This window comes from Streptomyces ficellus, assembly GCF_009739905.1.
Classification (GTDB): Bacteria; Actinomycetota; Actinomycetes; order Streptomycetales; family Streptomycetaceae; genus Streptomyces; species Streptomyces ficellus_A.
The window spans coordinates 5,058,997-5,115,194 of sequence record NZ_CP034279.1 but is presented as its reverse complement, the minus strand read 5'-3'; the positions used below and the strand labels follow the sequence as shown (position 1 = coordinate 5,115,194).

The following is a 56,198-nucleotide window of genomic DNA, read 5'->3' as shown; positions in this document are numbered from 1 at the left end:
ATGTGCTGCACGTGCACGGCGCCGACAAGCACGCCGCCACCACGGAGATCGCCGCCCGCGACGGGCGGGTGATCATGTTCCTGGACACCAAGCACGCGGTGGACCGGCTGACCAAGGACCTCCTGGCCGTCGGCGTCCGCGCGTCCGCCCTGCACGGCGGCAAGACCCAGCCGCAGCGCACCCGTACCCTCGACCGGTTCCGCAGCGGCCACGTCACGGTCCTGGTGGCCACCAACGTCGCCGCCCGCGGCATCCACGTCGACGACCTCGACCTCGTCGTCAACGTCGACCCGCCCGGCGACCACAAGGACTACCTGCACCGCGGTGGCCGTACGGCCCGCGCGGGCGAGTCCGGCACCGTCGTCACCCTGGTGCTGCCGGGCCAGCGGCGCGGCATGGAGCGCCTGATGGCCGACGCCGGCATCACGGCCCGGGTGACCCGCGTCCGCTCCGGCGAGGCCGAACTGAGCCGCATCACCGGCGCGCGGACGCCCTCGGGCGTCCCCGTCACCATCACCGCCCCGCCCTCCGAGCGGGCCAAGGCCTCCGGCACGCCCGCACGCGGGCGACGCCGCCGGCCCGCCCGGTGGGGCGGCGGCTCCGCCGCGTAGCCCACGGGCCCGTGGTGCACGTCCCGCACGCCCGACCGAAGAGGAGAAGCCCTTGACACCGGTTCAGACACGCGTACGGGCAGCGAGCGGTACGGGCCTGACCGCCCGGGACGCCATGCACGCGCCCGGGCCCCAGGTCGACGACCACATGACGGTCGACGTGGCCATGTCCGTGCTCATCAGCGCCCGCGTCGAGCACCTGGTCCTCCAGGATGAGCACGGCCGCTGCGGCGGCCTGGTCACCCGGGCGCAGCTCGCCGCCCACCGGGGCGGTTCCTGGTACAGCGACCCCACCCGGCTGCGGGACATCCCCCTCGACCGGGGGCCGTTCACCAGTTCCGCGGCGCACCTGAACGACGCGGAGGCGGCCATGCGGACGCGGACGCTGGAGGTGTCCCCCGTGGTCGACGAGCACGGTTACACCCTGGGCGTCCTGGCCCTCCTGCCCTGATCACCTCCTTCTCACCTCCGAGGCCCCATGCGCTGCGTCATCGCCCGCTTCCCCTTCGAGCTGACCCAGCACGACGTCCAACAGGCGATGAAGGGCATCACGCCCGAACTCGTCGCCGGTCCGTCCGTGACGATCGGGCGCCGCACCTACCCGGTCAAGCAGGTCGGGGAAGTGATCACCAGGCAGGACCGCCGTGACTTCACCGCCGGTGAGGTGACCAGGGCGCTGACCCGGCTCGGCTTCACCTGTCAGTCCCCCGTCACCGCCCCCACCGCCGCCCCCACCGCGCTCCAGACGGCGGTGGCGCTCCTGGGCGGTGACACGGTGCCCGCACGGCCGGGCGGCGCGGGTTCTAGAATCAACGCCCATGTCGAAGCCTGATGAACTGCTCGTCGACCTCGCCGCCACGGTGGAGTCGGAGCACACCACGCAGATGTCCCTGACGGTCGTGGTCCACGGTGCCGTCATCACGGGCCGACTGGCGCCCGAAGCGGTGTGGCGGCAGCGGGTGGCCGAGGTGCTGCGCGACTCCGACCGGCTCGGCCCCTTCGCCGGTATGTTCGCGCCGCCCGGGGCGGCCGCCTCCCCGAGGGCGGCCGCGCCCACGCACCTGCACTTCCACGTCGCCCGCATCCTCCAGGGCACGGTCGGCATCCCGGAGACCGGCGGGATGTACCGGATCGCGATCAAGGACGTGAGCGCCTGGACCGTCGGGGACTTCAGCTACTCCGACCACTGAGATCGTCCCGCCCGCCGCCCTGGCGGTGCGCCCCTCGTCGGCGCACCGCCCGGCGCAGCAGCGCCCGCACCTCCGTGAGCCGCAGCGGGCGCGCGAGGAGGGCGAACACCGCGGCGATCACCACCGCGCCGGCGCCCGCCGCCAGGAACGGTCCGCCCCCGTCCGCCCACCGTGCCGTCAGGTGGCCGAGCCCCGCCGCCGGGACGGCCGCCACCAGCAGCCGGGCCAGGGCGGCGGGGGTGCCGTCGCCGCCGTGCCCGCCCGGCGCGGCCAGCCGTCGCCGCAGGACGTACGCGGTGACGGCCCAGCCGGCCCACAGCGCCACCGAGTAGGCCGCCGCCATGCCGGTCACCGCCCACCGCGCGGGCAGCAGCTGGTACGCCGCCACCGACAGGCCCGCGTTGACCGCGGCGACCAGCAGGTTCAGCAGGAACGGCGTCCGTGTGTCGCGCAGCGCGTAGAACCCGCGCGTCAGCACGTACTGCCCGGAGAAGGCGACCAGTCCGGGCGCGAACGCCATCAGGACCGCCGCCATGCGCGCGATGTCGCCGGCGTCGGTCCTGCCGTACTGGTAGGCGGCGGCCATCAGCGGCCCGGCGAGCGCGAGGAGCGCGCAGGCGGCGGGCACGACGGCCGCGGCGCTGGCGCGCAGCCCGTGGGAGACGTCCCGGCGCACCCGGGCGGTGTCGCCGTCGGCCGCGGCGGCGCTCATCCGCGGCATCAGCGCGGTGACCAGCGAGACGGTGACGATGCCGTGCGGGACCATCCACAGCAGGTAGGCGTTGGTGTACGCGGTGAATCCGGCGCCCCCGTCGACGCCCTGGCCGTGCGCCCGCAGGCCCGCCGCCGTGGCGAGCCGGGTGGTGACCCAGTAGGCGCCCTGGTTGGTCAGCACGAGCAGCACCAGCCAGCCGGCCGCGCGCAGCGGTGAGGTGAGCCCGCTGCCGCGCCAGTCGAAGCGGGGCCGGAAGCGGAAGCGGGCGCCGCGCAGGGAGGGCAGCAGGGCGAGCGCCTGGACGGCGATCCCGGCGGTGGTGCCCCAGCCGAGCAGCGCGGTCTCCCGGGCGGTGAGCGAGCCGCCGTCGCCGGCGACGAGGTACAGCGCGAACACGGCGATGACGACGACGTTGTTGAGGATCGGCGTCCACATCATCGCGCCGAACCGGCCGCGCGCGTTGAGGACCTGCCCGAGCAGGGTGAACACCCCGAGGAAGAAGATCTGCGGCAGGCAGTAGCGGGCGAAGGCCACTGTCATGGTGGCCTGGGCACCGGTGTAGTCGGTGTACGCGTCGATGATGGCGGGCGCCGCCAGCACCGCACCGGCGGTGAGCAGGAGCAGTCCGGCCAGACAGGCCGTCAGGAGGCGGTCGGTGTAGGCCTTGCCGCCGTCGGCGTGCTCCTTGGCGGCCTTGACCAGTTCGGGCACGAAGACGGCGTTGAGGGCGCCGCCGAGGAGCAGCATGTAGACGATGTTGGGCACGGAGTTGCCGACCGTGTAGCCGTCGGCGACGAGGCCGGTGCCGAGCGCGGCGGCGACGACGGCGGAGCGGACGAACCCGGTGGCGCGGGAGAGCAGGGAGCCGGCGGCCATGACGGCGCCGCTGCGCGCGACGGACACGGCGGCGGCGGCCGGTGCGGGCGCGGCCTCGGGGGCCGCGGACGTGGTGGTCACCGGCGGGCCGGACGCGCCGGAGGGGTGCGGTGCGGCTCGTGGCCGGTGTGGTCGCGCAAGGATCCTCCCCCGGGTCCGGGCGTCCCCACGCCCTGGTCGTGAACAAGAGTGACAAGCATGAACAAGAAGAGGCCATGATCGCTCAACGGCGGTCCACGGCGACCGGCTTCAGCCGCTCATCTCCCACAGCAGCACCTCGGCCGGCCCGAGCGACACCAGCTCCAGCCCCTGGGCACCGGTGATCCGCACCGCGTCGCCGGGGCCCACTTCGTCGTCGGCGAGCCGCAGCCCGCCGCGGACGACGTGGACGTACACGAAGGCCGCGTCCGGGACGGCGATCCGCTCCCCGGGCGCCTCCGGCCGGCGTACGTGAAGCATCGCGCCCGCGGCCGGCACGGCGTACGGGGTCGCGTCGGCGATGCCCCGCACCACCTCGTACGCCGGGGCGCCGCCGGGCTGCCCGGGGGCCAGCCACATCTGCACGAAGACCAGCGGGGCTTCGCCGTCGTTGCGCTCCTCGTGCCGCACCCCGGCCGCCGCGCTCAGGTGCTGTACGTCGCCGGGGCCGATGCGCGAGGTGTGCCCGGCCGAGTCGCGGTGGGTCAGCTCGCCCTCGACGACCCAGGTGACGATCTCGGTGTGGCTGTGCGGGTGCTCGTCGAACCCGGAGCCGGGGGCGAGCCGCTCCTCGTTGCACGCCAGGACCGCGCCGAACCGGAGGTTGTCGGGGTCGTAGTGGCGCCCGAAGGAGAAGGCGTGCAGGGTCTCTATGCCGTCGGTCGCGGCGCCACCGGCGTAGCGCTCGCCCGCCCGCCGCACGGACCACACCGGTGCGACGGGGCCGGGCCGCGCGGCGGCGGCCGGGTCGTCTGGATGCCATGAGCTCACGGGACCACCGTAGACCCGGCGCCGCACCGTGCCGCCCGGATAAGGCAGTCTTGTCCCGTGCCTGAACCCGCAGCGAACGACGCCCACCGCCATGCCGCCACCCTGAAGCGCCTGGAGCAGTCCTCCGGACGGCTCGCGGCGAGCGCCATTGCCCGCATGGACGAGACGCTGCCCTGGTACCGGGCCATGCCTCCGGAGAACCGGTCGTGGATCGGCCTGGTCGCCCAGGCCGGCATCGCCGCGTTCACCGAGTGGTTCCGGCACCCCGAGACCCCGCAGGCGATCTCGACGGACGTGTTCGGCACCGCCCCGCGCGAGCTGACCCGGGCGATCACCCTGCGCCAGACCGTGGAGATGGTCCGCACCACGATCGAGGTCATGGAGTCGGCAATCGAGGAGGTCGCCGCCCCGGGCGACGAGTCGGTGCTGCGCGAGGCGCTGCTGGTGTACGCCCGGGAGATCGCCTTCGCCACGGCCCAGGTGTACGCCCAGGCCGCCGAGGCGCGCGGCGCCTGGGACGCGCGGCTGGAGTCCCTCGTCGTCAACGCGGTGCTGTCCGGCGAGGCCGACGAGGGCGCCGTCTCGCGGGCGGCGGCCCTCGGCTGGAACTCCCCGGAGCACGTCTGCGTGATCCTGGGCACCGCCCCGGACGGCGACAGCGAGCTGACCGTGGAGGCGATCCGGCGGGCGGCCCGGCACGCCAAGCTCCAGGTCCTGACCGGGGTGCTCGGCAACCGGCTGGTCGTCATCGCGGGCGGCAGCGACAACCCGCTCCACGTCGCCAAGGCGCTGATCGGCCCGTACGCCGCCGGGCCGGTGGTCGCCGGGCCGATCGTGCCGGACCTGCTGGCGGCCACCCGGTCCGCGCAGGCCGCGGCGGCGGGCCTGAAGGCGTGCTCGGCCTGGCAGGACGCGCCACGGCCGGTGCTGGCGGACGACCTGCTGCCGGAGCGCGCGATCGCCGGCGACCCGTCGGCGCGCGAGCAGCTGGTGGAGGAGATCTACAGACCGCTGGAAGAGGCGGGCTCGGCGCTCCTGGAAACCTTGAGCGTATATCTGGAACAGGCGAGCAGTCTGGAGGGCGCGGCGCGGATGCTTTTTGTGCATCCCAACACCGTGCGCTACCGGCTGCGACGTGTGACCGATGTCACCGGGTGGTCACCGTCCGATGTCCGCTCCGCGTTCACGCTGCGCATCGCGCTGATCCTGGGGCGTCTGGTCGACGGAGATCCGCAGTCCTAGACTTTTGTGAGACGTCCACAATTCCCCTGACGGTTCTTCGTCCCTGTCCCCACGGGCGGCGGGGGCCGTCCACAAGAGAGAGTGTGAGGGTGCTCGTACTCGTCGCTCCCGGCCAAGGCGCTCAGACGCCCGGCTTCCTGACTCCCTGGCTCGACCTCCCCGGCGCCGCCGACCGCGTCGCCGCGTGGTCCGAGGCCATCGGGCTCGACCTCGTCCACTACGGCACCGAGGCCGACGCGGACGCGATCCGCGACACGGCGGTGGCCCAGCCCCTGCTGGTCGCGGCCGGACTGCTGTCCGCCGCCGCGCTCGGCGACGTGGCCCCCGGCGCCGTCGCCGGCCACAGTGTCGGCGAGATCACGGCCGCCGCGTTCGCCGGCGTCCTCGACGACACGGCCGCGCTCGGCTTCGTCCGCACCCGCGGTCTGGCGATGGCCGAGGCCGCCGCCGTCACGAAGACCGGCATGTCGGCGCTGCTGGGCGGCGAGCCCGACATCACCGTCCCGCACCTGGAGAAGCTGGGCCTGACCCCGGCGAACGTGAACGGCGCCGGGCAGATCGTCGCCGCCGGCACCATGGAGCAGCTCGCCGCCCTGGAGGCGGACAAGCCCGAGGGCGTCCGCCGCGTGGTGGCGCTCAAGGTCGCGGGCGCGTTCCACACGCACCACATGGCGCCCGCCGTCGACACGCTCCAGAAGGCCGCCGACGGCCTCACGGTCGCCGACCCCGCCGTGACGTACGTCTCGAACAAGGACGGCCGGACCGTCGCCACGGGTGCCGACGTCGTCGCCCGCCTGGTCGGCCAGGTCGCCAACCCGGTCCGCTGGGACCTGTGCATGGAAACGTTCCAGCAGCTCGGCGTGACCGCCCTGGTCGAGGTGTGCCCCGGCGGCACGCTCACCGGTATCGCCAAGCGCGCCCTGCCGGGCGTGAAGACGGTCGCGCTCAAGACGCCGGACGACCTCGACGCGGCCCGTGCGCTCATCGCCGAGCACACGGCGCCCGCCGTCTGACAAGGAGCGTTAAGAGCATGGCGAAGATCAAGCCCAGCCAGGGCGCACCGTACGCGCGGATCATGGGTGTCGGCGGCTACCGCCCCACCCGGGTCGTGCCGAACGAGGTGATCCTGGAGACGATCGACTCGTCCGACGAGTGGATCCGCTCCCGCTCCGGCATCTCCACCCGCCACTGGGCCTCCCCCGAGGAGACCGTGACCGCGATGTCGGTCGAGGCGGCCGGCAAGGCCATCGCGGACGCCGGGATCACGCCCGCGCAGATCGGTGGCGTGATCGTCTCCACCGTCTCGCACTTCAAGCAGACGCCCGCCGTCGCCACCGAGATCGCGGACAAGATCGGCGCGAACAAGCCGGCCGCGTTCGACATCTCGGCCGGGTGCGCCGGCTTCGGCTACGGCCTGACCCTCGCCAAGGGCATGGTGGTGGAAGGTTCCGCCGAGTACGTCCTCGTCATCGGCGTCGAGCGGCTCAGCGACCTGACCGACCTGGAGGACCGCGCGACGGCCTTCCTGTTCGGTGACGGCGCGGGCGCCGTCGTCGTCGGCCCCGCGAAGGAGCCGGCGATCGGCCCCACCGTGTGGGGCTCCGAGGGCGACAAGTCCGAGACCATCAAGCAGACCGTCGCCTGGACCGACTACCGCGACGGCACGGTCGACAAGTTCCCCGCCATCACGCAGGAGGGCCAGGCGGTGTTCCGCTGGGCCGTCTTCGAGATGGCGAAGGTCGCCCAGCAGGCCCTCGACGCGGCCGGCATCACCGCCGCCGACCTGGACGTCTTCATCCCGCACCAGGCGAACATGCGGATCATCGACTCGATGGTGAAGACTCTGAAGCTGCCCGAGCACGTGACGGTCGCCCGTGACGTGGAGACGACCGGAAACACCTCGGCCGCCTCCATTCCGCTCGCGATGGAGCGGCTTCTGGCGACCGGTCAGGCGAGGAGCGGCGACACCGCGCTCGTCATCGGCTTCGGGGCGGGTCTCGTCTACGCCGCGACGGTCGTTACCCTCCCCTAGGCACGTTCGGGGAGTTTCCCGGACGACCGCCTCGAAACCCTCTGAGAAACACCTCTGAGAAACACACCGAAGGAGCGCCACATGGCCGCCACTCAGGAAGAGATCGTCGCCGGTCTCGCCGACATCGTCAACGAGATCGCCGGCATCCCGGTCGAGGACGTCCAGCTGGACAAGTCCTTCACCGACGACCTGGACGTCGACTCGCTCTCCATGGTCGAGGTCGTCGTCGCCGCCGAAGAGCGCTTCGACGTCAAGATCCCGGACGAGGACGTCAAGAACCTCAAGACGGTCGGCGACGCTGCCGACTACATCCTGAAGCACCAGGGCTGATCGGATCGCCACCCGGCGGTGGCGCCGCATTCCCCGCATACCTCATAGACGTGGAGAAAGAATTCCTGTGAACTCGACCAATCGCACCGTGGTCGTCACCGGTATCGGCGCAACCACACCGCTGGGTGGCGACTCCGCCGCCACCTGGGAGGGTCTGCTGGCGGGACGCTCCGGCGTCAAGCCCCTCGAGGGCGACCGCTTCGCCGACATGCCCGTGCGGATCGCGGCCCCGGCGGCCGTCGACCCGGCGGACGTCCTGCCCCGACCGCTCGCCCGCAAGCTGGACCGCTCGGCGCAGTTCGCCGTGATCGCGGCCCGCGAGGCGTGGGCGGACGCGGGCTTCGGCGCCCCGGCGGGCGAGGACGAGGCCGTCGCGCCCGAGCGCCTCGGCGCCGTCATCGCCTCCGGTATCGGTGGTGTGACGACCCTGCTCGACCAGTACGACGTGCTGAAGGAGAAGGGCGTACGCCGCGTCTCCCCGCACACCGTGCCGATGCTGATGCCCAACAGCCCCTCCGCCAACGTCGGCCTGGAGGTGAACGCCCGGGCGGGCGTCCACACCCCGGTGTCGGCGTGCGCGTCGGGCGCCGAGGCGATCGGCTACGCCATCGAGATGATCCGCACCGGCCGCGCCGACGTGGTCGTCGCGGGCGGCACCGAGGCTGCGATCCACCCGCTGCCGGTGGCCGCGTTCGCCAACATGATGGCGATGTCCAAGAGCAACGACGAGCCCGAGAAGGCCTCCCGCCCGTACGACAAGGCCCGTGACGGCTTCGTCCTCGGCGAGGGCGCGGGCGTCGTCATCCTGGAGTCCGCCGAGCACGCCGCCGCGCGCGGCGCCAAGGTCTACTGCGAGGCGCTCGGCCAGGGCCTGTCGGCCGACAGCCACCACATCGCCCAGCCGGAGCCGACGGGCCGCGGTATCGCCGCCGCCCTGCAGAACCTGCTGGACACCACCGACCTGAAGCCGGCCGAGGTCGTGCACCTCAACGCCCACGCCACGTCCACCCCGCAGGGTGACGTCGCCGAGGTGAAGGCGCTGCGCAAGGTGCTCGGCGAGGAGCTGGACCACGTGGCGATCTCGGCCACCAAGTCCATGACCGGCCACCTGCTGGGCGGCGCGGGCGGCATCGAGACCGTCGCCACGGTCCTGGCCCTCCACCACCGCACGGCCCCGCCGACCATCAACGTCGACGACCTGGACGAGGACGTGGACGCGGACGTCGTCCGCGACACCCCGCGCCCCCTCCCCGAGGGCACGATCGCCGCGATCAACAATTCGTTCGGCTTCGGCGGCCACAACGTGGTGCTGGCGTTCCGGACGGTCTGACGCCCGACATGACGGTGGGCCCGCCCCTACGGGGGTGGGCCCACTGGTGTGTGCGGGGGGCGTGGGGTCAGACGACCTGGTGGAGCCAGCGGACCGGGGCGCCTTCGCCGGCGTAGCGGAAGGGTTCGAGCTCGTCGTCCCAGGGCTTGCCCAGGAGCTTGGCGATCTCCGCCTCCAGCTGGGTCTCGCCCTGGGCGGAGCGGACGAGGGCGGCGCGCAGGCGGTCCTCGGGGATCAGGATGTCACCGTGCATGCCGGTGACCGCGTGGAAGATGCCCAGCTCGGGCGTGGCGCTGTAGCGCTCGCCCTCGGCGGTGGCGCAGGGTTCGGCGGTGACCTCGAAGCGGAGCATCTGCCAGCCGCGCAGCGCGGACGCGAGCTTGGAGGCGGTGCCCGGTTCGCCCTGCCAGGAGAACTCGGCTCTCCAGGTGCCCGGCGCGGCGGGCTGACGGATCCAGTCGAGCTGGACCCTCGCACCGAGCACTCCCGCCACCGCCCATTCGACGTGCGGGCACAGCGCGCGCGGTGCGGAGTGTACGTACAGGACTCCACGTGTCGTCACCGGGACCTCCAGTGTGGGACGAGGTTCGCCTTTCCCAGCGGCCTCAGTAAACAGCATCGGGAGTGAAACTCCGCAAAAGGGACAGCATGTGACGTGATGTAATTTACCGGAGCCGGTCGGCGAAGGCGCCTGACGGTTCGACGGGGAAAAGCTACCGTGCGCCGGGGCGCTTGGGATGACGTACGGTCTGCCCGGGGGACGTTGACACCAAGCTTTCACTCGCCAGGACGCCGACGAAAGGGCTACCGGATGCCCGCGAGCCGACGGGGCCGTATACGAACGCTCGCCGCCTGGGCGGCGGCCACCGCCCTGGTGGCGGGCGTGGCGCTGGCCGGGTGCGACGCGGAACCGGAGCGCGGGCCGGGCGTGGCGGCGCGTCCCTCGCCGTCGCCGAAACCCACTCCGGAGTGGGACACGAGCCCCGCCTCGGTCGCGGCCGTCGGTGACTCGATCACCCGTGGTTTCGACGCGTGCGGGGTGCTGGTCGACTGCCCGGAGGTGTCGTGGGCGACCGGCGGCGACGCCCGGGTGAACAGCCTGGCGCGGCGGCTGCTGGGCCCGGCGGCACTGCCGGCGCGCAGCTGGAACCTGGCCCGGTCCGGGGCGCGGGCGGCGGAGCTGCCGACGCAGATGGCGCGGGCGGCGGCGAAGAGGCCCGGGCTGGTGACCGTGATGGTCGGCGCGAACGACGCGTGCCGTGACAGCACCGCCCTGATGACGCCGGTGCCGGACTTCCGCGCCTCGCTCACGGAGGCGATGCGGGAGCTGCGCGAGGTGTCGCCGAAGAGCCAGGTGTACGTGTCGAGCGTGCCGGACCTGAAGCGGTTGTGGTCGACCGGCCGGGGCAGCGCGATCGGCAAGCAGGTGTGGAAGCTGGGGGTGTGCGCGTCGATGCTGGGGAACGCCGACGACCTGGGCCCGGCGGCGACGGAGCGGCGTGAGCAGGTGTACCGGCGGGTGGTGGCGTACAACGAGGCGCTGCGGGAGGTGTGCGCGAAGGACCGGTTGTGCCGGTACGACGGCGGGGCGGTGTTCGACTTCCGGTTCACGGGCGAGCAGTTGAGCCCGTGGGACTGGTTCCATCCGGGGCTGGACGGCCAGGAGCGGCTCGCGGACATCGCGTACGCCAAGGTCACGGAGGGTGGCGGGGATGGCTGACGTGGGAGTGTGCGGGCGGCTGGCCGACGGCACGGCCGTGCACCGCTGGGTGCTGGAGCGGGGCGGCACGCGGGTGGCGGTGCTGACGTACGGCGGGATCGTGCAGTCGGTGGAGGTGCCCGACCGGGACGGTGCGGTGGCGAACGTGGTGCTGGGGTACGGCTCGCCCGGCGGGTACGAGGCGGATCCCGGCCCGTACTTCGGGGCGCTGGTGGGGCGGTACGCGAACCGGATCGCGGGCGGGGCGTTCACGCTGGACGGCCGCGTGCACCGGCTGGCCCGCAACGGCGGTCCGAACTGCCTGCACGGCGGGGAGCGCGGGTTCGACAAGCGGGTGTGGGACGCGGAGGCGGTGGACGGCGGGGTGCGGCTGTCGCGGGTGAGCCCGGACGGCGAGGAGGGGTTCCCGGGGCGGCTGGAGGTCTCCGCCACGTACACCCTGGACGCGGACGGCGCGCTGCGGATCGCGTACCGGGCGGTGACGGACGCGCCGACGGTGGTGGCGCTGACGAACCACTCGTACTGGAACCTGGGCGGCGGGCACGAGCTGCGGCTCGCGGCCGGGCACTTCACTCCGCTGGACGGTTCCGCGATCCCGACCGGTGAGGTCGCGTCGGTGGCCGGCACCCGGTTCGACTTCCGGACCCCGCGCCCGGTGGGCACGGGGCTCGACCACAACTTCGTGCTGGACGGTGACCGGGACGGCCCGGCGGCGGAGCTGTACTCGCCGCGCTCGGGGCGGCTGCTGACGGTCCGTACGACGGAGCCGGGCCTCCAGGTGTACGCACCGGAGCACCCGGACGGCGTCGCCCTGGAGACCCAGGCGTTCCCCGACTCCCCGAACCGGCCGCGGTTCCCGAGCACGGTGCTGCGGCCGGGCGAGGTGTACGCGTCGGAGACCGTGTACGCGTTCGGTTGCCGCTAGGGCGTTCCGCTAGTCCGTGCCCACGGTCAGCAGGGCGGTCAGCCGGGTGTCGGTGAGCGAGCGGCCCGCGCGGATCTCGTACGTGCCGGGGACGGCCGTCCAGGCGCCGGTCTCCTCGTCCCAGATCTCGAAGGCCCGCCGGGGGAGCCGGATCTCGGCCTCGGCGGTCTCGCCCGGCCCGGCCTGGACGCTCGCGAAGCCGGCCAGCCAGCGCGCGGGGCGGTCCACCGGGTCGTCGCCGGCGGGCGCGGCGTACAGCTGGACGGTCTCGCGGCCGGGGCGGGTGCCGGTGTTGCGGACGCGGACGGTGGCGCTCTCGGGGGACAGTTCCAGCGCCTCGTACTCCCAGGTGGTGTAGCCGAGGCCGTGGCCGAAGGGGTAGGCCGGGGTGGTGCCGGCCCGGTCCCAGGCGCGGTAACCGGTGTGGACGCCCTCGGTGTAGTGGAGTTGGCCGTTCACCGGGGTGACGTCGGTGACGGGGGCGTCGGCGAGGGCGGCGGGCCAGGTGGTGGGCAGGCGGCCGCCGGGTTCCTCGGCGCCCGTGAGGACGTCGGCGAGGGCGGCGCCGCCCTCCTGGCCGGGGAACCAGCCGAGCAGTACGGCGGCCACGTCGTCCCGCCACGGCATCTCGACCGGTGAGCCGGCGTTGACGACGACGACGGTGTTCGGGTTGGCGGCGGCGACGGCGCGCACCAGGTCGTCCTGGCGGCCGGGCAGTGCCAGGTCGGTGCGGTCGAAGCCCTCGGACTCGACGCGCTCGGTGGTGGCGACCACGACGATCGCGGTGTCGGCGGCGCGGGCGGCCTCGGCGGCCTCGGCGATCAGCTGGTCGGGGTCGCGGCGTGGCGCGCGGTGGACGAGGGAGAACATCACGCCGGGCAGCGGCGCCGCGTGCTCCCGGTCCAGCGGGTGGAGGAGGGACACCTCGACGGGCTCGCCCTCGGTGAGGGTGACCGTGCCGCGCTCGGTCGGCGAGCCGAAGAACGCCTCGAACGGGTCGGCCTCGTCGCCCATCTCCTGGACGCCGTCGTAGAGGGTCTCGCCGGCGACGGTGAGGGTGAAGGCGCCCAGGCCCCGGGTGCCGAAGGCGTGGTCGCCGCTCTCGCGCGGGGTGAAGGTGCCGGTGACCTCGACGCTGTGGAGCCGCTCGTGGGTGACGCCGTCGGGCAGGTCGTCGCCGATCCACTGGACCTGCCCGCCCGGGAGGTTCCCCTCGCCGAGGACGTTCCCGGCCGCGTCGCGGCACACGGCGCGCAGTGCGAAGCCCGGCCCGGCGGGTGCGGGTTCGTCGCTGGGGTCGGCGCCGGTCGCGTGGGTGAGCGTGCCGGCGGGCAGGGCGGCGGTGAGCCCGTCGAGCGGGGAGACGGTGTGGGCGGGGAAGACCTGGGCGGAGCCGCCGCCGAGGATGCGGGCGTCGCGGGCGGCCGCGCCGATGAGGGCGACGCGGTGGCCGGGGGCGAGCGGCAGGGCTCCCTCGTTGCGCAGCAGGACGAAGGAGCGGTGGGCGATCTCGCGGGCGAGGGCGTCGCCGTCGACGGGTGCGGGCGGGTCGGTGACCGCCGGCTCGGTGCCGTCCAGGGCGCCGACGCGTGCGGCGAGGCGCAGCACGTTGCGGACGGCCGCGTCGACGAGCGCCTCGTCGACCTCGCCCGCGCGGACGGCGGCGGCGAGCGCCTCGCCGTACACGGTGTGGGGCCCGGGCATGGCGATGTCGAGTCCGCCCTCGATGGTGCCCCTGGTGTCGCGGGCGGCCATCCAGTCGGAGACGTTGACGCCGTCGAAGCCCCACTCGCCGCGCAGCACCTCGTTGACCAGGTGGTGGTGCTCGGTCATGGTGGTGCCGTTGACCTGGTTGTACGCGGTCATGACCCCCCAGGGGCGGGCGTTCTTGACGATCGCCTCGAAGGGGGCGAGGTAGAGCTCGCGCAGCGGCCGGGCGGCGATCCGGTTGTCGACGGTGAAGCGGTCGGTCTCGGCGTCGTTGGCGACGAAGTGCTTGACGGTGGTGCCGACGCCGCCGTCCTGGACGCCCAGGACGTATCCGGTGCCGATCTCCCCGGTGAGGTACGGGTCCTCGCTGTACGCCTCAAAGTGCCGGCCGCCCAGCGGTGTGCGGTGGAGGTTGACGGTGGGGGCGAGGACGACGTGGACGCCCTTGCGGCGGGCCTCCTGGGCGAGGAGCCGGCCGGCGCGGCGGGCGAGGGCGGGGTCCCAGGCGGCGGCGAGGGCGGTGGGGGACGGCAGGGCGACGGACGGGTCGTCGGCGGTCCAGCGGACTCCGCGTACGCCGATCGGGCCGTCGGACATGACCAGCGACTTCAGGCCGATTTCCGGGACGGCGGGCAGCGACCACATGTCCCGGCCGGCCAGGAGACGGGCCTTGGTATCGAGGTCGAGCGTGCCGAGTGCCGTCTCGACGGCTTGTTCGTGCCGGGTGCCGGTCGTGTCTGTCACTGTCGTACCTCCGTGTCGGCGTGCGCGCGTGCGGTACGCCCCATGGTGCGCCCGTCACCTGTAGCACGGTAGGTTTCGTTATGTTTCCGTTACCCAGTCGGATGGGAGTACGTGGATGGCAGCGGCCAGGGCCAGGAGTGAGGAGCGGCGCGCGGAGATCGTGCGCGCGGCACTCGAAGTGATCGCGGAGCGCGGCTACCGGGGCGCCTCCCTCGGAGCGGTCGCCGAGCGGGTCGGCCTGACCCAGCAGGGGCTCCTGCACCACTTCCCCACCAAGGAGGCGCTGCTGGTCGCCGTCCTGGAGGAGCGCGACCAGTGGGACACCGGCGGCGGCGGGGCGGCCGCCCGGGACGGCTGGCGGCTCGACCTCCTGGACTCGCTCGTCGAGTACAACGCGATGCGCCCCGGCATCGTGCAGACCTTCTCGGCGCTGCTCGGCGAGAGCGTGACGGAGGATCACCCGGCGCGGGACTTCTTCACCCGCCGCTACGCCCAGGTGCGCGCCCACATGGCGGACGTCCTGCGCGCCGAGTTCGGGGACCGGCTGCCCGGCGGACTGACGCCCGAACAGGCCGCGCCGCTGCTGACCGCGGTGATGGACGGGCTCCAGTACCAGTGGCTGCTGGATCCGGACGCGGTGGACATGCCGGCCGCCTTCCGGGACTTTCTGCGGCTGTTGGGGGCGCGGTAGCGTTCCGGCACCCTACGGAAGGACTGCCCCCAGTGTCCCGGATACGGTCGCGTACAGCCCTGGTCCTCGCCCTCGCCGCGCTGACGGTTCCCGCGCTCCCCGCCTCGGCGGCGACACCCGGCGCGGAACCCACCGCAGAGGAGGCCCGCCTCGACCGGGCCGTACCCCGGGAGATCCTCACCCGCGGCGGATTCGCCACGGTGGCACCCGAGTTCGCCGCCGCCCTGGGCACGGCCGGGTCGTACGCGGCGGCCGAGCGGGCCGTCGCCCGGCACGGTGCGCGGCTGTGGCAGCGGGCGGTGGACCGGGCCCAGGGGCGCGGGCCCGCCGGGGGCGACCTGGCGCGGGACGACGACCGCCCGCTGTACTGGGCACGGCTGGCCATGACGCGGGAACTGCGCGCCTGGGAGCCCGGCTTCGCCCTGTCCGACGGTGAACGGGCCCGGCTGCTGGACCGCCTGGAGACCGCCTCACGCGGTCAGGACGCCATCCGCTTCCCCGCCAGCAAGGGCGTCAAGCGCGTCCTGGTGACCGGGTTCGACCCGTTCACGCTGGACCGGGACGTACGGATCAGCAACCCGTCCGGGGCGGCGGCGCTGGCCCTGGACGGCACCCTGATCCGCACGGCGGACGGCCGGCTCGCCCGGGTGGAGACCGCGGTGTTCCCGGTGCGCTGGGCGGACTTCGCGGACGGCGAGGTGGAGCGGGCCCTGCGGCCGCACCTGCCGCACCTGGACGCCTTCACCACGGTGAGCCAGGGCCGGGTGGGCCGCTTCGACATCGAGCGGTACAACGGCGCCTGGCGCGGCGGGTTCGGCGACAACGAGAACCTCTCCGAGACGGGCGTCGTGCCGGTCGCCGACCCGGCGACGCAGCCGCAGTGGACGACGACGACCCTGCCGTACGCATCGATCGTCGCGGCGGACACGGGCCGGTTCCCGGTGTACGACAACACGTCGGTGACCGAGGTCCCGGCGGGCGGCACCGCGCCCGTCGTCCGGCCCGCCGGCCCCACCCCCGGCTCGGCCGCCCGCGCGGGCGGCGGCGGGGACTACCTGTCCAACGAGATCGCCTACCGCGCCACGCTGCTGCGCGACCGGCTGGGCCTGCGGGGCCTGCCGGGCGGCCATGTGCACACCCCGGTGCTCCAGTTCGGCGCCGGCAACGGCGACGCGGTGACGGATCCGGAGTTCCTGCGCAACCGGGCCGACATCACCGCCCAGGTCAGGTCCATCGTCGCGGTGGCCGCCTCCGGCAGCTGAGACGACGCCCGGGCCGGGGTCAGCGGACGGCGGCCAGGACGTGGCTGAGACCGTGCTGCCACACCACGCCCGCGTGCGCGAACCCGGCCTCGCGCAACAGGTCCAGATGACGCGAGACGGTCAGGTCGTTGCCCTCGCAAGCCGGGTGCCGGTGGCTCCCGCGCTGCGCCAGGAACCGCGCCAGCTCCGGGTCGGAGGCCGCGCCCGACCACCAGGACTCCCAGTCGTCGCGGGCGGGGCCCGGGTGCCGCTCGGCGTGGCGGCGCCCGAGGTCGGCGGCGAGCTGGGACAGCTTCGGGGAGTCGGGGTGCATGTGGTCCCCGTTGACGAGGACGCCGCCCGGGCGCAACACCCCCGCCAGCTCCCGGTACACCCGGAACAGGGTGGCGCGGTCCAGGTAGTGCAGGGCCGTCGTCGACACGGCGGCGTCCACCGGGCGGTCCAGGGTGAGCGCGCCCAGCCAGCCGGGCGCGCCGATCATCGCCTCGACGTACCGCAGCGCGGCACCGTAGTAGGTGCTGCCCAGCTCCAGCAGCAGAGGGTCGCCGTCGACGGCCAGCACCTCCGCACCGGGGAGGCGGCAGGCCAGCCGCGCCGCCAGGGAGCCCGGCCCGCTCCCGAGGTCGAGGACGAGCGGCGCGGCCTGACCGCGCGTCACGTGCTCGACCACGTCCGCGATGACGGTGAAGCTCTCCTCCCGGTCGACCGCGTACCGCTGCTGCTGGTCCTCCCAGCGCTCCACCCACCGAGCGGCCGTCACCGCGTTCACACCCATAGCCGCCCGCGTCCCTCCGCACCGCACGAACCACCCGCTTCTGCTATTGAAAATCATTGCAGACTGGTGAGGGTGGTGAGGAGTGCTCCCACCTCTTCGGGTGTGTTGTGCACATGGAGGCTGACGCGCACCGACCCGTCCCCCTCCCGCTTCCCGGCCTGGCAGTGCCCGTCGGACCGCACCATGAACCCGTGGTCGTAGAGGACGAAACCCAGGTCGTGCGCGTCGATCCCGCGGTGCCGGAAGGTCACCAGGCTCCGCCGGCGCTGGACGCCCGAACCGGCCGCCAGACTGTCGCGGCAGCCGAGGACCGCGTACGTGTCCGCCATCCGGCCGAGCCCGTCCGTCAGCAGGGACATGAGCGCCACCGTCCAGCGCTCGATCCGGTCCGTCCCCGCGGCCTCCAGCCAGTCGAGCGCCGCCACCAGCGAGACGATCCCGGCGGTGTTCGGGGTGCCCCGCCACCCGCCGGGCCGGAAGTCCGGGCCGCGCCGCCCGCGCGCCCACACCGCGCCCGTACCCGGCAGGGCCAGCGCCTTGTGGCCGGAGAACACCACGAAGTCCACGTCCAGCCCGGCCACCGACACCGGCAGGTGCCCCACGCTCTGCGCCGCGTCCAGGCAGATGGGCACGTCCGGCCCGACCACCTCGCGGACCCGGTGCACGTTCATGTCGGCGCCGTACACGTGGTGCACGTGCGTGACCGCCACGAACCGGGTGCGCGGGCCGATGACCCGGGCGAGCGCCGCCGGGTCGTAGTCACCCGACGCCTCCTGGCACGGCAGCTCCCGGACCCCGACGCGCACGCCCTGGCGCGCCAGCACCTCCTGGACCTCCAGCCACGGTGACAGGTTCGCCATGTGGTCGTGGAACGGGACGACGATCTCGTCGCCGTCGGCCAGGAGCCCGGGCAGCCAGTCCCGCGCGACCGTCCGCAGCCCCTCCGTCGTCCCACTGGTGAAGTGCACCGCCGACCGGTCCGGTTCCGGATCGCCCAGGAACCGTTTGACCCGCTCGCGGGCGGTCTCCACCAGCGCCGTCGTGGAGTTCGCCCACGGGTAGGAGCCGCGGCCCGCGTTGGCGTTGGAGGTGGTGAGGTAGTGCCGCACGGCGTCCAGCACGGCCAGCGGCTTCTGCGCGGTGGCCGCGCTGTCCAGGTACACCAGGCCCGGATGGCCGGTGACGATCGGGAACTGGTCGCGCAACGCCCGCTGCCAGGGGCCCAGTTCCGTGAGCTCCGCCGCGACACCGGTCACGTCAGTCACGCACCAGCGGGGCACCCGCGTCCCGCCAGGCCACGATGCCGCCCGCGAGGCTGCGCACGTCGGGGTGGCCCATCCTCGTCAGCAGGGCCGCGTACCGGGCCGACTTCTCCCCCACCGGGCACGCCAGCAGCACCGGGCGGCGCTTCCCGAACGGCAGGCCGCCCCGCACCAGCTCGTCGAACAGCTCGTCCACGATGTTCAGCGAGCCGTCGATGTGCAGCGCGGCGTACGCGAACGGGCCGCGCAGGTCGATCACCAGCGGATGCTCCTCCGCGATCCACTTCCGGGCCTCGGTGACGTCGATGACGGTCGCGGTGCGGGCCTCTGTGTCGGTCAGGGTGGCCACCGAGTTCTTCACCGGCGGCCGGCCCAGCAGCTCGGGCCGGCGCTGCCGTACGTATCCGAGGTAGCTCTCCGCCCGGTCGCAGACGATGAAGACGGCCGTCCGCCGCCGCCCGTCCGGTGGCGGGACGGCGTCGAACTCCCGCAGGTGGCGCACCGCCCCGTGGTAGGCGGCCCCGCCGGTCGGCCCGGCGAGCAGGCCGCAGCGGCGGATCAGCGTCACCATGCCGTCGATGGCCTCGTCGGCGCCGACGGTCTCGATCGTGTCGTACGTCGCCGGGTCGAACAGCCCCACCTCCTGCACCTCGTCGGCGGTGCGGATGCCGGGGATGAAGTCGGACTTCTCGCCGACGAGCCCCACCACGGCCACCGACGGGTCGTGGGCGCGCAGCGCGGTCGCCACACCCGTCGACGATCCGGCGGTGCCCACGCAGGCGATGAACCAGTCCGGCGCCCGGCCGTCGAGGTCGGCGATGATCTCCGGGCCGGTGCCGGACGCGTGCGCCTCGCTGTTGCGGGCGTTGAAGTACTGGTCGGTGTGGAAGTGGGCGCTGCCGGGCCGGTTGAGCCGCTGGTGGAAGAGGGTCAGCGGGTCGTCGGTGTCGGTCGGGTCGAGGCACTCGGACCGACCGGGCAGCTCCTCGATCTCGGCGCCCAGCAGCAGGAGCAGGTCCTTGATCTCGGGGACGCGCATCCGGTTGGTGACGCTCTTGAACGGCAGCCCGTGCATCCCCGCGATCAGGGCCAGGGCCTTGGCCGTGTTGCCGCTGGACAGTTCGACGACCGTCTCGCCGCGCTCCCGGGCGCCGGCGAGGCCCTGGCGGGCCATGTTCCAGGCGGCCCGGTCCTTGAGGGAGCCGAAGGGGTTGAGCATCTCCAGTTTGGCGTAGAGGTCGACGGTGCGCAGACCGTGGACCTCCGGGTCGATGCGCACCAGCGGGGTGTTGCCGATGGCGTCGGTGATGCTGTCGTACCTCATGTGCGCTGTCCCCCCGGTCGTGTGATCGGCCAGTACTGCTCGTCGAGGCACCAGTGCCAGGACTCCCCTTCCCGCTCGACGGCGACCCTGCGGGCGACGGGCTGCCGCTGGGCGTGGGTGGCGCCGAAGTCCATGCAGTAGCCGGCGGTGTTGGGGAAGGCGAGGAGGTCGCCGGGGCGCGGCAGCCGGGGCAGGTGGACGGTGCGGCGGGTGATCAGGTCCGACTCCAGGCAGAGGTTGCCCATGAGGTGGACGGCCGCGTGCCCCGCACCGGCGCCACCGCCGTCGCCGATGTCGCGGGGCAGGAGGACCGGGTCCACGAGGACGCCGTGGTCCTCCAGGCCGACGTCACCGGCGTTCATCGCGAGCCGCACCAGGTGGGCACCGGTGTCCGTGGCCCGGACCTCCAGCACCCTGCCCAGGGTGATCCCGCACTGGTCCACGAGCGCCCGCCCGGGCTCGACGTACAGCTCGTGCAGGCTCTCCAGCAGCAGGGTGCCCAGGGGGCGGCCGCCGAGCCCGGCGGCGGGGCGCGACAGCAGCTCGTCGAGGTAGCCGGCGCCGGCGAGGGGGCGGTGGGCCGGGTAGAGCCCCAGGGCGCCCTTGACGGTGCCGTTCTCCATCCGCAGGCCGTAGCCGTGGCCGTCCCACGTCAGGGGCGGCCGCTCCCCCATGACCGCCCGGGTGAGCGCGGTCGTGTAGCGGGACCACTGGTCGGCGTGGGCCAGGTAGTTGACGCCGAAGCCGCCGCCGACGTCGACGGCGCGCGGGGAGAAGCCGCGTACCCGCATCTCCTCCATCGCCGTCAGGCAGCCTTCGAGCGCCGCCGCCTTCTCGTCCAGGCTCGTGGTGTCGAGGTGGTAGCCGACGCCGATCGGCTCCACCGCGTCCCGGTACCGGTCGGCCGTGTCGAGCAGGTGCTTCAGCGACCGCGCCGGGGTGCCGAAGCGGCTGCGGCGGGACAGCAGGGTGGTGCCGGACGTCTCGAACCCGGACAGCCGCAGCACGACACGGCACCGGGGCAGGCCGTACGCCCGGACCAGCTCGGCCGCCCGTTCCAGCTCGCCGGGGCCGTCCACGTTGACGACGGCACCGGCGCGCAGGGCCAGCCAGAGGAACTCGGGGTCCTTCGGGCCGGTGGTCATGATGCGGTCGCCGGTCCACCCGGAGGCGAGGGCGTGCTGCATCTCGCCGAGGGACGCGGCGTCGAGGGCGGCGTCGGTGGTGACCAGGCGCCGCACCAGCGCGCTGGAACGGTTCGCCTTGTGCGCGAAGAAGACCCGTCCGGTGAGCCGGTGGCGGCGGAAGACGGCACGGAACCGCTCCGCGTTCTCCGCGATCTGCCCGGGCAGCACGACGTTCAGGGGCGAGCCCAGCGCGTCCACGAGGGTATGGAGGAAGGCTGCCCCCGTCGTGAGGAGGGCGGCCGGCCGCTCCTCCAGCCGTGGTTCCAGGTACAGGGTCTCCCCGCCGCCCGCGTCCGCCGCCGTGTCCGCCGTCCCAGCGGTGCCCGTCCCAGCGGTGCCCGTCCCAGCCGTGCCCGTCCCAGCCGTGCTCATCCCAGCTGTGTCCTCCCGCGAGGGAACGCCGACCGGCGCCTGCCGTCGTCCCGCTCTTTATGCCCAACATTTCCTGACGGGATGGCGTCGGGGCGGTAGACGGCCGGATTCAGCCCAGGCGGTCGCGGCGGGCGGTCGTCACGCCACACCCAGGGTGATCCCCAGCCCCACCAGTGTGGCGCCGATGGCGCGGTTGAGGGCTTTCTGGGCGCGCAGCATGGACGTCCGCAGCCGTGAGTGCGAGAAGAAGAGCGCCACCAGACCGAACCAGGCCAGATGGGCGACGGACATGAACAGGCCGTACGAGGCCTGCTGCCAGCGGGCCGTGTCCGGGCCGACGACCTGGGTGAAGGTGGACACCACGAACAGCGTGGTCTTGGGGTTCAGTACGTTGGTCAGGAAGCCGGTGCGCAGCGCGCCCCACCGCGACAGGGCGGGCTTCGACTCCAGGTCGACCGTCACCTCCGCGCGGGAGAAGAACGTCCGCGCACCGATGTAGACGAGGTAGGCGGCGCCCAGCAGCTTGATCGCGGTGAACAGCGCGGTGTTGGCGGCGATCAGCAGGCCTACGCCCAGCATCGTGTACGTGACGTGGACGAGGACGCCCGCCGCGACGCCGGTGGCGGCGAAGAGGCCGGTCGTACGGCCGTAGAGGTAGCTGTTGCGCACCACCATGGCGAAGTCGGCGCCGGGGCTGATCACCGCGAGGACGGTGATGACCGCGACCGCGAGCAGCTCAGGCATGCGGGGCGCCGCGCCGGTCCTGGTCGTCCTCCGTGGCCGCCGCCGTCTCCTCCCGGCCCTCCAGGTCCCGGACCAGCAGCGTCGCTCCGGCGACGGCGCCCGGCATCAGGAACACCGCGACGAACGGCACCAGGAAGGCGAGGGTCAGGGGGACACCGAAGCCCAGGGTGAGCATCCGGCGGCCGCGCAGCATCGCCAGCCGCTCCTTGAACTCGACCCGGCGCCGCTGGAGCGCCACCGAGGTGAGCTCCTCGGCCAGGAAGAATCCGGAGACGCAGAAGCCGAGCACGGGGACGACGGTCTGGCCGACGACGGGGATGAAACCGAGCGCGAAGAGCAGGACGCCGTACAGGGCGACGCGCAGGAGGACGCGCAGGCTGTCCCGGGTGGAGATCCACAGCTCGCGCCAGAGCGGCAGTCCCGACTCGGGCACGTCACCGCCCTCGGAGCGGTCGACCTCCTCGGACAGCGACTCGTAGAACGGCTGGCCGACCAGGAGCGTCACGGCGGTGAAGGTGACGACGGCCAGGAACAGCCCGAAGGCGTAGAGCAGCGCCGTCAGGAAGCCGCGGAAGACGCCCTGCCAGGGCGAGGTCCAGTCGTCGGCGAAGGGGGTCGCCCAGCCGATCAGGTCGTCCGCGCCGTACGCCAGGCCGATCAGCGCCGCGGCGTACAGCACCAGGGTGACCAGTCCGGGCAGCAGTCCGAACCCCAGCCACCGGCCGTGCCGGCCGACCCAGCGCTGACCCTTCAACAGATAGCCGAAACCCACCCCGAGATCACGCATGGCCTCACCCTATCGGGGCCCGGGCCAGGAATTTCACGGGGCGGCGGACCACTTGATCATCTGTGACGGCCACGTCATGGCCACAGTCACGGCCGCAGTGACGGCCACCGGGGCGAGGGAGCGGGAATGTCGGGTGAGCGGGCGGTCCGGGGGACCGTAGCCGAGGGGTTCGAGGCGGTGCGGGAGGAGTTCACCGCCGTCGTACGGGAGGAGAGGCCGGACTATTCCGGGCAGCTGTGCGCGTACGTGCAGGGGCGGAAGGTCGTCGACCTGTGGGCCGGCCCGGACACGGACGGCGACACGCTGCACGGGGTCTACTCCTCCACCAAGGGTGCCGCGCACCTGGTGGTGGCGCTGCTCGTCCAGGACGGGACGCTGGACCTGGACCGGGAGGTGGCGCACTACTGGCCGGAGTTCGCGGCGGCCGGCAAGGAGGCCGTGACGCTGCGCGACCTGCTCGCCCACCGTGCGGGTCTGGTCGGCGCGGACGGCGGCTTCACCTTCGAGGAGCTGGCCGACGACCGGGTGATCGCCGAGAGGCTGGCCGGCCAGCGGCCGTACTGGCGCCCCGGCGCGGCCTTCGGCTACCACGCGTACGTGATCGGGGCTCTGACCGGCGAGGTGGTGTTCCGGGCGACCGGGCGCACGCTGCAGGACCTGTTCGAGGAGCGGGTGCGCGCCCCGTACGGGCTGGACTTCCACCTGGGGCTGCCGGAGGAGCACGAGCCGCGCTTCCGCCCGGTCCTGCCGATGGACCCGACGCCGGAGCAGCGGGCCGAGCTGGACGCGGCGCCGGTGCCGGACGTGCCGGGCACGCTGCTGTCGATCGCCTACAACCGCAACGGTGCGCAGCCGACCGACATCGAGACGGTGCCCAACTCGCGCCTGGTGCGCGCCAAGGGGCCGGCGTCGGTCGGCGGGGTGGCGTCGGCGCGCGGGCTGGCCGGGATGTACGCGGCGGCGATCAGCGGGACGGCCGGGCGGCCCCCGCTGCTGGACGCGGACACGGCAGCGCGGTTCGCGCAGCTCCACTCGGTGGGCCACGACCTGGTGGCGGGGGCCCGCCGGTCGTACGGGCTGGGCTTCATCAATCCCGCCCTGCTGTACCCGTTCCTGGGCGCCGGCTCGTTCGGCCACAGCGGGGCGGGGGGCTCGCAGGCGTTCGCGGACCCGCGGGCGGGCCTGGCGTACGGGTACACCCGCCGCCGGTTCCCCTTCCCCGGCGGGGCGGCGGAGGAGAACGCCCGCCTGGTCAGGGTCGTGCACACGGCGGCGCGGGCGCGGTAGGGGTTCCCGGCCTCCGGTACGGCGGAGGGCCGCACCCCGGGTGGGGTGCGGCCCTCCGGCGCGCGTGTGGACGAACCCGTCAGGATCCGTCCGGGCGCGTGGATCAGGCGACGTCGAGGTCGACCGTGATGTTGCCGCGGGTGGCCTTGGAGTACGGGCAGACCTGGTGGGCCTTCTCGATGAGTTCCTTGGCGGTGGCGGCGCTGACGTTCGGGATCTTCGCGGAGATCTTGACGATGATCCCGAAGCCGTCGGCGTTCTTGCCGATGCCGACCTCGGCGGTGACCGTCGAGCCGGAGATGTCGGCGCCCTCCTGGCGGGCGACGACACCGAGCGCGCCCTGGAAGCAGGCGCTGTACCCGGCGGCGAACAGCTGCTCGGGGTTGGTGCCCTCGCCGGAGCCGCCCATCTCCTTGGGCGGGTTCACGACGACGTCGAGCTTGCCGTCGTTGGTGGCGACGCGGCCGTCACGCCCGTTCTCGGCGGTGGCGACGGCGGTGTACAGGACGTCGGACTGCTGGATCGACATGTAAGAGCTTTCCTCCTGTGATGCGCCGCGACTCGCGCCCACGATCGCGGCGGACTGGAGGTGAGCCTATCGGGTGAGCGAAACGATCATCTTTCCGGTGTTCTCGCCGCGCAGCATGCCGAGGAACGCCTCGACGCCGTTCTCCATGCCCTCGACGACGGTCTCCCGGTACTTCAGCTCGCCCGAGGCCAGCCAGCCGGCGACCTCCTCGACGAACGCCGGCTGGAGCGCGGCGTGGTCGTTGACCAGCATGCCCTGGAGGCGCAGCCGCTTGCCGATGACCAGGGCGAGGTTGCGCGGCGCGGGGGTCGGCTCGGTGCTGTTGTACTGCGCGATCATGCCGCAGATGGTGGCGCGGCCGTGCACGTTGAAGGAGCTGATCGCCGCCTCCAGGTGCTCGCCGCCGACGTTGTCGAAGTAGACGTCGATGCCGTCGGGGGCGGCTTCCTTGAGCTGGGCGGCGACGGGGCCGTTCTTGTAGTTGAAGGCGGCGTCGAAGCCGTACTCCTCGGTGAGGAGCTTGACCTTCTCGTCGGAGCCGGCCGAGCCGATGACCCGCGAGGCACCCTTGAGCTTCGCCATCTGGCCGACCTGGCTGCCGACGGCGCCGGCCGCGCCGGAGACGAAGACGACGTCGCCCTCCTTGAACGACGCGACGTCGAACAGGCCCGCGTAGGCGGTGAGGCCGGTCATGCCGAGGACGCCGAGGTACGCGGAGAGGGGCGCCAGGGAGGCGTCGACCTTGGTCGCGTGCTTGGCGTTCACGTCGGCGTACTCGCGCCAGCCGAGGCCGTGCAGCACGTGGTCGCCGACCGCGAAGCCCTCCGCGCTGGACGCGACGACCTCACCGACGGCGCCGCCCTCCATGGGCTGGTCGAGCTGGAACGGCGGTACGTACGACTTCACGTCGTTCATGCGGCCGCGCATGTACGGGTCGACCGAGAAGTGCAGGTTGCGGACGAGGATCCGGCCCTCGGCCGGCTCCGCGACGGGAGCCTCGCGGAGGGCGAAGTCCTCGGGCTTGGGCCAGCCGTGCGGGCGGGCGACGAGGTGCCATTCGCGACCGGACGCGGGAAGAGCGGACATGGTGCGTGCCTCCTGGTGGTGCTTCACGCCGTGCTTGTTTCACGAGGTGTTTGTTTCATGACCTGAAACAACCATGCTCCTGAATATTTCAGGTTGTCAAGTAAACGGGTACCCTGGATCCATGTCCAGCAGACGCACAGACCCGCTCACCCTCGAGGTGGTCGACCTCATCGGCACGGTGGTGGCCCGCTACCACGAGGAGTACGAGCAGGCCGCCGCGCAGCACTCCCTGACCGGCGCGCAGGCCCGCGTCCTCGGGCTGCTCGCCCTGGAACCCACGCCGATGCGCCGCATCGCACGGTCGCTGCGGTGCGAGCCGTCCAACGTGACGGGCATCGTCGACCGGCTGGAGGCCCGCGGCCTGGTGGAACGCCGCCCGGACCCGGCGGACCGCCGCGTGAAGATCGCCGCCGCCACGGACGAGGGCCGCGCCACCGCCCGCCGCCTGCGGGACGCCCTCGACTTCGCCCGCGAACCCCTGGCCGCCCTGTCCGAAGAAGAGCGCACCTCACTCCGCGACCTGCTGCGCCGCATGCTGCGCGAGGACGGCGGCTCGTAGCGGGGGTGGGCCGGGCGGCCGCGCCGCCGGGCGCGGTGGGCCTCACGTCACGGCGTGCGTGCCGAGGGCGGCGCACCCACCGAGCGCGGCGTGCGCGCCGGACCTCGCGCGTACGCGCCGACCAAGGCGTACGTACCGCGGGCCGGCGCACGCACCGGACCTGGCGTGCACACCGGGGCCGACATACCCACCGAGCGCGGCGTGCACGCCGGACCCTCCGCGAACACCGCCCGACCAGGGCGGACGCCTCGGCCGTGGCCTCCGCCCCAGGCGCGGGGCCGCCCCAGGCGTGGGGGCTAGACGCACCACCAGAGGAACCAGTCGCAGGACTCGGTCGGCGTAGGGGTCGGGGTGGGGTCCGCGGGGGGTGGGTCGGCCGGGGGCGGATCCTCGGGGGCGGGGTCCTCGGGGGTGTCGGGGCTGTCCGGTTCGTCCGGTTCGGCGGGCGGCGGGTCCGCCGGGGCGGGGTCCTCCTGCTCCGGGACCTCGGGCGCACCCGACTCCTCGGGGTCGCCGGACCGCCCCGGCGCCGACGGGCCGGTGCCCGCCTCGCCACCGGGGGCGGAGGCCGACGCGCCCGGCGCGCTCGACGGGGCACCGGACTCGCCGGTCCCGTCGCCCGCGTCGCCGTCCCCGGGCTCGCCCGTCGACGAGGTCGCCGTTACCGGTTCGCCCACCGGACTCGGGCCGTCCGGCAGCTCGGAGCCGTCCGGCCCGTCGGGCAACGGCTCCGGCGCCGCCCGGTCGTCCTGCCGTACGGCGGTGGCGGCACCGTCCTCGCCGGGGTGCTCCATCGCCAGCTCGGCCAGGCTCAACAGGCCGGCCGCCAGGATCAGCGCGCCCAGCCCGACCAGGAGGGTGCGCCCACGCCGCTTGCGGGCCCGGCGGCCCACGGGACGCGACCGCCGGGCGGCGGGCCGGGCACGACGCGCCCCCCGGCCGGGCGCCTCGCCCCGCGCACGACGGGGCGCCGCGGGCGGATGCCGCTCGTCCCGGTCCAGCTCGTAGACGTGCTCCGCCGCGGTCATCTGGGGATCGTCGTGCCGGAGGTCCTCGACCGGCGTACCGCACCCGGCACAGGCCAGGGCGCCGTTGAGGTGCCTCTGACACTGATGGCAGTAATCCATGGCGCCCGCAGATTATGCGGCGCCGGCGCACCTCAGGTACCCGCGCCTGTGAGGATCCTGTGTGGAAACGGGCATCGCCCGGCGCGCCCGCTCGATTGATGCGAAACGGGCAGGATGTCGCCATGAAAGGCACCGGTACCCCCTCCGCCCCCTTTGGTCCGCCGGACTTCCAGCTCGTCCTGCTGCGCCGCATGGCGGACCATCAGCCCGGCCTGGTCGAGGACGCCCGCCGGGAGCTGGGCGCGTCCATCGCCGACATGAGGGAGGCCAACCGCCGGTGGCAGGCCATGACCCGCTCCCCCCGGTCACGGGGCGCGCTCGCCCGCTACCGCTCCGTCCTCGGCGAGCCCGAGTCCCGCACCCGCCGCACCGTCGGGGACCTGGAGTGCGACGCGCTGCTGTGGCCCGTACCGCTCTGGCCCGGCCTCCGTTTCGAGGTGCTGGCCGCACCCGGCGGCGGCCCTGTGTGGAACGAGTGGCTCGTCCGGGCACCCGGCGCGGCCGGCCCCGAGCTGCGCACGGTCGCCGACCTGCGCCCCTGGACCTGCACCGTCGACGAGGTGGCCCGCGCCTTCCCGCCGGCCCGCCCCCTGGAGGGCACCGCGCCCACACGGTGGCGGCTCGCGTTCACACCCCCGGGCGGCGGGGAGCCGTGCACGGCCGAGTTCACCTGGGGACTGCTGCAACGGCTCCTGTAGCGCCCGGGGCGCCACCCCGCCCACCGCTCCGGCCACCGCCCCGCTCCCGAACCGCGCGCGGCACCACCGCCGCTTCCCCCTTCCGGCCGCCGTCTGTCACCCCGTCAGCTCCCCCGGCGCGCGTCCCGCGCCCCGCGAACGCACGATGCGAGGACGTACCGCTCCTGGGAGGATCCGCACCGTGACCGTCAGTCTCGAGCAGTTGCGCCGCTGCCATGTCGCCGTCGACCTGGGGGCCGCCAGGACCCGGGTCTTCGTCAAGGGCGTCGGGCTCGTCGTCGACGAGCCGAGTGTCGCCGCCGTCAACACCCGCACCGGCGCGCTGATCGCCGTCGGCGAGTTCGCCGAGAAGATGACCGGCCGCACCCCCGACTACATCCGCGTCGTACGGCCCGTCTCCGGCGGAAGCGTCGTCGACATCGACATGGCCCAGCGCATGCTGCGGCACCTCCTCGGCGAGAAGCTCCGCCGCCAGCTGCGCCGCAAGCCGATGCTGCGCGCCGCCGCCTGCACCCCGCACGACAGCGACCCGCTCGCCCAGCGCGCCACGATCGAGACGCTCGTCGGGCTCGGCGCACGCCGCGTCGAGCTGGTCGACACGCTCATCGCGGCGGCCGTGGGCTGCGGCCTGCCGGTGGAGCAGCCCACCGCGACCATGATCCTGGTGTGCGGGGCGGCCACCACGCAGGTCGCCGTGCTGTCGCTCGGCGCGATCGTCACCGCCGAGCGCATCCCGGTCGGCGGCAACGCCATCGACCACGCCGTCATCCAGTACCTGCGCCACCAGCACGAACTGATGCTGCCCAGCCAGTCCGTACGCCCCCTCCAGCTCGCCCTGCACGGAAACGGCCTCACCCCGCACGGCCCGGCGTCCACCGAGATCCACGGGCGGGACGTGGCGACCGGCCTGGCGCGTTCCGTGCTCGTCGACACCGCCGCCGTACGCCAGGCGCTGCACACCCCGCTGACGGCCGTGCTCGACGGCATCGGGAAGGTGCTGCGCGACTGCCCGCCCGACCTGGTCGCCGACCTCGTCGACCGCGGCATCATGATGGTCGGCGGCAGCGCGCTGCTGCCCGGCCTCGACCAGATGCTGCGCAACGCCACCGGGATGCCCGTGCACATCGCCGAGCGCCCCGACGTCTGCGCCGTCCTGGGGCTCGGCGCCATGCTGGAGGGCCGTATCGAGCCCCTCACGCTCAACCCGCTCGCCGAGGCCGAGTGACCGGAAGAGGGCTGCCCGCGCTGCTCGGGGCGGTACTGGACGTCGGTACCGACCTCGAGCTGCGCGCCACCCTCCAGCACCTCGTGGAGCACGCCGCCGCGCTGACGGACGCCCGGACCGCCTCCCTCGTCGTCCTCGACCCCGAGCAGGGCCGCCCCACCGACCGGTACACGACCGGCACGGCCGGGAACGACGACCGGAGCGACCGCGGTGACGAACACGACCTCGCCGTACCGGTCCGTGTCCACACCGAGGTGTTCGGCCGGCTCCACCTGACCGGGAAGCGCGGCGGACCGTTCACCGGCGAGGACCTGGCCACGCTGCGCGTCCTCGCCTCGCAGGCGGGCATCGCGATCGGCAACGCCCGGCTGTACGAGACGGCCCGGCAGCGCGAGCGGTGGATCGAGGGCGCGGCGGCCGTGACGACGGCGCTGCTCACCGGCGGGGCGGCGGCCGACGCGCTGGTGACCGTCGCCGAGCGGGCCCGGCTGCTCGCGGGCGCGGCGGCGGGCGTGGTCCTCCAGCCCACCGGCGAGGGCGGAATGGAGATCGTCGCCGCCTCGACGCCCCACGACCCGGACGACCTGCTCGGCACGACGATCGCCCCCGGCTCGCCCGTACTGGAACAACTGCTCGGCGGCGAGCCGGTGTTCATCGACGACTCGGCCACCGACCCCCGGATGACGACACCGGTGCGGACCCGGTTCGGGCCCTCGATGATGCTGCCGCTGCAGAGCGGCGGGAAGCTGATCGGCACCCTCGCCCTGCCGCGGCGGCGCGGCGGGCTCCCGTACACGGCGGTCGAGCGGCTGCTGGCCTCCCAGTTCGCCTCACAGGCCGCGCTCGCGCTCGTCCTGGCGGACGCGCAGGCCGACCGGGAGCGGCTCGCGGTGTACGAGGACCGCGACCGGATCGCCCGCGACCTGCACGACCTCGTCGTACAGCGGCTGTTCGCCACGGAGATGATGCTGGAGGCCACGCGGCGGCGGGCGTCCGGCGCCGCGGCGGACCTGCTGGACCGGGCGGTGGACGAGCTGGACTCCACCATCCAGGAGGTGCGCACCGCCATCTTCGCGCTCCAGCAGCCGCCGGTCGACGCGCCCCGGTCCCTCCGCGGCCGGGTGCTGCGCGAGACCGGCGGCGCGGCGGTCCTCCTGGGCTTCCGGCCGTCCGTGCACTTCACCGGCGCGGTGGACGCCCTGGTCACCGACCCGGTCGCCGACCGGCTGCTCACCGCCCTGCGCGGCGCCCTGGTGGCCGCCCACCGCCGCGAGGGCCTGACGGCCGTGGACGTGGAGGTCGACGCCACGGCCACCCTGCCGGACGGCCGCCCCGGCATCCGCCTCACGGTCACGGACGACGGCGCCGGCGGCGCGACGGTGACATGGCGGTCCCCGCGTGAAGTGGGCCCCCGGGACGCCCTCGACGGCGGCCCTGGCTCCCCCGCCGCACCGCCGCCCCCGACGTAGTCCGGCCGGCGGAGGGCTCCCGGGCGGCGCCGCTCGAGCCCCGCTCGTACCCGGCACGAGGGGCGCCGGAACTGCGGCGAACAGCACACGTGGCACCGGCTTCGACCGTCCGCCGGCGGGGAGAATGGTGGGGCCCTGTGACCGCGATCCCTGCGGCGGCGACACGAGGAGGACCCCGAGTGAGTTCGCTCTTTCCGGCCCTGGACGCCCCGGACGCCGGAGCCGGACGGCCCGCGCTGCGATTCGCGGACCGTTCCCTGACGTACGGCGAACTCCGCGCCGCAGCACGCTCGTTGGCCGTCCGGCTGGACGGGGCGGAACGGGTCGCCGTCTGGGCCACGCCCACCCTGGAGACCTCGGTCGCCGTGGTCGCGGCACTGCTCGCGGGCGTACCGGCCGTGCCGCTCAACCCGAGGACGGGCGAACGGGAGCTCACCCACATCGTCACCGACAGCCGCCCCGCCCTGGTCCTCGCCTCGCCGGAGGACGGACTGCCGCACGCGCTGAGCGGCCTGGACCGGCTGGACGTCACCGTCGACTCCGCCGAGTCCGCCCCCGTGGGGCGGCCGCCCGCCGAGCCGGACGACCCCGAGGCGCCGGCCCTCATCGTCTACACGTCCGGCACCACCGGCCCGCCCAAGGGCGCCGTCCTCCCCCGCCGCGCCGTCGCCTCGACGCTCGACGCCCTGGCGGACGCCTGGGCGTGGACCTCGGCCGACGTCCTCGTGCACGCCCTGCCGCTCTTCCACGTCCACGGGCTGATCCTGGGCGTGCTCGGCCCGCTGCGGCACGGCGGATCGGTGCGCCACCTGGGCAGGTTCACGACCGGCGGGGTGGCGCGCGAGCTGGCGGCCGGCGGGACGATGCTGTTCGGGGTACCGACCATGTACCACCGCATCGCCGAAGCCCTGGACGACGACCCGCAGCTGGCGAAGGCCCTCGCGGGCGCGCGGCTGCTGGTCTCCGGCTCGGCGGCGCTTCCCCTCCACGACCACGAGCGGATCGCCGCGCTGACGGGGCGGCGGGTGATCGAGCGGTACGGCATGACCGAGACGCTGATGAACACCAGCGTCCGGGCCGACGACGTGGAGCCGCGCACCGGTTCGGTCGGCGTGCCGCTGCCCGGCGTGGAACTGCGGCTGGTGGACGAGGAGGATGGGACGGAGATCGCCGCGTACGACGGGGAGACGGTGGGCGAGATCCAGGTGCGCGGCCCCAATTTGTTCACCGGGTACCTCAACCGGCCGGACGCCACCGCCGCCGCGTTCGACGGGACCTGGTTCCGCACCGGCGACATGGCGGTACGGGCCGGGGACGGGTCGGTGCGGATCGTGGGCCGCCGGGCGACCGACCTGATCAAGAGCGGCGGCTACAAGATCGGCGCAGGCGAGATCGAGAACGCGCTGCTCGACCACCCCGGGGTGCGCGAGGCCGCCGTCACCGGTGAACCCGACCCGGACCTCGGCGAGCGGATCGTGGCGTGGGTCGTCCCCGCCGACCCCACCGCGCCACCCTCGGAGGCGGAGCTGGCCGACCACGTGGCGGCACAGCTCGCCCCGCACAAGCGGCCCCGGACCGTCCGGTACCTCGACGTCCTGCCCCGCAACGACATGGGCAAGATCATGAAGAGGTCCCTCCATGGCTGAGCGCCTCTCCGCCCGCGCGGCCATCGGTCTCCTCACCGACGCGTTCGAGGACCACGCGCCGCCCGACCGCGCCTGCGCGCCCGACGGCCCCCTGGCCTGGGAGGGTTACGACGCGTCCCGCGCCCGCGCGGCCGAGCGGACGGGCGAGGCCGAGTCGGTCGTGTACGGCACGGCCCGCGTCGGCGACCGCTCGTGCGCGGTACTCGCCTTCGAGTTCGGGTTCCTCGGCGGCTCGCTCGGCGAGCGGGCCGGCGACCGGCTGGAGGCCGCGTACCGCCTGGCCCGCGAGGAGCGCGTCCCGCTGCTCTCCCTCGTCGCGACGGGCGGCAGCCGGATGCAGGAGGGCATGGTCGCGCTGACCCAGCTCCAGCGGGTGGCGCGCGAGTCGGTGCTGCTGCGGGAGGCGGGCCTGCCGCACCTCACGGTGCTGCGCGACCCGGCCACCGGCGGCGGCTGGGCGACGGTGGGGGCGGGCGCCGACGTGATCCTGGCGCTGCCGGGGGCGCAGGTCGGGTTCGCCGGATCGCGGGTACGGCCCGCGGACGCGGACCCGGCCGCGTACACGGCCGAGGGCCAGCTGGCGGCCGGGCACGTCGACGCGGTCGTACGCCCCGAGGAGCTGCGCGGGACGGTCACGCGCTGGGTGACCGCGCTGACGAGCCCCGCCGCGCAGGCGCCGCCACCCGCCGCCCTGTCGTCTGGGCCGCTCCCCGCGAGCGGCTGGGACGCGGTCCGCCAGGCCCGTGACCCCGGCCGCCCCCGCGCCGAGGCGTACCTGAACGCGTACTTCACGGACCGGCTGCCCCTGGCCGGCGACCGCTGCGGCGGTACGGACCCGGGCATGCTGTGCGGTATCGGGCTCCGCGCCGACGGGCGGGCGGTGGCGTACGTCGCGCAGTGCGGCACGGCGACCCGCCCGGCCGGTTACCGCACGGCCGCCCGCGTGATCCGGCTCGCCGACCGGCTGGGCGTCCCGGTCCTGACGCTCGTCGACACGCCCGGCGCGGCGAACGACGCGGAGGCGGAGCGGGCGGGCGCGGGCGCGGCGATCGCGGACGCGTTCACGGCCGTGGCGGCGGCGCGCGTCCCGGTCACCACGCTCCTGATCGGCGAAGGCGGCTCGGGCGGGGCGCTGGCCCTGGCGGCGCCGGACAACACGTGGGCCACGCGGGACAGTTACTTCTCGGTGATCGCCCCGGAGCTGGCCGCCGCGATCCTGAAACGCCCCCCGCAGGACGCCCCGCACACCGCCGAGCAGCTGCGGCTGCGCCCTCAGGACCTGGTGGAGCTGGGCGTGGTCCGCGGCATCGTCTGACGGCTCCGCCCGGTGGGTACGGTCGGGGCCCCTCCGGACTCACCTCCTCGGGGTCGGCGGGGCGCCCACCTACTTCTGTCGCCGTATCTCGCCGCCGATCCCCTGCGGGGGCGACCCTGCACGGCCCCTCCTCGCCGCGGTGGTTGCCTGCGCGCCGCACCACGGCGTACGGACCGAGCCGGCAGTGCATCCGGCCCGCAGCCGGGATACGGCCGGGCCGCGGCCGTGCAGGGTCGCCCCCGCAGCGCGCTGGCGGCGCTGGTGCGGCTCCCTTACGTGTGACCCAAGGCCGCCGGCGCCGAGGAGGTGAGCCCGGAGGGGCCGCGGCCCACCACCCACCGGCAGGCGACCGACCCGCACCCCATCCGACCGCGGAGGCACGTCAGTCCTCCGTCACGCACCCCTCCGCCAGGGGCCCCGCCGCGTCGAGCGCGGTGGTCAGTTCGTTCAGGCGGGCGCGCAGCTCGCGGACCTCGTCCAGCGTCATCCCGGTCGCGGTGGCGATGCGGCGCGGCACCCCGAGGGCCCGCTCGCGCAGCGCGGTGCCGGCCGGGGTGGGCCGGGCGGTGACGGACCGCTCGTCCTCGGCGCTGCGTCGCCGCTCGACGTACCCGGCCGCTTCCAGCCGCTTGAGCAGCGGGGACAGCGTGCCGGAGTCGAGCCGCAGGTGCTCGCCGATCTGTTTGACGGGCAGTTCGCCGCGTTCCCAGAGGACCAGCATCACCAGGTACTGGGGGTACGTGAGGCCGAGGTCCTTGAGCGCGGTGCGGTAGACGCTGTTGAACGCGCGGGTCGCGGCGTGCAGGGAGAAGCAGATCTGGTGGTCGAGGCGGAGGAAGTCCTCGTCCCGTGCCGTGCCGTCCGCGACCTTGGTGCCGAGCGTGTCCATGCGGCCAGGATACGCCAGCACACCCCTGGACCCAATTAAGTTGTGCACAACTGAATCGTGCGCTATAAATATGACCACACCGATCCACCCACCTCCCCTCCCGAGAGGACGGTCCCCCATGGACGCGCTCTACACCGCTGTCGCCACCGCCAACGGTCGCGAAGGCCGCGCCGTCAGCTCCGACGGCCAGATCGACCTTCCGCTGGGCTTCCCGCAGGCCCTCGGCGGCAACGGCCAGGGCACCAACCCCGAGCAGCTGTTCGCCGCCGGGTACGCGGCGTGCTTCGCGAGCGCGATGGGGGCGATAGGCCGGCAGGAGAAGATCGACGTCAAGGACGCCTCCGTGACCGCCGAGGTCAGCATCGGCAAGGACACGGACGGCGGCTTCGGCCTCGCGGTCGTGATGCGCGTCGAGCTGCCGGACCACCTCCAGGGCGAGCCGGGCCGCGACCTGCTGGAGAAGACCCACGCGTACTGCCCCTACTCGAAGGCGACGCGCGGCAACATCCAGGTCGAGCTGGTCATCGAGTGACCCAGCCCCCGACGCCGGCACCCTCCAGCCGGCGGGTGCGGTAGCTGTCGGCGTCCAGGGTGACGACCTCCGCGTGGTGGGCCAGCCGGTCCACCGTCGCGGAGGCCGTCGCGCTGTCGCCGAACACCTCGTCCCAGCGCCCGAGCGGCCGGTTGCCGGTGACGATCAGCGAGGCCCGCTCGTAGCGGTGCGAGACGAGCTGGAAGAACAGGTTGGCCACCTCGGGCTCGAAGGGCACGTAGCCGACCTCGTCCACGATGAGGACGGGGTACGCGTCCAGCCGGGCCAGCTCCGCGCGCAGCCGCCCCGCGGCCTTGGCGTCCGAGAGCCGGGTGCCCCACTCGGCGGCGGTGGCGAAGAGGACCTGGTGGCCGGCCTGGCAGGCCCGTACGCCCAGGGCGACGGCCAGGTGCGTCTTGCCGGTGCCGGGCCCGCCGAGCAGCACCACGTTCGCCTTGCGGGCGACGAAGTCGGCCTTCCCCAGCCGGGCGATCACCTGGGGGTCGGGCGCCCGCAGGTGCCCGTCGTCGAACGTCTCCAGGACCTTCCTGGCCGGGAACCCGGCGGCCTCGATCCGTTCCTCCGCCCCGGAGCCCGCCTCCGGCGCCTCGTCGTGGTGCGCCGCCCCGCCGTCCCGCTGGGCGGGGATGGTCACCGTCCGCGGTTCGGCGTGCCGCGTCTCGTGCAGGGCGTGTGCCTTGGCCTCGTGCGCGGCCATGGGCCCGGACATGTAGGCGAGGATCGCGGCGCTGGCGATGAACGCCATGTGGATGACCGTCCCCCAGAGCAGGTCGTGCCGGGGGGTGTGGTGGACGTCGACGAACATCTGGAGCAGGTGGACCGACGAGATCCCCACGATGGCGGTGGCCAGCTTCACCTTCAGCACGTTGGAGTTGACGTGTGACAGCCACTCGGGCTGGTCGCGGTGGCCCTGGAGGCCGATCCGCGAGACGAACGTCTCGTACCCGCCGACGATGACCATGATCAGCAGGTTGGCGATCATCACCACGTCGACGAGCTTCAGCACGGCGAGCATGACGTGCGTCTCGTCGGCGTGGCCGCTGATCACGTGGTGGATCAGGTGCCACAACTCGTTGAAGAACTTGTAGACATACACACCTTGCGCGGCCACCAGCCCGAAGTAGAGGGGGGCTTGGAGCCAGCGGGTGGCGAACAGGGCGCAACCCAGGGTGGTCATGTTCGGCGGAGCGGGTACGGAGCGGGACACAGGTCCTCCAACGGCGGGGAGGATGGTCATTCTTGTGCGCAATCACCGACAATCTGAATTCGCGCCACCCGTTGGGATGAATAGGATTTCAGTAGCACAACCGCCCAGGCCCGCACGCGTGGCGATCACCCGCTCGCTGCGCCACCATGGAAGACAGGTCCCGCCGTCCTGTTGGGCCCCGTACCCGGCGCCGGCGGGCGCGCCAGTACCGGCGTCACCGCCCCTTCTGCCGCGGCGGCGTCCGGACGGAGCCGCGAGAGCGCGAACAGGACAGTGCGTCGGACGACCCGCACCGGGAGCGAACCGGACCGCCGCGCGGTGGCCCGGGGGACGACCCGGCCTCGACGCCTGCGCACTGGACACGTGAACCAGACAATCGAGCAGAGCGGGATACGCCATGTCGACCCACGTACAGCACGACAGGAAGTCGCAGGGTTTCGCGTCCGGACTGGTGGTCTTCTCGGCCGTCATGATGGTCGTGGCGGGAGTCCTCGACCTCTTCCGGGGCATCATGGGCGTCGCCAGGGACGACGTCTTCGTCACCACTCCGAACTACATCTTCAAGTTCGACCTGACGTCCTGGGGCTGGATCCACCTGATCTTCGGCGCCCTGGCGATCATCGTGGGCATGGGGCTGTTCAAGCCCTCCATGTGGGCCCGGGTCGCCGGTGTCGCGCTGGCGTCCCTGCTGCTGATCGCCAACTTCCTGTCCATCCCTTACTACCCGCTGTGGTCGATCGTGGCCATCGCGATGTACGGGTTCATCATCTGGGCGCTCTGCACGGTCAGGCCGGACTCGGGCGGCCGGGGCGTGTGACGCCGCGATGTGCAGGTGGCTCGCCTACTCGGGCACACCGCTGCTGCTCGAAGGCATTCTGTACCGGCCGGCGCATTCGCTGATCGACCAGAGTCTGCACTCGCGCATGGGCGTCGAGACGACGAACGGCGACGGGTTCGGCATCGGCTGGTACGCGCAGGACACGGACCTCGACGCCCCGGCGGTCGTCCGGGACGTCGGGCCGGCCTGGAACAACCGCAATCTGCGGGAGATCGCCAAGACCGTGAGGTCTCCGCTGTTCTTCGCGCACATCCGCGCTTCCACGGGCACGGCCGTCCAGCAGACGAACTGTCACCCGTTCCGGCACGGGCGGTGGCTGTGGATGCACAACGGGGCGATCGCGGACTTCCACCTCCTGCGCCGGGAGCTGTGCCTGGCGGTGGAGCCGGGGCTGTTCGCGGACATCGAGGGGTCCACGGACTCGGAGGTGATGTTCTACCTGGCGCTCACGCTGGGCCTGGAGGAGGACCCGCCCGGCGCCGTGGCCCGGATGGCCGGACTGGTCGAGCGCACGGGCCGCGCGCACGGCGTGGACCACCCGCTCCAGATGACGATCGCCCTGACGGACGGCGTGAGCATCTGGGCGTTCCGCTACTCCACGGAGCGCAGGTCGCGTTCGCTGTTCTACAGCAGCCGCGTGGACTCGCTGCGCGCCCTCCACCCGGACCTGACGTTCCTCCGGGACATCTCCGACGAGACCCGCCTCGTCGTCTCCGAACCACTCGGCGACCTCCCGGGCGCCTGGCACGAGGTCCCCGAACACACCTACGGCGTGGTCCGCCCGGGCGCCGACGACCTGCGCCCCTTCGCCCCGGCGGCGTAGGGAGAAAACGCCAAAGCCGCAGGTGAAAACGATTCTTCACCTGCGGCTCGCAGTGGGGCGGGTGGGACTCGAACCCACGGCCGACGGATTATGAGTCCGCTGCTCTAACCGGCTGAGCTACCGCCCCTTACGGCGCGTCGCGCACATTTGTGCGCGCCGTCTGCCGCAGCATAGCCGCTCATACGATCTCCTGCTCCGGATGGTCGGCAACGCTCGACCATGAGGACTGCGCTGCGCCCTGCTTGGTTCCCAGCCGGGGCGAACCGGGGCGAAAAAGAAGGGAGAGGGCGCCCGAGGGGGCCCTCTCCCGTCGCTGCTCCCCCGGCTGGACTCGAACCAGCAACCCTCCGGTTAACAGCCGAATGCTCTGCCAATTGAGCTACAGGGGATCGCGCTCCCCCGACTGGACTCGAACCAGTAACCTGCCGGTTAACAGCCGGCTGCTCTGCCAATTGAGCTACAGGGGATTGCTGCGTTGCACCGAACGTACCTACCTGGGGCGTCCCGGGCGGCGCTCGCTCGCTGCGACACATACATTAGCGCAAGCAGGGGGGTGCTCCGCCAATCGGTTCCCGGGGTGATCTCCGGCCCTCAGGGGTAGGCGGCCAGCACCGACGCCTACGGAAGGGTGGCAGAGCCATGCGGTACAAGGTCACGTTCGTCGTTGGACTGGCCCTCGGATACGTCCTCGGGACTCGGGCCGGCCGGGAGCGGTACGAGCAGCTGCGGAAGTCGGCGCGGGAGTTCTCCCACAACCCGGCCGTCCGCAACGCCGCCGAATCGGCCGCGCAGACCGGTCGGGAGGTGGCCGGCAAGGCGCTGCACACGGTGAGCGACAAGGTCGGCGACCGGATGCCCGAGTCGGTCGCCGAGCGGGTGCGTTCGCTGCGGGAGCGCAGCCAGGGCAACGGCCAGGACGAGTGGGGAACCAGTAACACCTAGGGTGCGGCAGAATCTATCCCCATGGGGATAGTCGCCGGGTTGGACAGTTCGTCGGGTTTCACGCGCATCGTCGTCTGTGACACGGAAACGGGCGCGGTGCTGCGGCAGGGCTACGCGCAGCACCCCGTCGAGCCGAAGGCCACCGAGGTGGACCCGCAGGCGTGGCTGCTGTCGCTGGGCGAGGCGGCGTCGGGCGGGCTGCTCGAGGGTGTCCAGGCCATCGGGGTGTCCGCGCAGCAGCACGGTCTGGTGCCGCTGGACCGGCAGGGCGCCCTGGTGCGCCCCGCGCTGGTCGGCAACGACAAGCGGGCCCAGGTGGCGGCGGCCGATCTGGTCGAGGCGTTCGGGGGCCGGCAGGCGTGGGCGGAGGCCGTGGGCTGCGTACCGCAGTCGGCGCAGCCGGTGGCGAAGCTGCGGTGGCTCGCGCGTACGGAGCCGGAGGCGGCGGCGCGCGTGGCGATGGTCATGCAGCCGCACGACTGGCTGGTGTGGCAGTTGCTGGGCCGGCCGGTGCGCAGGACGACGGACCGGGGCGCCGCGTCGGGCACGGGGTACTGGTCGGCCGGTACGGGTGCGTACCGGCCGGACCTGGTGGAGCTGGCGCTGGGGCACCAGGCCGCGCTGCCGGAGGTGCTGGGGCCCGCCGAGGCCGCCGGGATGACCCCGGAGGGGCTGTTGATCTCGGCGGGGACCGGCGAGACCATGGCGGCCGCGCTCGGCCTCGGGCTGGGCGTCGGGGACGCCGTGGTGTCGCTCGGGGCGTCCGGGTCGGTGATGGCGGTGCACCACGAGGCGCTGGCCGACCCGCGCGGGATGATCACGGCGTTCGCGGACGCGGCGGGGACGCACCTGCCGGTCGTGCACACGTCGAACGCGGTCCGGGCGCTGCGCGGGACCGCCGAGATGCTGGGGCTGGACGGGGGTCTGGAGGAGCTGTCGGCGCTGGCGCTGAAGTCGACGCCGGGTGCCTCCGGGCTCGTCCTGCTGCCGTATCTGGAGGGTGAGCGCACCCCGCAGCTGCCGCACACGGCGGGGACGCTGAGCGGGCTGCGGCGCGAGTCGATGAAGCCGGAGCACCTGGCGCGGGCGGCGTTCGAGGGCATGCTGTGCTCGCTGGCGGACGCGATGGACGTGCTGCGCGGGCGGGGTGTGGAGGTGCGGCGCGTGTTCCTGCTCGGGGCGGCGGCGGAGCTGCCGGCGGTGCAGGCGGCGGCGCCGGCGATCTTCGGGGCGCAGGTGGTCGTCCCCCAGCCGGCCGATTACGCGGCGCTGGGTGCGGCGCGGCAGGCGGCGTGGGCGCTGGGGGTGTCGCAGGGGGTGCTGTCCCCGCAGGCCCCGCCGGCGTGGCAGGGCGCGGCGGCCCAGGTTTTCGAGCCGGGTGAGGAAGTGGCGGTGGGCCAGGCGGTGCGCCAGCAGTACATGGCGACGCGGGAGCAGCTGCATCCGGGGGCGTTCGCGGCGTAACGATCGGGCGGGCGCGGGGCAAAGGAGCGGGAAACCGAGTCGTACGGGCGGGCGTGTCCGGCGATAGTTGAACCGTGCTCAGACAACTTCTCCGGATCCACCTGGGGCCGTACAAGCGGCCCATAGCCCTGCTGGTCGCCCTCCAGCTGTTGCAGACGTGCGCGACGTTGTACCTGCCGACGCTGAACGCGGACATCATCGACAACGGTGTCGTGCGGGGTGACACCGGCTACATCCTGCGCTTCGGCGCGCTGATGATCGCCGTTTCGGTGGTGCAGGTCGTCTGCAACATCGGCGCGGTGCACCTCGGGGCGCGGACGGCGGCGGCGCTCGGGCGGGACGTGCGGGCGGCGGTGTTCGACCGGGTGCAGTCGTTCTCGGCGCGGGAGGTCGGGCACTTCGGTGCGCCGTCGCTGATCACGCGGACGACCAATGACGTCCAGCAGGTGCAGATGCTGGTGCTGATGGCGTTCACGTTGATGGTGTCGGCGCCGATCATGTGCGTGGGCGGGATCGTGATGGCGCTCGGGCAGGACGTGCCGCTGTCGGGCGTGCTGCTCGCGGTGGTGCCGGTGCTGGGTGTGGCGGTCACGCTGATCGTGCGGCGGATGCGGCCGCTGTTCCGGACGATGCAGGAGCGGCTGGACACGGTCAACCGGGTGCTGCGCGAGCAGATCACCGGCAACCGGGTGATCCGGGCCTTCGTGAAGGACGCGTACGAGCGTGAGCGGTTCGAGCGGGCCAACGCCGGGCTGACCGAGGTGTCCATGTCGACCGGGCGGCTGATGGCCCTGATGTTCCCGACCGTGATGACGGTCGTGAACGTATCCAGTGTCGCGGTGGTCTGGTTCGGTGCGCACCGCATCGACGACGGCGCGATGGAGATCGGCGCGCTGACGGCGTTCCTGGCGTATCTGATGCAGATCGTGATGGCCGTGATGATGGCGACCTTCATGTTCATGATGGTGCCGAGGGCCGAGGTGTGCGCCGAGCGCATCGAGGAGGTGCTGCGTACGGAGTCGAGCGTGATCCCGCCGGCGGCGCCGGTGCGGGAGCTGTCGCGGCGCGGGCACCTGGAGGTGCGGGGGGCGGACTTCCGTTATCCGGGGGCCGAGGAGCCGGTGCTGCGCGGGGTGGATTTGGTGGCCCGGCCGGGCGAGACGACGGCGATCATCGGTTCGACGGGCAGCGGCAAGTCGACGCTGCTGGGGCTGGTGCCGCGGTTGTTCGACGTGACGGGCGGCGAGGTGCTGGTCGACGGGGTGGACGTGCGGGACCTGGACCCTGCGGTGATGGCGCGGACGGTGGGCCTGGTGCCGCAGCGGCCGTACCTGTTCTCGGGGACGGTGGCGACGAACCTGCGGTACGGCAACCCGGCGGCGAGCGACGAGGAGCTGTGGCACGCGCTGGAGGTGGCGCAGGCGGCGGCGTTCGTACGGGAGCTGGAGGGCGGCCTGGACGCGCCGGTCTCGCAGGGCGGGACGAACGTGTCGGGCGGGCAGCGGCAGCGGCTGGCGATCGCGCGGACGCTGGTGCAGCGGCCGGAGATCTATCTGTTCGACGACTCGTTCTCGGCGCTGGACTACACGACGGACGCGTTGCTGCGTACGGCGCTGGCGGCGGAGACGGCCGAGTCGACGGTGGTGATCGTGGCGCAGCGGGTGTCGACGATCCGGGACGCCGACCGGATCGTGGTGCTGGACGAGGGCCGGGTCGTGGGAGTGGGGCGCCATCAGGAGCTGATGGCGGGCAATGAGACGTACCGGGAGATCGTGCTCTCCCAGCTGACCGAGGCGGAGGCTGCCTGATGGCGGGGCCGGCGGGACGGATGATGGCGGCGGCCGGGGGCCCCGACCAGCGGTCGATGGACTTCAAGGGGTCGAGCAGGCGGCTGCTGCGGCAGTTGCGGCCGGAGAAGGCGACGCTGTCGGTGATGCTGGCGGCGGGCGTGCTGAGCGTGGCGCTGTCGGTGGTGGGGCCGATGATCCTCGGGTGGGCGACGGACCTGGTCTTCGCGGGGGTGGTCGGGCGGGAGATGCCGGCCGAGCTCAGCAAGGAGCAGGCGGTGGCGGGGCTGCGGGCCGACGGGGACGGCGGGCTGGCGGACATGCTGTCGGGGGTGGACTTCGTCCCGGGCCGGGGCATCGACTTCGGGGCGGTCGGCGGTGTCCTGATGGCCGCGCTGGTGGTGTACGTGGTGGCCGGGCTGCTGATGCTGGTGTCGACGCGCATGTCGATCCGGGTGATCAACCGGACCGTGTACCGGATGCGGGAGGACGTGCAGGCGAAGCTGGAGCGGCTGCCGCTGTCGTACTTCGACCGGGCGAAGCGCGGTGAGGTGCTGAGCCGGGCGACGAACGACATCGACAACATCTCGCAGACCATGCAGCAGACGATGGGGCAGCTGATCAACTCGGCGCTGACCATCGTCGGTGTGCTGGTGATGATGTTCTGGATCTCGCCGCTGCTGGCGCTGGTGGCGCTGGTGACGGTGCCGGTGTCGGTGGTCGTGGCGACGAGGGTCGGCAAGCGGTCGCAGCCGCACTTCGTGCAGCAGTGGAAGTCGACGGGCCGGCTGAACGCCCACATCGAGGAGATGTACACGGGGCACGCGCTGGTGAAGGTCTTCGGGCGGCAGGGCGAGGCGGCGGCGGACTTCCGCGAGCAGAACGAGGCGCTGTACGAGGCCGGGTTCCGGGCGCAGTTCAACAGCGGGGTCATGCAGCCGCTGATGCTGTTCATCTCCAACATCAACTATGTGCTGGTGGCGGTGGTCGGCGGGCTGCGGGTGGCGTCGGGGACGCTGTCCATCGGTGACGTGCAGGCGTTCATCCAGTATTCGCGGCAGTTCTCCATGCCGCTGACGCAGGTGGCGTCGATGGCGAACCTGGTGCAGTCGGGTGTGGCGTCGGCGGAGCGGATCTTCGAGCTGCTGGACGCCCAGGAGCAGGAGCCGGACGCGGTGGGCGCGGCGGGCAGGCCCGGGGGGCCGGAGGAGGACGGGCGGGACCGGGGACGGGTGGCGCTGGAGAAGGTGTCGTTCCGCTACGACCCGGAGCGGCCGCTCATCGAGGACCTGTCCCTGTCGGTGGAGCCCGGTCAGACGGTCGCGATCGTCGGCCCGACGGGCGCGGGGAAGACCACGCTCGTCAACCTGCTGATGCGGTTCTACGAGGTGACCGGCGGGCGCATCCTGCTGGACGGGGTGGCGGTGACGGAGATGTCCCGCGACGAGCTGCGGTCGCGGATCGGCATGGTGCTCCAGGACACGTGGCTGTTCGGCGGCACGATCGCCGACAACATCGCGTACGGCGCGTCGCGCGAGGTGACGCGGGAGGAGATCGAGGAGGCGGCGCGGGCCGCGCACGCCGACCGGTTCGTCCGTACGCTCCCCGACGGGTACGACACCGTCATCGACGACGAGGGCGCGGGTGTCAGCGCGGGTGAGAAGCAGCTGATCACCATCGCGCGGGCGTTCCTGTCGGACCCGGTGATCCTGGTCCTGGACGAGGCGACCAGCTCCGTCGACACCCGGACCGAGGTGCTCATCCAGAAGGCGATGGCCCGGCTGGCGCACGGCCGGACGAGTTTCGTGATCGCGCACCGGCTGTCGACGATCCGGGACGCGGACGTGATCCTGGTGATGGAGAACGGGGCCATCGTCGAACAGGGCACGCACGAGGAGCTGCTGGCGGCGCGGGGGGCGTACGCCCGGTTGTACGCGGCGCAGTTCGCGCAGGCGGTGGCGGAGGTCGACTGAGCCGGCCGGGCCGCCGGGGCGGCCGCTCAGTCCAGGTAGCCGCGCAGCTGGTCGGCGAAGGCGTGGTCCCGCAGTTTGTTGAGGGTCTTGGACTCGATCTGGCGGATGCGTTCGCGCGTCACGCCGAAGATCCGTCCGATCTCCTCCAGGGTGCGGGGCCGGCCGTCGGCCAGGCCGTAGCGGAGCTGGACGACCTTGCGTTCGCGTTCCCCGAGCGTGGACAGGACGGCCTCCAGGTGCTCGCGCAGCAGGAGGAAGGCGGCGGACTCCACGGGTGAGGCGGCGTCGCCGTCCTCGATGAGGTCACCGAGCGCGACGTCGTCCTCCTCGCCGACGGGGGCGTGCAGCGAGATCGGCTCCTGGGCGAGGCGCAGCACTTCGCCGACCCGCTCGGGTGCCAGGTCGAGGTGGGCGGCGACCTCGTCGTGGGTGGGTTCGCAGCCGCGTTCCTGGAGCATGCGGCGCTGGACGCGGACGACCCGGTTGATCAGTTCGACGACGTGGACGGGGACGCGGATGGTCCGCGCCTGGTCGGCGAGGGCGCGGGACATGGCCTGGCGGATCCACCAGGTGGCGTACGTGGAGAACTTGTAGCCGCGCGCGTAGTCGAACTTCTCGACCGCCCTGATCAGGCCGAGGTTGCCCTCCTGGACGAGGTCGAGCATGGTCAGGCCGCGGCCGACGTAGCGTTTGGCGACGGAGACGACGAGGCGCAGGTTCGCCTCGATGAGGCGGCGTTTGGCCATCCGTCCCATGACGACCAGCCGGTCGAGGTCCAGGGCCAGTTGGGAGTCCGGGTCGGGGGTGCGGGCGAGTTTCTCCTCGGCGAACAGTCCGGCTTCGACGCGGCGGGCGAGTTCGACCTCTTCGGCGGCGGTCAGCAGCGGTATCCGGCCTATTTCGCGGAGGTACTGGCGGAAGAGGTCGGCGGAGGGGCCGCTCCCGGCGGCTTCCGCGGAGGCGGTGCGGCTGCGGCCGGTGGCGGTCTGCCCGGCGTCGTCGGGTTCCGCGTCCGGTACGGCGTCGGGCGGGAGCACCGGCACGACGTCGGGCACGGGGTCGAGCACGGGGTCCGTCGCCGTGTCGAGTACGGGGTCGAGTACGGGGTCGGTCAGCGGGTCGAGGTCGGGACCGGCCGGTGCGTCGGGGGCGGCGCCGGTCGGCGCGTCCGGCCCCGCGCCGGGTCCGGCCTCCGGGTGCCGCGTCGGAAGGCCCTGCACGGGGACGGCGATGGCCGTGGCCGTGGCGGGGTCGATGTCGGTCGGGGTCCGGGTCTGCACGGGGGCGACCTCCAGGGTGATCGCTGCCGGTTCGGGGGCGTGCGGCAGCGGGACGGCGGCGGCCGCGCCGCTGTTCTCCGTCCCGTACTCGATGAGCGGATCCGCGGGGGTGGGGCGCCCACCATCGGTGGACCGGCCGCGCTCCGAGGACTCAGGCACCGCCCCCAGTGTGGGGTACGACACATCGCTGCCACGAGGGGCGTGCGGCGACTTTTTGCGACCGGCGCGCTACAGCGCGTCCGCGCCGTTGTTGCGCAGGGACTGGGCGTACTGCTGGAGGACCCACAGCTCGTTCTGGACGGCGGCGAGGTGGTCCGGGTCGGCGTGGGTGCCGAGGCGGGTGAGGGAGCCGGTGACGTCACGGATGCGCCGGTCGACCGCGCGGAGCCGGACCTGGACGAGCTGGTCGCCCGCGTACGTCTCGTCGACGGTGCGGCCGTGGATGACCTCGACGGCCAGCTCGGTGACCAGCGCGCGGACCCGGTCGTCGGGCGCCGCGTCCCGGACGCGCGCCAGGTATTCGGCGGCGTTGCTGATGCCCTGCTCGGCGCCGCCCGCGTCGGCGATGGTCTGGCGGACGGCCGCGTACGGCGGGGCGGTGAACTCGTCGGCGCCGTACGCGTCGAAGGCGGGCGAGACGAGGGCCGGGTACTGGAGGGCGAGCTTGAGCAGTTCGCGTTCGGTGCGGTGGGCCGGGCTGCGCAGGTTCAGCGCGGGGCCCGAGGGTGCGGCGGGGGCGTGCGGCGCGGGTGCGGCGGCCGGGGGGCGGGCCTGGGTCGCGGGCGCGGGGCCCCGGCCGCCGCGGTCCCTGGCCCAGCGGGCGAACTGGGCGACGCGCTTGACGACGAACTGGGTGTCGAGGATGCCGAGCATGCCGGCGAGCTGGACGGCGACCTCGTGCTGCGAGGCGATGTTCTTGATGCGGGCGACGATCGGCGCGGCCTCGTCGAGGGCGGCGGCGCGGCCGGCCGGGGTCTCCAGGTCGTACCGGTTCACGATCTGGCGCAGGGCGAACTCGAAGAGCGGGGTGCGGGGCTCGACGAGGTCGGCGACGGCGTCGTCGCCCTTGGCGAGGCGCAGCTCGCAGGGGTCCATGCCGTCGGGGGCGATGGCGATGTACGTCTCGGCGGCGAACTTCTGGTCGTCCTCGAAGGCGCGCAGCGCGGCCTTCTGTCCGGCGGCGTCGCCGTCGAAGGTGAAGATGACGCGGGCGGAGCCGTTGTCCATCAGCAGCCGACGGAGGATCTTGATGTGGTCGCCGCCGAAGGCGGTGCCGCAGGTGGCGATGGCGGTGGTGACGCCGGCGAGGTGGCAGGCCATGACGTCGGTGTAGCCCTCGACGACGACGGCCCGGCTGGACTTGGCGATGTCCTTCTTGGCCAGGTCGATGCCGTAGAGGACCTGGGACTTCTTGTAGATCGGCGTCTCGGGCGTGTTGAGGTACTTGGGCCCGTTGTCGTCGTCGCGGAGCTTGCGGGCGCCGAAGCCGACGACGTCGCCGCCGACGTCCCGGATGGGCCACATCAGGCGGCCCCGGAAGCGGTCGATGGGGTTGCGGCGGGATTCCTGGGCGAGTCCGGAGACGAGCAGTTCCTTGTCGGAGAAGCCCTTGCCGCGCAGGTGGCGGGTGAGGTGGTCCCAGCCGGCCGGGCTGTAGCCGACGCCGAAGTGCTGGGCGGCGGCCTGGTCGAAGCCGCGCTCGGCGAGGAACTTCCGGCCGATCTCGGCCTCGGCGCCGTCCAGTTGCTCGGCGTAGAACTGGGCGGCGGCCTTGTGGGCCTCGATCAGCCGGATCCGCTCGCCGCGCTGGTGGCCGGGGTTGTACCCGCCCTCCTCGTACCGCAGGGTGATGCCCGCCTTGGCGGCGAGGCGCTCGACCGTCTCCGAGAAGGAGAGGTGGTCGATCTTCATCACGAAGGCGATGGTGTCCCCGCCCTCCTGGCAGCCGAAGCAGTGGAAGAGACCCTTGCTGGGGCTGACCTGGAAGGAGGGGGACTTCTCGTCGTGGAAGGGGCACAGGCCCTTGAGGTTGCCGCCGCCCGCGCTGCGCAGCTGGAGGTATTCGGACACGACGGCGTCGATCGGGACCGCGTCCCGTACCGCCTTCACGTCGTCATCGTTGATCCTGCCGCCTGCCACGCGTAAATCTTACGGTGGCCGCGGCGCTCGCCCGGCGGGAACGGAGGTCCGGTGGCCGCGGCGGCCGTCCGGTGGCCGCGGCGGCCGTCCGGCGGGCCGGCGGGCCGGCGGGTTACGGGCCGGGCAGGACGGCGGTGAGCGGGGTGGAGGGGTCGGCGAGGGCGTCGGGGTCCACGGGGGCCCCGGAGCGGACGAGGGCCTGGATGTCCGATGTGACGTCCCACACATTCACGTTCATCCCGGCGAGCACCCTGCGGTCCTTCAGCCAGAAGGCGATGAATTCCCGCTTGCCGGCGTCCCCGCGCAGGACCACCTGGTCGTACGTGCCCGGCGGGGCCCAGCCGCTGTACTCCATGCCCAGGTCGTACTGGTCGGAGAAGAAGTAGGGCACCCGGTCGTAGGAGACGTCCCGGCCGAGCATGGCGCGGGCGGCGGCGGGGCCGCCGTTGAGGGCGTTGGCCCAGTGTTCGACGCGCAGCCGGGTGTGGAGCAGGGGGTGCTCGGCGGCGGCGACGTCCCCGGCGGCGTGGATGTCGGGGTCGGAGGTGCGCAGCGACGCGTCGACGGCGACGCCGCCGCCGTGGGCGCGGTCGACCAGCGCGAGGCCGGCGTTCTCGGCGAGGTCGGTGCGGGGGGCGGCGCCGACGGCGACGAGGACGGCGTGGGCGGGGTGCTCGTCGCCGTCGTCGGTGCGGGCGGCCAGGACCATGCCGTCCTGGCCGGTGATCTGGGTGAGGTGGGTGCCGAACCGGAAGCGGACGCCGTGCTCGGCGTGCAGGTCGGCGAACAGCTGGCCCAGCTCGGGCCCGAGGACCCGGTACAGCGGGGTGGGGTCCGGTTCGACGACGGTGACCTCGGCGCCGTATCCGCGGGCGGCGGCGGCGACCTCGAGGCCGATCCAGCCGGCTCCGGCGACGACCAGGTGGCCGTTGTCGCGGCCGAGGGCGGCGAGGGTGCCCTGGAGGCGGTCGGCGTGGGCGAGGCGGCGCAGGTGGTGGACGCCGGCGAGGTCGGTGCCGGGGATGTCGAGCCGGCGCGGCTCGGAGCCGGTGGCGAGGAGGAGCTTGTCGTAGTGGATGGTGGTGCCGTCGCCGAGGCGTACGGCCTTGGCGGCCCGGTCGACGGCGGTGACGGGCTGCCCGAGGTGGAGCTCGACGTCCTTCTCCGCGTACCAGGCGGACTCGTGGACGAAGGCCCGCTCGCGCGGTTCCTTGCCGGTGAGGTAGCCCTTGGACAGCGGCGGGCGTTCGTAGGGCGGGTCGACCTCGTCACCGATGAGGATCACGCGGCCGGTGAACCCTTCGGCGCGGAGTGTCTCCGCCGCCTTGACCCCGGCCAGTCCCCCGCCGACGATGACGAAGGTCTGATCTGCGTCGACCACTTGTTGCCTCCTGGTGGTTTCCGGGATTGTCACGCTACGCCGCCGGCCTCCAGCAGCGTCCCGTACGGAGCGTGATGTCGGAAGAGGGCGTGGAGGGCTCCGGTCAGCCCCGGTGGGTGAGCCGGGAGTGCAGGGCGCGGGCGGAGGCATCGGTGAGCGAGGCGATCTGGTCGACGATCACCCGCTTGCGGGCGCGGTCGTCGGGCGCCGTGTCGAACAGGGCCCTGAACTGGGGGTCCAGGCCCTCGGGGGCGCGGGCGGTCAGCGCCTCGGCCAGTTCGCCCAGCACGATCCGCTGGTCGGCGCGGAGCGCTTCCTGCTCGGCCCGCTGCATCACGTACCGGTCGGCGACCGCCTTGAGCACCGCGCACTCGTGGCGCGTTTCGCGCGGTACGACCAGTTCGGCCCCGTACCGGGTGAGGCGGCCGGTGCCGTACGCCCGGCGGGTGGCGGCCTCGGCGGCGAGGCAGAAGCGGCCGATGAGCTGGCTGGTGGCGTCCTTGAGGCGGGCCTGGGCGATGGCCGAGCCGTCGTAGCCGTGGGGCCACCACTCCTGTTCCATCAGCCGGTCGAGGGCGGCTTCGAGCTCCTGCGGGTCGGTGTCGTGGGGGACGTACCGGCCGATGGCGACGCGCCAGATGTCGGCGCGCTCGGGTTCGGCGAGGAGGAGGTTGGGGTCGACGTGCCCGGCGTGGAGGCCGTCCTCGAAGTCGTGCACCGAGTAGGCGACGTCGTCGGACCAGTCCATCACCTGCGCCTCGAAGCACTGGCGTGTGCCGGGGGCGCCCTCGCGCACCCAGGCGAAGACCGGCAGGTCGTCCTCGTACACCCCGAACTTGGGCGAGTCGGGGTCGGTGGGGTGGGCGCCGCGCGGCCAGGGGTACTTGGTGGCGGCGTCGAGGGTGGCGCGGGTGAGGTTGAGGCCGACGCTGACGACCTCGCCGGTCGTGGCGAGGTGGATGAACCGCTTGGGTTCGATGCGGGTGAGCAGGCGCAGGGACTGGGCGTTGCCCTCGAAGCCGCCGCAGTCCTTGGCGAAGTCGTTGAGGGCCTGTTCGCCGTTGTGCCCGAAGGGCGGGTGGCCCATGTCGTGCGAGAGGCAGGCGGCCTCGACGAGGTCGGGGTCGCAGCCGAGGGCCGCCCCGAGTTCGCGGCCGACCTGGGCGCATTCCAGGGAGTGGGTGAGCCGCGTGCGGGGGCTGGGGTCCCAGGCGTGGCTGCGGGAGCCGGGGGTGACGACCTGGGTCTTGCCGGCCAGGCGGCGCAGGGCGCCGGAGTGCAGCACCCGTGCGCGGTCCCGCTGGAACGCGGTGCGTCCCGGGCGCTTGTCGGGCTCGGGGGCCCAGCGCCCGGTGGCCGCCTCGTCGTACGTACCGTCCGTACCGTCCATGCCGTCCGTACCGTCCATGCCGTTCATGCACTGAAGGTAACCGCCAGGACTGACGGTGAACCGGTCAGGCGGTGACCAGTTGCGGCTCGGCGGTGGTGGAGGGGGCCGGGGCGGGCGTGGCCGTGGCCTGGTCGTAGCGGTGCAGGACGAGCCGGGCGAGGGCGGGGTGGGCGCCGAGGGGGGCGGCGGCGATCCAGGGCGCGGCCGCCGCGGTGCGGGCGGCGAACAGTCCGGGGGCGGTGAAGCAGGAGGCGACGGCGATCCGGTGGCGGCCCCGGGCGGTGAGCGCGCGGAGGGCTTCGGGGACGGTGGGCGAGGCGGCGGAGGCGTAGGCGGGGACCACCGGCACGCCGCCGAGGCGTTCGCTGAGCAGCCGGGCGGTGCGGCGGGTGTCGGCGGCGGAGTCGGGGTCGCGGGAGCCGGCGGCGGCGAGGACGACGCCGGTGGCGCGGTCGGTGCCGTGGGCGGTGCGCCAGCCGGCCTCGGTGAGGCGGGCGAGGAGCGCCTCGACGAGCAGGGGGTGGGGGCCGAGCGGGGCGGCGACGCGTACGCGCAGGTGGGGTGCGGTGGCGGCGGCGCGGGGCAGGTCGTGCTTGACGTGGTGTCCGCGGCTGAGGAGGAGGGGTACGAGGACGGCGTCGCCGGGCGGGTGGGCGGCCAGGGTGTCGGTGAGGAGGGGGGCGTTGAGCTCGATGTGGCCGAGGCGGACCGGCAGGGTGGGCCGCAGTTCGCGGACCCGGTCGAGCAGGGCGTTCACGGTGGCGAGCGCGCGGGGGTCGCGGCTGCCGTGGGCGACGGCGACGAGGGTGGGCGGGTGGGGTTGCTCCGTCATGAACCGATGGTGGCGGGCGGGTGTTGCCGCCTCGTTGCGTGCGGGTGACGGGTTTTTTCCGGGTGGCTCACCGGGCCGTGCTCAGGGGGCGGCGACCCAGACGCGCAGGGTGCCGGTCGTGGTGAAGCCGTGGCGGAGGGCAGCCGTCAGGTCGTCGCCGTGTTCGTACCCGACGACCGGGGTGCCGGGCCACCGGCGGGCGATCGCGGCGAGGCAGCCGGGCCAGGGGTCGGCGCCGGGGCCGGTGGCGAAGACGTTGGAGACGCCGACGACGGGGCCGGCGTCCGGGGTGGCGCTGAGGGTGACGACGGCCCCGGCGACGGTCCGGCCGTCCGGGGCGTGGCCCGCGAGGACGGTGGTCGCGGGGTCGTCGAGGAGGGCGGGGCGGAAGAGGTTCATGGGGTCGGCGCCGTCGCTCCAGGCGGTCTCCCAGTCGGCGAGTGCGGCGGCGGTCCGGACGGGCTCCCAGGGCACCGTGTCCGCGGCCGTGTCGCCGGGCGGCGTGGCGGGGCGGTGGATCCACTGGGCGTCGAAGAGCGGCCGGAAGCCGTGCGGGGTGAGGTCGAGGGTGGCGAAGCCGTCCTTGACGGAGCAGCCGGGGGTGCGCAGGTCGATGGCGTCGAGCACCTCGTGCGCCGGGGTGCCGGGTACGAGGGTGACGGCGTCGGGGTAGTAGGGCGGCGTGCGGCGCGGGTGCGTCCAGACGCGGCCGGTGAGGTCGCCGGGTCCGAGGCCGTGGGCGCGGCACATGGTGTCGCACCATGCGGCGTTGTTGCGGGCGGCGGCGCGGGCCCAGAGGCCGGGAGTGGACATGGCGTCCATCCTGCCGGTGGCCGGAGACCGGTGTACAGCGAGAAAGGATCACCCTTACCCGCTACCTTCATTTCGAAACGCGGAATATATTTTCCGCACACAGGAAATGAGGGGGGTCTCATGGGTGGTACGCAGAGCGCGCTGCCACGCCGCGCTGTCGCGGAACTCGTCGGCACCGGGGCGCTCGTGGCGGTCATCGTCGGTTCGGGCATCCAGGCCACCGGGCTGAGCCGGGACGTGGGCGTACAGCTGCTGGCCAACTCGCTGGCGTCCGCGATCGGCCTCGGGCTGCTCATCGCCCTGTTCGCCCCGGTGTCCGGCGCCCACCTCAACCCGATCGTCACCCTGTCCGTCTGGTGGACGGGCCGCCGCACCCCGGGCGGGCTGACCGGCCGGGACGTCGCCCTCTACATCGCCGCCCAGCTGGCCGGGGCGGTCGCGGGCGCGCTGCTGGCCGGGGCCATGTTCGGCCGGGCACCTGGCGGTTGGTCCACGCAGCTGCGGTCCGACGGCCACCTGCTGCTGGGCGAGACGGTCGCCACGGCCGGCCTGGTGCTGCTCGTCCAGGGCCTGGACCGCATCGGCCGCGCGCAGCTCGCCCCGGTCGCGGTCGCCGCGTACATCGCCGCCGCCATCTGGTTCACGTCGTCCGGCTCGTTCGCCAACCCGGCCGCGACGGTGGGCAGGTCCCTCACGGACTCGTTCACCGGCATCGCGCCCGCGTCGATGCCGGGCTTCATCGCCGCCCAGCTGCTCGGCGGCCTGCTCGGGGCGGGGCTCGCGGCGCTGCTGTACGGCGGCCGGCCGCCGTCGAGATCACACGTGCCGCAGTGAACCGGGCGGCCCGTTCCGGCGTCGGAAGGGGCGGGGGTGGGACGTGGGATTTCTCCGGAGGGTTCGGTCCATGAGGGGTGTACGACGGCCGAGGTGGCCCGTGAGCCGGCGGAGCCGGCGGCGGCTGGTGCAGGGCGTGATGCTCGGCTGCGTACTGGCGCTGCTGCCCGCGACCTGGATGCACGCGGTCGCCGACAGCCGGCTCCGTACGACGGCGGACGTGCCCGCGCGGGACGTCGCCGTGGTCTTCGGCGCCGGCCTGTGGAAGGGCCGCCCCACCCCGTACCTGGCGCACCGGCTCGACGCGGCGGCCACGCTGTACCGGGACGGCAAGGTCAAGGTCATCCTCGTGACCGGCGACAACGGCCGTGTCGAGTACGACGAGCCCGACGCCATGCGCGCGTACCTCCGGGAGCGGGGCGTACCGGACGGGCGGATCGTCAGCGACTACGCGGGCTTCGACACCTGGGACTCGTGCGTCCGCGCCAGGAAGATCTTCGGTGTCGAGCGGGCGGTGCTGGTGACCCAGGGCTTCCACATCCGCCGGGCGGTCGCGCTGTGCCAGGAGGCGGGCATCGACGCGTACGGGGTCGGGGTCGACGAACCGCGGGACTCGGTCTGGTACTGGGGCGCGACCCGGGAGCTGGTGGCGGCGGGCAAGGCCGCCCTCGACGCGGCGGTGGAGCCGGACCCGACGTTCCTGGGCCGGGCGGAGACGGGCGTGACGGACGCGCTGGGCCGCACTCCCTAGGGGGCAGCCGGCGGCGGGGCGGCCCCGGGCCGGGCCCCGGTGGGGCCGGTGCGGGCGTTCGGGGTGCCGCGCCGTTCGGCTGCCGCGGGGTGTGTCGGGTGCGGGTCGTCCGGCTGCCGCGGGGTGGTGGGGCGCGGCCCCTCCGGGCTCGACTCCTCGGGGTCGGCGGCCCTGGGTCACGCGTGAGGGAGCCCGCCCCGCGCCGCCAACCCCTGCGGGGCCGACCCTGCACGGCCACACCCCTGGGCGGTGTTCCGGCTTCCCGGCCCCCGCCTCACCTCCCGCGCCGGGCGCCGCGGAGTACGGCGTACCGGGCATGTAATGCGGGGTGTCGGTGGCCGTAACACGGGGACCGCATGCTCGGGGGCATGCACACCGCCACCACCGCCACCACCCCCACGCACTGTCCGTACTGCTCCCTGCAGTGCGGGATGAACCTCCGGCCCTCCGGCGACGGCGTCGAGGTGGTGGAGCGCACCGACTTCCCCGTCAACCGGGGGGCCCTGTGCGGCAAGGGACGTACCGCACCCGCGGTGCTCTCCTCCCGGGTGAGGCTGGAGGAGCCGCTGGTGCGGAACACCACGACCGGCAGGCTGGAACCGGCCACCTGGGAGGAGGCCCTGTGTGCCGTCGCCGAGGGGCTGCGCGGGACGCGGGAGCGGCACGGGGCGGATGCCGTCGGGGTGTTCGGGGGTGGCGGGCTGACCAATGAGAAGGCGTACGCGCTGGGCAAGTTCGCCCGGCTGGTCCTCGGGACGTCGCAGATCGACTACAACGGCCGGTTCTGCATGTCGTCCGCCGCCGCGGCCCACCAGCGGGCCTTCGGGCTCGACCGGGGGCTGCCCTTCCCGCTGGAGGACATCCCGCGCACCGGCTGCGTGATCCTCGTCGGGTCGAACCTGGCCGAAACCATGCCCCCGGCGCTGCGCTTCCTCACCGAACTGAAGGAGAACGGCGGCAAGCTGATCGTCGTCGACCCGCGCCGCACCCGCACCGCCGAGCAGGCCGACCTGCACCTCGCCCCCCGCCCCGGCACCGACCTGGCTCTCGCCCTCGGGCTGCTGCACCTGGTCGTGGCGGAGGGGCGGACGGACGAGGAGTTCGTCGGGAGCCGCACCACGGGCTGGGCGGACGCCCGCGCGGCCGCCATGTCCCACTGGCCGGCGCTCGTCGAGCGCATCACCGGCATCCCCGTGCCGCAGCTGCGGCAGGCCGTGGCGATGTTCTGCGACGCCCCCGACGGCATGGTGCTGACCGCGCGCGGCCCCGAGCAGCAGTCCAAGGGCACCGACACCGTCGGCGCCTGGATCAACCTGTGCCTCGCGACCGGGCGCGCGGGCCGGCCGCTGTCCGGGTACGGCTGCCTGACCGGGCAGGGCAACGGGCAGGGCGGGCGCGAACACGGCCAGAAGGCCGACCAGTTGCCCGGCTACCGCAAGCTCGACGACCCCGCCGCCCGCGCCCACGTCGCCGGGGTGTGGGGCGTCGACCCCGCGACGCTCCCCGGGCCGGGCCGCAGCGCCTACGAACTCCTCGACGCGCTCGGCACCGACATCAGGGCGCTGCTCCTCATGGGTTCCAACCCGGTGGTGTCGGCGCCGCGCGCCGCGCACGTCCAGGAGCGGATCGAGTCCCTGGACTTCCTCGCCGTGGCGGACGTCGTGCTGTCGGAGACCGCCGCGCTCGCCGACGTCGTCCTGCCGGTGACGCAGTGGGCGGAGGAGACCGGCACCATGACCAACCTCGAGGGCCGCGTCCTGCTGCGCCGCCGGGCCGTCGACCCGCCCGCGGGCGTACGGAGCGACCTGGAGGTGCTGCACGGGCTCGCGGAACTGCTCGGCCGGCAGAAGGGCTTCCCCACCGACCCGGAGGAGGTCTTCGAGGAGCTGCGCCGGGCCTCGGCGGGCGGGCCGGCCGACTACGCGGGCATCAGCTACCGCCGCATCGCGGAGGAGGACGGCGTGTTCTGGCCGTGCCCCGAGCCGGGCCACCCGGGTACGCCCCGGCTGTTCCTGGACCGGTTCGCGACGCCGGACGGGCGGGCGCGGTTCGTGCCCGTCACGCACCGCCCGGCGGGCGAGGAGACGGACGACGCGTACCCGGTGGTGCTGACCACCGGGCGGGTGGTGTCCCAGTACCAGTCGGGCGCCCAGACCCGGCGCGTCGCCGAGCTGAACGCCGCCGCGCCGGGGCCGTTCGTGGAGCTGCACCCCCGGCTGGCCGAGCGGCTGGGCGTCGCCGAGGGCGAGCCGGTCGCGGTCGTCTCGCGGCGCGGACGGGCGGTGGCGCCCGCGCGGATCACCACGGGCATCCGGCCGGACACGGTGTTCATGCCGTTCCACTGGGCGGGCGAGGGGCGGGCGAACAACCTGACCAACCCCGCCCTGGATCCCACCTCCCGGATGCCGGAGTTCAAGGTGTGCGCGGTCCGCCTGGAAGCGGTGAACCCGGACGGGTCCGGGGCAGCGGCGGGCCCGAACGCGGCTGGGGAAGCGGTGAGCCCGGGCGGCCCGGGCGCCGCGGGGGCGGCCGGTGCCCGAGCCAGTCGCCGCCGGTGATCGCG

Annotated in this window: 51 protein-coding genes, 3 tRNA genes and 1 pseudogene (2 of these 55 only partly in view); 30 read left to right on the top strand and 25 right to left on the bottom strand. The window is 73.6% G+C overall.

What is annotated here, in order from left to right; translation table 11 throughout:
- The 4 genes in view from EIZ62_RS22875 to EIZ62_RS22860 are tightly spaced (at most 52 nt apart) and all read left to right on the top strand, a layout consistent with a single transcriptional unit that may run on beyond the window.
- On the top strand, positions 1-611 hold the 3' portion of the coding sequence (locus EIZ62_RS22875; RefSeq protein ID WP_156694565.1) for a DEAD/DEAH box helicase. The gene continues 886 nt to the left of window position 1, outside the view; 611 of the gene's 1,497 nt are visible here — the last part of the coding sequence; its start codon lies beyond the left edge, outside the window; it ends in the stop codon at positions 609-611.
- 52 nt (positions 612-663) lie between these two features.
- Positions 664-1,062: a CBS domain-containing protein gene (locus tag EIZ62_RS22870; RefSeq protein ID WP_156694564.1), complete on the top strand. Its 399-nt coding sequence runs from the start codon at positions 664-666 to the stop codon at positions 1,060-1,062.
- Positions 1,063-1,089: 27 nt separating this feature from the next.
- Complete coding sequence (locus tag EIZ62_RS22865; protein WP_156694563.1) at positions 1,090-1,443, top strand: SCO5918 family protein; 354 nt, start codon at positions 1,090-1,092, stop codon at positions 1,441-1,443.
- Complete coding sequence (locus EIZ62_RS22860) at positions 1,430-1,801, top strand: hypothetical protein (protein ID WP_156694562.1); 372 nt, start codon at positions 1,430-1,432, stop codon at positions 1,799-1,801. Before EIZ62_RS22865 ends, EIZ62_RS22860 begins: the two co-directional genes overlap by 14 nt.
- Here EIZ62_RS22860 and murJ read toward each other — a convergent pair.
- Both murJ and EIZ62_RS22850 read right to left on the bottom strand, forming a co-directional pair.
- Entirely contained in the window at positions 1,782-3,473 is a 1,692-nt protein-coding gene (gene murJ, locus EIZ62_RS22855; protein WP_244375913.1) for a murein biosynthesis integral membrane protein MurJ, read from the bottom strand. The genes EIZ62_RS22860 and murJ overlap by 20 nt on opposite strands.
- 168 nt (positions 3,474-3,641) lie before the next feature.
- Entirely contained in the window at positions 3,642-4,301 is a 660-nt protein-coding gene (locus EIZ62_RS22850) for a pirin family protein (protein ID WP_208828243.1), read from the bottom strand.
- A gap of 117 nt (positions 4,302-4,418) precedes the next feature.
- Between EIZ62_RS22850 and EIZ62_RS22845 the strand changes: the two genes are divergently transcribed.
- The 5 genes from EIZ62_RS22845 (at position 4,419) to fabF (ending at position 9,295) form a co-directional block, all read left to right on the top strand.
- Positions 4,419-5,603, top strand: coding sequence for a PucR family transcriptional regulator (locus EIZ62_RS22845; RefSeq protein WP_156694560.1), 1,185 nt, complete (start codon positions 4,419-4,421; stop codon positions 5,601-5,603).
- Between the two features lie 89 nt (positions 5,604-5,692).
- Positions 5,693-6,616 (top strand): ACP S-malonyltransferase, encoded by a 924-nt coding sequence (locus EIZ62_RS22840; RefSeq protein ID WP_156694559.1) that lies wholly within the window; start codon positions 5,693-5,695, stop codon positions 6,614-6,616.
- A 17-nt stretch (positions 6,617-6,633) separates the two neighbouring features.
- Positions 6,634-7,635: a ketoacyl-ACP synthase III gene (locus tag EIZ62_RS22835; protein WP_156694558.1), complete on the top strand. Its 1,002-nt coding sequence runs from the start codon at positions 6,634-6,636 to the stop codon at positions 7,633-7,635.
- A gap of 81 nt (positions 7,636-7,716) precedes the next feature.
- On the top strand, positions 7,717-7,965 hold the full coding sequence (locus EIZ62_RS22830; RefSeq protein WP_084897295.1) for an acyl carrier protein: 249 nt from the start codon (positions 7,717-7,719) through the stop codon (positions 7,963-7,965).
- A 67-nt stretch (positions 7,966-8,032) separates the two neighbouring features.
- Positions 8,033-9,295 carry a beta-ketoacyl-ACP synthase II gene (gene fabF / locus EIZ62_RS22825; RefSeq protein WP_156694557.1) on the top strand — a complete coding sequence of 421 codons (1,263 nt, stop codon included), beginning with the start codon at positions 8,033-8,035 and terminating at the stop codon, positions 9,293-9,295.
- 67 nt (positions 9,296-9,362) lie between these two features.
- Here fabF and EIZ62_RS22820 read toward each other — a convergent pair whose 3' ends face one another.
- Entirely contained in the window at positions 9,363-9,857 is a 495-nt protein-coding gene (locus EIZ62_RS22820) for a DUF3145 domain-containing protein (protein ID WP_156694556.1), read from the bottom strand.
- 249 nt (positions 9,858-10,106) lie between these two features.
- Between EIZ62_RS22820 and EIZ62_RS22815 the strand changes: the two genes are divergently transcribed.
- Positions 10,107-11,015, top strand: coding sequence for a GDSL-type esterase/lipase family protein (locus EIZ62_RS22815; RefSeq protein WP_156694555.1), 909 nt, complete (start codon positions 10,107-10,109; stop codon positions 11,013-11,015).
- On the top strand, positions 11,008-11,940 hold the full coding sequence (locus tag EIZ62_RS22810; RefSeq protein ID WP_156694554.1) for an aldose epimerase family protein: 933 nt from the start codon (positions 11,008-11,010) through the stop codon (positions 11,938-11,940). The genes EIZ62_RS22815 and EIZ62_RS22810 overlap by 8 nt, the downstream gene beginning before the upstream one ends.
- Before the next feature lie 9 nt (positions 11,941-11,949).
- On the opposite strand, the gene EIZ62_RS22805 is transcribed toward EIZ62_RS22810, so the two are convergent.
- Complete coding sequence (locus EIZ62_RS22805) at positions 11,950-14,394, bottom strand: beta-glucosidase family protein (RefSeq protein ID WP_156694553.1); 2,445 nt, start codon at positions 14,392-14,394, stop codon at positions 11,950-11,952.
- A 115-nt stretch (positions 14,395-14,509) separates the two neighbouring features.
- Between EIZ62_RS22805 and EIZ62_RS22800 the strand changes: the two genes are divergently transcribed.
- Together EIZ62_RS22800 and EIZ62_RS22795 are read left to right on the top strand one after the other, a co-directional pair.
- Positions 14,510-15,085: a TetR/AcrR family transcriptional regulator gene (locus EIZ62_RS22800; protein WP_156694552.1), complete on the top strand. Its 576-nt coding sequence runs from the start codon at positions 14,510-14,512 to the stop codon at positions 15,083-15,085.
- Between the two features lie 32 nt (positions 15,086-15,117).
- Entirely contained in the window at positions 15,118-16,347 is a 1,230-nt protein-coding gene (locus EIZ62_RS22795; protein WP_156694551.1) for a pyroglutamyl-peptidase I, read from the top strand.
- Positions 16,348-16,366: 19 nt separating this feature from the next.
- Here the strand turns inward: EIZ62_RS22795 and EIZ62_RS22790 are convergent, their stop codons facing one another.
- From EIZ62_RS22790 to EIZ62_RS22765, 6 genes are all read right to left on the bottom strand, one after another.
- Positions 16,367-17,122, bottom strand: a complete 756-nt coding sequence (locus EIZ62_RS22790; RefSeq protein ID WP_156694550.1) for a class I SAM-dependent methyltransferase — start codon at positions 17,120-17,122, stop codon at positions 16,367-16,369.
- Between the two features lie 53 nt (positions 17,123-17,175).
- Entirely contained in the window at positions 17,176-18,387 is a 1,212-nt protein-coding gene (locus EIZ62_RS22785) for an aminotransferase class V-fold PLP-dependent enzyme (protein WP_244375911.1), read from the bottom strand.
- On the bottom strand, positions 18,380-19,708 hold the full coding sequence (locus EIZ62_RS22780) for a pyridoxal-phosphate dependent enzyme (RefSeq protein ID WP_156694549.1): 1,329 nt from the start codon (positions 19,706-19,708) through the stop codon (positions 18,380-18,382). Before EIZ62_RS22780 ends, EIZ62_RS22785 begins: the two co-directional genes overlap by 8 nt.
- A complete protein-coding gene (locus tag EIZ62_RS22775; RefSeq protein ID WP_156694548.1) occupies positions 19,705-21,267 on the bottom strand; it encodes a Y4yA family PLP-dependent enzyme in 1,563 nt (520 codons plus the stop codon). Before EIZ62_RS22775 ends, EIZ62_RS22780 begins: the two co-directional genes overlap by 4 nt.
- A 138-nt stretch (positions 21,268-21,405) precedes the next feature.
- Entirely contained in the window at positions 21,406-22,011 is a 606-nt protein-coding gene (locus tag EIZ62_RS22770) for a LysE family transporter (protein WP_156694547.1), read from the bottom strand.
- On the bottom strand, positions 22,004-22,798 hold the full coding sequence (locus EIZ62_RS22765; RefSeq protein ID WP_156694546.1) for an EI24 domain-containing protein: 795 nt from the start codon (positions 22,796-22,798) through the stop codon (positions 22,004-22,006). Before EIZ62_RS22765 ends, EIZ62_RS22770 begins: the two co-directional genes overlap by 8 nt.
- Before the next feature lie 126 nt (positions 22,799-22,924).
- Here EIZ62_RS22765 and EIZ62_RS22760 point away from each other — a divergent pair, with 126 nt between their 5' ends.
- Entirely contained in the window at positions 22,925-24,085 is a 1,161-nt protein-coding gene (locus tag EIZ62_RS22760; RefSeq protein ID WP_156694545.1) for a serine hydrolase domain-containing protein, read from the top strand.
- A 103-nt stretch (positions 24,086-24,188) separates the two neighbouring features.
- Here the strand turns inward: EIZ62_RS22760 and EIZ62_RS22755 are convergent, their stop codons facing one another.
- Both EIZ62_RS22755 and EIZ62_RS22750 read right to left on the bottom strand, forming a co-directional pair.
- Complete coding sequence (locus EIZ62_RS22755; protein ID WP_064071150.1) at positions 24,189-24,614, bottom strand: organic hydroperoxide resistance protein; 426 nt, start codon at positions 24,612-24,614, stop codon at positions 24,189-24,191.
- Between the two features lie 66 nt (positions 24,615-24,680).
- Positions 24,681-25,700 (bottom strand): NADP-dependent oxidoreductase, encoded by a 1,020-nt coding sequence (locus EIZ62_RS22750; protein WP_156694544.1) that lies wholly within the window; start codon positions 25,698-25,700, stop codon positions 24,681-24,683.
- 121 nt (positions 25,701-25,821) lie between these two features.
- On the opposite strand from EIZ62_RS22750, the gene EIZ62_RS22745 reads away from it, so the two are divergent.
- Positions 25,822-26,259, top strand: a complete 438-nt coding sequence (locus EIZ62_RS22745) for a MarR family winged helix-turn-helix transcriptional regulator (RefSeq protein ID WP_156694543.1) — start codon at positions 25,822-25,824, stop codon at positions 26,257-26,259.
- A 296-nt stretch (positions 26,260-26,555) separates the two neighbouring features.
- On the opposite strand, the gene EIZ62_RS22740 is transcribed toward EIZ62_RS22745, so the two are convergent.
- On the bottom strand, positions 26,556-27,386 hold the full coding sequence (locus tag EIZ62_RS22740; RefSeq protein WP_156694542.1) for an SCO2400 family protein: 831 nt from the start codon (positions 27,384-27,386) through the stop codon (positions 26,556-26,558).
- A 122-nt stretch (positions 27,387-27,508) separates the two neighbouring features.
- Here EIZ62_RS22740 and EIZ62_RS22735 point away from each other — a divergent pair, with 122 nt between their 5' ends.
- The 5 genes from EIZ62_RS22735 (at position 27,509) to EIZ62_RS22715 (ending at position 33,739) form a co-directional block, all read left to right on the top strand.
- Complete coding sequence (locus EIZ62_RS22735; RefSeq protein ID WP_156694541.1) at positions 27,509-28,084, top strand: hypothetical protein; 576 nt, start codon at positions 27,509-27,511, stop codon at positions 28,082-28,084.
- Positions 28,085-28,265: 181 nt separating this feature from the next.
- Positions 28,266-29,309, top strand: coding sequence for a rod shape-determining protein (mreB, locus tag EIZ62_RS22730; RefSeq protein WP_156694540.1), 1,044 nt, complete (start codon positions 28,266-28,268; stop codon positions 29,307-29,309).
- On the top strand, positions 29,306-30,778 hold the full coding sequence (locus EIZ62_RS22725) for a GAF domain-containing sensor histidine kinase (RefSeq protein WP_156694539.1): 1,473 nt from the start codon (positions 29,306-29,308) through the stop codon (positions 30,776-30,778). Before mreB ends, EIZ62_RS22725 begins: the two co-directional genes overlap by 4 nt.
- A 179-nt stretch (positions 30,779-30,957) precedes the next feature.
- Positions 30,958-32,424, top strand: coding sequence for an acyl-CoA synthetase (locus EIZ62_RS22720; protein WP_156694538.1), 1,467 nt, complete (start codon positions 30,958-30,960; stop codon positions 32,422-32,424).
- Positions 32,417-33,739, top strand: coding sequence for a carboxyl transferase domain-containing protein (locus EIZ62_RS22715; protein WP_156694537.1), 1,323 nt, complete (start codon positions 32,417-32,419; stop codon positions 33,737-33,739). The genes EIZ62_RS22720 and EIZ62_RS22715 overlap by 8 nt, the downstream gene beginning before the upstream one ends.
- 382 nt (positions 33,740-34,121) lie before the next feature.
- On the opposite strand, the gene EIZ62_RS22710 is transcribed toward EIZ62_RS22715, so the two are convergent.
- Positions 34,122-34,628 (bottom strand): MarR family winged helix-turn-helix transcriptional regulator, encoded by a 507-nt coding sequence (locus EIZ62_RS22710; RefSeq protein ID WP_156694536.1) that lies wholly within the window; start codon positions 34,626-34,628, stop codon positions 34,122-34,124.
- A gap of 118 nt (positions 34,629-34,746) precedes the next feature.
- Between EIZ62_RS22710 and EIZ62_RS22705 the strand changes: the two genes are divergently transcribed.
- On the top strand, positions 34,747-35,160 hold the full coding sequence (locus tag EIZ62_RS22705) for an organic hydroperoxide resistance protein (protein WP_156694535.1): 414 nt from the start codon (positions 34,747-34,749) through the stop codon (positions 35,158-35,160).
- Here EIZ62_RS22705 and istB read toward each other — a convergent pair.
- Positions 35,150-36,358: an IS21-like element helper ATPase IstB gene (gene istB, locus EIZ62_RS22700; RefSeq protein WP_156694534.1), complete on the bottom strand. Its 1,209-nt coding sequence runs from the start codon at positions 36,356-36,358 to the stop codon at positions 35,150-35,152. The genes EIZ62_RS22705 and istB overlap by 11 nt on opposite strands.
- 427 nt (positions 36,359-36,785) lie before the next feature.
- Between istB and EIZ62_RS22695 the strand changes: the two genes are divergently transcribed.
- Both EIZ62_RS22695 and EIZ62_RS22690 read left to right on the top strand, forming a co-directional pair.
- Positions 36,786-37,205 carry a DUF7144 family membrane protein gene (locus EIZ62_RS22695; protein ID WP_156694533.1) on the top strand — a complete coding sequence of 140 codons (420 nt, stop codon included), beginning with the start codon at positions 36,786-36,788 and terminating at the stop codon, positions 37,203-37,205.
- 7 nt (positions 37,206-37,212) lie between these two features.
- On the top strand, positions 37,213-38,049 hold the full coding sequence (locus EIZ62_RS22690) for a class II glutamine amidotransferase (protein WP_156694532.1): 837 nt from the start codon (positions 37,213-37,215) through the stop codon (positions 38,047-38,049).
- 53 nt (positions 38,050-38,102) lie between these two features.
- Here the strand turns inward: EIZ62_RS22690 and EIZ62_RS22685 are convergent.
- From EIZ62_RS22685 to EIZ62_RS22675, 3 genes are all read right to left on the bottom strand, one after another.
- Positions 38,103-38,176: transfer RNA gene (locus tag EIZ62_RS22685), tRNA-Ile, on the bottom strand.
- A 189-nt stretch (positions 38,177-38,365) separates the two neighbouring features.
- Positions 38,366-38,438 (bottom strand) — tRNA-Asn (locus EIZ62_RS22680).
- Positions 38,439-38,443: 5 nt separating this feature from the next.
- A tRNA-Asn gene (locus tag EIZ62_RS22675) sits at positions 38,444-38,516 on the bottom strand.
- A gap of 172 nt (positions 38,517-38,688) precedes the next feature.
- On the opposite strand from EIZ62_RS22675, the gene EIZ62_RS22670 reads away from it, so the two are divergent.
- From EIZ62_RS22670 to EIZ62_RS22655, 4 genes are all read left to right on the top strand, one after another.
- Entirely contained in the window at positions 38,689-38,991 is a 303-nt protein-coding gene (locus tag EIZ62_RS22670; protein WP_156694531.1) for a YtxH domain-containing protein, read from the top strand.
- 21 nt (positions 38,992-39,012) lie between these two features.
- Complete coding sequence (locus EIZ62_RS22665; protein ID WP_156694530.1) at positions 39,013-40,455, top strand: xylulokinase; 1,443 nt, start codon at positions 39,013-39,015, stop codon at positions 40,453-40,455.
- A 74-nt stretch (positions 40,456-40,529) separates the two neighbouring features.
- A complete protein-coding gene (locus tag EIZ62_RS22660; protein ID WP_156694529.1) occupies positions 40,530-42,263 on the top strand; it encodes an ABC transporter ATP-binding protein in 1,734 nt (577 codons plus the stop codon).
- A complete protein-coding gene (locus EIZ62_RS22655; protein ID WP_156694528.1) occupies positions 42,263-44,215 on the top strand; it encodes an ABC transporter ATP-binding protein in 1,953 nt (650 codons plus the stop codon). Before EIZ62_RS22660 ends, EIZ62_RS22655 begins: the two co-directional genes overlap by 1 nt.
- 26 nt (positions 44,216-44,241) lie before the next feature.
- Here EIZ62_RS22655 and EIZ62_RS22650 read toward each other — a convergent pair whose 3' ends face one another.
- From EIZ62_RS22650 to EIZ62_RS22625, 6 genes are all read right to left on the bottom strand, one after another.
- Positions 44,242-45,654 (bottom strand): RNA polymerase sigma factor, encoded by a 1,413-nt coding sequence (locus EIZ62_RS22650; protein ID WP_156694527.1) that lies wholly within the window; start codon positions 45,652-45,654, stop codon positions 44,242-44,244.
- 69 nt (positions 45,655-45,723) lie between these two features.
- Positions 45,724-47,634, bottom strand: a complete 1,911-nt coding sequence (gene dnaG / locus EIZ62_RS22645; RefSeq protein ID WP_156694526.1) for a DNA primase — start codon at positions 47,632-47,634, stop codon at positions 45,724-45,726.
- A 112-nt stretch (positions 47,635-47,746) separates the two neighbouring features.
- Positions 47,747-49,015, bottom strand: coding sequence for an NAD(P)/FAD-dependent oxidoreductase (locus EIZ62_RS22640; protein WP_156694525.1), 1,269 nt, complete (start codon positions 49,013-49,015; stop codon positions 47,747-47,749).
- A gap of 103 nt (positions 49,016-49,118) precedes the next feature.
- Positions 49,119-50,432 carry a deoxyguanosinetriphosphate triphosphohydrolase gene (locus EIZ62_RS22635; protein WP_156694524.1) on the bottom strand — a complete coding sequence of 438 codons (1,314 nt, stop codon included), beginning with the start codon at positions 50,430-50,432 and terminating at the stop codon, positions 49,119-49,121.
- 37 nt (positions 50,433-50,469) lie between these two features.
- Entirely contained in the window at positions 50,470-51,237 is a 768-nt protein-coding gene (locus EIZ62_RS22630; protein WP_156694523.1) for a sirohydrochlorin chelatase, read from the bottom strand.
- An 81-nt stretch (positions 51,238-51,318) separates the two neighbouring features.
- Positions 51,319-52,050: a hypothetical protein gene (locus tag EIZ62_RS22625; protein ID WP_156694522.1), complete on the bottom strand. Its 732-nt coding sequence runs from the start codon at positions 52,048-52,050 to the stop codon at positions 51,319-51,321.
- 120 nt (positions 52,051-52,170) lie between these two features.
- On the opposite strand from EIZ62_RS22625, the gene EIZ62_RS22620 reads away from it, so the two are divergent.
- From EIZ62_RS22620 to EIZ62_RS22610, 3 genes are all read left to right on the top strand, one after another.
- Entirely contained in the window at positions 52,171-52,884 is a 714-nt protein-coding gene (locus tag EIZ62_RS22620) for an aquaporin (RefSeq protein WP_156694521.1), read from the top strand.
- 70 nt (positions 52,885-52,954) lie between these two features.
- Positions 52,955-53,635, top strand: a complete 681-nt coding sequence (locus EIZ62_RS22615; protein ID WP_156694520.1) for a SanA/YdcF family protein — start codon at positions 52,955-52,957, stop codon at positions 53,633-53,635.
- A gap of 368 nt (positions 53,636-54,003) precedes the next feature.
- Positions 54,004-56,193, top strand: coding sequence for a molybdopterin oxidoreductase family protein (locus EIZ62_RS22610; RefSeq protein WP_156694519.1), 2,190 nt, complete (start codon positions 54,004-54,006; stop codon positions 56,191-56,193).
- Here EIZ62_RS22610 and EIZ62_RS32540 read toward each other — a convergent pair.
- A pseudogene (locus EIZ62_RS32540) lies at positions 56,165-56,198 on the bottom strand (gamma-glutamylcyclotransferase family protein) (its annotated part continues 338 nt past the right edge of the window); the annotation flags it as partial. The gene EIZ62_RS22610 and the pseudogene EIZ62_RS32540 overlap by 29 nt on opposite strands.

Coding starts and splice junctions, on each gene's coding strand:
- EIZ62_RS22715 (WP_156694537.1), top strand. CDS start 32,417: ATGGCTGAGCGCCTCTCCGCCCGCGCGGCCATCGGTCTCCTCACCGAC.
- EIZ62_RS22635 (WP_156694524.1), bottom strand. CDS start 50,432: ATGAACGGCATGGACGGTACGGACGGCATGGACGGTACGGACGGTACG.
- EIZ62_RS22735 (WP_156694541.1), top strand. CDS start 27,509: ATGAAAGGCACCGGTACCCCCTCCGCCCCCTTTGGTCCGCCGGACTTC.
- EIZ62_RS22655 (WP_156694528.1), top strand. CDS start 42,263: ATGGCGGGGCCGGCGGGACGGATGATGGCGGCGGCCGGGGGCCCCGAC.
- EIZ62_RS22670 (WP_156694531.1), top strand. CDS start 38,689: ATGCGGTACAAGGTCACGTTCGTCGTTGGACTGGCCCTCGGATACGTC.
- EIZ62_RS22690 (WP_156694532.1), top strand. CDS start 37,213: ATGTGCAGGTGGCTCGCCTACTCGGGCACACCGCTGCTGCTCGAAGGC.
- EIZ62_RS22665 (WP_156694530.1), top strand. CDS start 39,013: ATGGGGATAGTCGCCGGGTTGGACAGTTCGTCGGGTTTCACGCGCATC.
- EIZ62_RS22755 (WP_064071150.1), bottom strand. CDS start 24,614: ATGTCGATCCAGCAGTCCGACGTCCTGTACACCGCCGTCGCCACCGCC.
- EIZ62_RS22815 (WP_156694555.1), top strand. CDS start 10,107: ATGCCCGCGAGCCGACGGGGCCGTATACGAACGCTCGCCGCCTGGGCG.
- EIZ62_RS22710 (WP_156694536.1), bottom strand. CDS start 34,628: ATGGACACGCTCGGCACCAAGGTCGCGGACGGCACGGCACGGGACGAG.
- EIZ62_RS22865 (WP_156694563.1), top strand. CDS start 1,090: ATGCGCTGCGTCATCGCCCGCTTCCCCTTCGAGCTGACCCAGCACGAC.
- EIZ62_RS22620 (WP_156694521.1), top strand. CDS start 52,171: ATGGGTGGTACGCAGAGCGCGCTGCCACGCCGCGCTGTCGCGGAACTC.
- EIZ62_RS22610 (WP_156694519.1), top strand. CDS start 54,004: ATGCACACCGCCACCACCGCCACCACCCCCACGCACTGTCCGTACTGC.
- EIZ62_RS22780 (WP_156694549.1), bottom strand. CDS start 19,708: ATGAGGTACGACAGCATCACCGACGCCATCGGCAACACCCCGCTGGTG.
- EIZ62_RS22745 (WP_156694543.1), top strand. CDS start 25,822: ATGTCCAGCAGACGCACAGACCCGCTCACCCTCGAGGTGGTCGACCTC.
- EIZ62_RS22770 (WP_156694547.1), bottom strand. CDS start 22,011: ATGCCTGAGCTGCTCGCGGTCGCGGTCATCACCGTCCTCGCGGTGATC.
- EIZ62_RS22625 (WP_156694522.1), bottom strand. CDS start 52,050: ATGTCCACTCCCGGCCTCTGGGCCCGCGCCGCCGCCCGCAACAACGCC.
- EIZ62_RS22765 (WP_156694546.1), bottom strand. CDS start 22,798: ATGCGTGATCTCGGGGTGGGTTTCGGCTATCTGTTGAAGGGTCAGCGC.
- EIZ62_RS22775 (WP_156694548.1), bottom strand. CDS start 21,267: ATGAGCACGGCTGGGACGGGCACGGCTGGGACGGGCACCGCTGGGACG.
- EIZ62_RS22760 (WP_156694545.1), top strand. CDS start 22,925: ATGTCGGGTGAGCGGGCGGTCCGGGGGACCGTAGCCGAGGGGTTCGAG.
- EIZ62_RS22790 (WP_156694550.1), bottom strand. CDS start 17,122: ATGGGTGTGAACGCGGTGACGGCCGCTCGGTGGGTGGAGCGCTGGGAG.
- EIZ62_RS22810 (WP_156694554.1), top strand. CDS start 11,008: ATGGCTGACGTGGGAGTGTGCGGGCGGCTGGCCGACGGCACGGCCGTG.
- istB (WP_156694534.1), bottom strand. CDS start 36,358: ATGACCACCCTGGGTTGCGCCCTGTTCGCCACCCGCTGGCTCCAAGCC.
- EIZ62_RS22615 (WP_156694520.1), top strand. CDS start 52,955: ATGAGGGGTGTACGACGGCCGAGGTGGCCCGTGAGCCGGCGGAGCCGG.
- EIZ62_RS22705 (WP_156694535.1), top strand. CDS start 34,747: ATGGACGCGCTCTACACCGCTGTCGCCACCGCCAACGGTCGCGAAGGC.
- EIZ62_RS22835 (WP_156694558.1), top strand. CDS start 6,634: ATGGCGAAGATCAAGCCCAGCCAGGGCGCACCGTACGCGCGGATCATG.
- EIZ62_RS22630 (WP_156694523.1), bottom strand. CDS start 51,237: ATGACGGAGCAACCCCACCCGCCCACCCTCGTCGCCGTCGCCCACGGC.
- EIZ62_RS22830 (WP_084897295.1), top strand. CDS start 7,717: ATGGCCGCCACTCAGGAAGAGATCGTCGCCGGTCTCGCCGACATCGTC.
- EIZ62_RS22800 (WP_156694552.1), top strand. CDS start 14,510: ATGGCAGCGGCCAGGGCCAGGAGTGAGGAGCGGCGCGCGGAGATCGTG.
- EIZ62_RS22695 (WP_156694533.1), top strand. CDS start 36,786: ATGTCGACCCACGTACAGCACGACAGGAAGTCGCAGGGTTTCGCGTCC.
- EIZ62_RS22860 (WP_156694562.1), top strand. CDS start 1,430: ATGTCGAAGCCTGATGAACTGCTCGTCGACCTCGCCGCCACGGTGGAG.
- EIZ62_RS22750 (WP_156694544.1), bottom strand. CDS start 25,700: ATGTCCGCTCTTCCCGCGTCCGGTCGCGAATGGCACCTCGTCGCCCGC.
- EIZ62_RS22740 (WP_156694542.1), bottom strand. CDS start 27,386: ATGGATTACTGCCATCAGTGTCAGAGGCACCTCAACGGCGCCCTGGCC.